Origin of the sequence: Bacillus sp. N13C7 (assembly GCF_026790065.1) — a bacterium.
Lineage (GTDB): Bacteria > Bacillota > Bacilli > Bacillales > Bacillaceae > Bacillus.
In genome coordinates this window covers 288,358-330,545 of record NZ_JALAMO010000001.1, presented here as the reverse complement: position 1 = coordinate 330,545, position 42,188 = coordinate 288,358, and the positions used below count along the sequence as shown (strand labels likewise).

42 protein-coding genes, 1 pseudogene and 1 other annotated feature (1 of these 44 running past the window's edge) are annotated in these 42,188 nt (G+C 44.7%); of the genes and pseudogenes, 35 read left to right on the top strand and 8 right to left on the bottom strand.

Annotation, left to right across the window (positions count from 1 at the left end; translation table 11 throughout):
• From MOB98_RS01670 to motS, 9 genes are all read left to right on the top strand, one after another.
• Positions 1–1,762, top strand: a 1,762-nt coding sequence (locus MOB98_RS01670; RefSeq protein WP_268425294.1) for a DNA translocase FtsK, incomplete at its 5' end; no start/stop codon positions are given.
• Positions 1,763–2,010: 248 nt separating this feature from the next.
• Positions 2,011–3,309, top strand: coding sequence for a UDP-N-acetylmuramate--L-alanine ligase (gene murC, locus MOB98_RS01665; RefSeq protein WP_268361149.1), 1,299 nt, complete (start codon positions 2,011–2,013; stop codon positions 3,307–3,309).
• A gap of 161 nt (positions 3,310–3,470) precedes the next feature.
• Positions 3,471–3,893, top strand: coding sequence for a DUF948 domain-containing protein (locus MOB98_RS01660; protein WP_268361148.1), 423 nt, complete (start codon positions 3,471–3,473; stop codon positions 3,891–3,893).
• Between the two features lie 29 nt (positions 3,894–3,922).
• A complete protein-coding gene (locus MOB98_RS01655; RefSeq protein WP_268361147.1) occupies positions 3,923–4,378 on the top strand; it encodes a YtxH domain-containing protein in 456 nt (151 codons plus the stop codon).
• Positions 4,379–4,401: 23 nt separating this feature from the next.
• A complete protein-coding gene (ytxJ, locus tag MOB98_RS01650) occupies positions 4,402–4,728 on the top strand; it encodes a bacillithiol system redox-active protein YtxJ (RefSeq protein ID WP_268361146.1) in 327 nt (108 codons plus the stop codon).
• 235 nt (positions 4,729–4,963) lie between these two features.
• Positions 4,964–6,040 carry a bifunctional 3-deoxy-7-phosphoheptulonate synthase/chorismate mutase gene (locus MOB98_RS01645; protein WP_268361145.1) on the top strand — a complete coding sequence of 359 codons (1,077 nt, stop codon included), beginning with the start codon at positions 4,964–4,966 and terminating at the stop codon, positions 6,038–6,040.
• A gap of 276 nt (positions 6,041–6,316) precedes the next feature.
• Complete coding sequence (gene ccpA / locus MOB98_RS01640; RefSeq protein ID WP_101863503.1) at positions 6,317–7,321, top strand: catabolite control protein A; 1,005 nt, start codon at positions 6,317–6,319, stop codon at positions 7,319–7,321.
• Positions 7,322–7,384: 63 nt separating this feature from the next.
• Positions 7,385–8,203 (top strand): flagellar motor protein MotP, encoded by an 819-nt coding sequence (gene motP / locus MOB98_RS01635; protein WP_268361144.1) that lies wholly within the window; start codon positions 7,385–7,387, stop codon positions 8,201–8,203.
• Positions 8,193–8,912, top strand: a complete 720-nt coding sequence (gene motS, locus MOB98_RS01630) for a flagellar motor protein MotS (protein ID WP_268361143.1) — start codon at positions 8,193–8,195, stop codon at positions 8,910–8,912. The genes motP and motS overlap by 11 nt, the downstream gene beginning before the upstream one ends.
• Positions 8,913–8,923: 11 nt before the next feature.
• Here the strand turns inward: motS and MOB98_RS01625 are convergent, their stop codons facing one another.
• From MOB98_RS01625 to acuA, 3 genes are read right to left on the bottom strand one after another with little or no spacing between them, the layout of a single operon-like run.
• Positions 8,924–10,087 carry an acetoin utilization protein AcuC gene (locus MOB98_RS01625; RefSeq protein ID WP_268361141.1) on the bottom strand — a complete coding sequence of 388 codons (1,164 nt, stop codon included), beginning with the start codon at positions 10,085–10,087 and terminating at the stop codon, positions 8,924–8,926.
• The gene (locus MOB98_RS01620) at positions 10,084–10,728 is read right to left on the bottom strand and encodes an acetoin utilization AcuB family protein (RefSeq protein WP_268361139.1); all 645 of its coding nucleotides are present in this window, start codon (positions 10,726–10,728) and stop codon (positions 10,084–10,086) included. Before MOB98_RS01620 ends, MOB98_RS01625 begins: the two co-directional genes overlap by 4 nt.
• A 26-nt stretch (positions 10,729–10,754) precedes the next feature.
• Positions 10,755–11,387: an acetoin utilization protein acetyltransferase AcuA gene (gene acuA / locus MOB98_RS01615; protein WP_268361137.1), complete on the bottom strand. Its 633-nt coding sequence runs from the start codon at positions 11,385–11,387 to the stop codon at positions 10,755–10,757.
• A gap of 160 nt (positions 11,388–11,547) precedes the next feature.
• On the opposite strand from acuA, the gene acsA reads away from it, so the two are divergent.
• From acsA to sr7p, 3 genes are all read left to right on the top strand, one after another.
• Entirely contained in the window at positions 11,548–13,266 is a 1,719-nt protein-coding gene (gene acsA / locus MOB98_RS01610; protein WP_268361135.1) for an acetate--CoA ligase, read from the top strand.
• Positions 13,267–13,320: 54 nt separating this feature from the next.
• Positions 13,321–13,559 (top strand) — a binding site (T-box leader).
• Between the two features lie 51 nt (positions 13,560–13,610).
• Positions 13,611–14,879 (top strand): tyrosine--tRNA ligase, encoded by a 1,269-nt coding sequence (tyrS, locus tag MOB98_RS01605; protein WP_268367263.1) that lies wholly within the window; start codon positions 13,611–13,613, stop codon positions 14,877–14,879.
• Positions 14,880–15,010: 131 nt separating this feature from the next.
• On the top strand, positions 15,011–15,139 hold the full coding sequence (gene sr7p, locus MOB98_RS01600) for a small protein SR7P (protein ID WP_268362418.1): 129 nt from the start codon (positions 15,011–15,013) through the stop codon (positions 15,137–15,139).
• Positions 15,140–15,161: 22 nt separating this feature from the next.
• Here the strand turns inward: sr7p and rpsD are convergent, their stop codons facing one another.
• Complete coding sequence (gene rpsD, locus MOB98_RS01595) at positions 15,162–15,764, bottom strand: 30S ribosomal protein S4 (RefSeq protein ID WP_003229304.1); 603 nt, start codon at positions 15,762–15,764, stop codon at positions 15,162–15,164.
• 294 nt (positions 15,765–16,058) lie between these two features.
• On the opposite strand from rpsD, the gene MOB98_RS01590 reads away from it, so the two are divergent.
• On the top strand, positions 16,059–17,798 hold the full coding sequence (locus tag MOB98_RS01590) for a diguanylate cyclase domain-containing protein (protein ID WP_268362420.1): 1,740 nt from the start codon (positions 16,059–16,061) through the stop codon (positions 17,796–17,798).
• A 37-nt stretch (positions 17,799–17,835) separates the two neighbouring features.
• On the opposite strand, the gene MOB98_RS01585 is transcribed toward MOB98_RS01590, so the two are convergent.
• Positions 17,836–18,327 carry a GAF domain-containing protein gene (locus MOB98_RS01585; RefSeq protein ID WP_268362421.1) on the bottom strand — a complete coding sequence of 164 codons (492 nt, stop codon included), beginning with the start codon at positions 18,325–18,327 and terminating at the stop codon, positions 17,836–17,838.
• 126 nt (positions 18,328–18,453) lie between these two features.
• Between MOB98_RS01585 and refZ the strand changes: the two genes are divergently transcribed.
• Entirely contained in the window at positions 18,454–19,077 is a 624-nt protein-coding gene (gene refZ, locus MOB98_RS01580) for a transcriptional regulator RefZ (protein WP_268362422.1), read from the top strand.
• Here the strand turns inward: refZ and hisJ are convergent.
• Entirely contained in the window at positions 19,070–19,882 is an 813-nt protein-coding gene (gene hisJ / locus MOB98_RS01575; protein WP_268362424.1) for a histidinol-phosphatase HisJ, read from the bottom strand. The genes refZ and hisJ overlap by 8 nt on opposite strands.
• 196 nt (positions 19,883–20,078) lie before the next feature.
• On the opposite strand from hisJ, the gene ezrA reads away from it, so the two are divergent.
• Positions 20,079–21,767: a septation ring formation regulator EzrA gene (gene ezrA, locus MOB98_RS01570; protein ID WP_268362425.1), complete on the top strand. Its 1,689-nt coding sequence runs from the start codon at positions 20,079–20,081 to the stop codon at positions 21,765–21,767.
• Positions 21,768–21,859: 92 nt separating this feature from the next.
• On the opposite strand, the gene brnQ is transcribed toward ezrA, so the two are convergent.
• Positions 21,860–23,197, bottom strand: a complete 1,338-nt coding sequence (brnQ, locus tag MOB98_RS01565; RefSeq protein ID WP_268362427.1) for a branched-chain amino acid transport system II carrier protein — start codon at positions 23,195–23,197, stop codon at positions 21,860–21,862.
• A 193-nt stretch (positions 23,198–23,390) separates the two neighbouring features.
• On the opposite strand from brnQ, the gene MOB98_RS01560 reads away from it, so the two are divergent.
• The 5 genes from MOB98_RS01560 (at position 23,391) to MOB98_RS01540 (ending at position 29,422) form a co-directional block, all read left to right on the top strand.
• A complete protein-coding gene (locus tag MOB98_RS01560; protein WP_268358953.1) occupies positions 23,391–24,536 on the top strand; it encodes a cysteine desulfurase family protein in 1,146 nt (381 codons plus the stop codon).
• A 3-nt stretch (positions 24,537–24,539) separates the two neighbouring features.
• The gene (gene thiI, locus MOB98_RS01555; protein ID WP_268358955.1) at positions 24,540–25,745 is read left to right on the top strand and encodes a tRNA uracil 4-sulfurtransferase ThiI; all 1,206 of its coding nucleotides are present in this window, start codon (positions 24,540–24,542) and stop codon (positions 25,743–25,745) included.
• A gap of 91 nt (positions 25,746–25,836) precedes the next feature.
• The gene (gene sspA / locus MOB98_RS01550) at positions 25,837–26,046 is read left to right on the top strand and encodes an alpha type acid-soluble spore protein SspA (protein ID WP_003223491.1); all 210 of its coding nucleotides are present in this window, start codon (positions 25,837–25,839) and stop codon (positions 26,044–26,046) included.
• Positions 26,047–26,226: 180 nt separating this feature from the next.
• On the top strand, positions 26,227–27,816 hold the full coding sequence (gene mbcS, locus MOB98_RS01545) for an acyl-CoA synthetase MbcS (protein ID WP_268358957.1): 1,590 nt from the start codon (positions 26,227–26,229) through the stop codon (positions 27,814–27,816).
• Between the two features lie 19 nt (positions 27,817–27,835).
• A complete protein-coding gene (locus tag MOB98_RS01540; RefSeq protein WP_268358958.1) occupies positions 27,836–29,422 on the top strand; it encodes an amidohydrolase in 1,587 nt (528 codons plus the stop codon).
• Between the two features lie 35 nt (positions 29,423–29,457).
• Here MOB98_RS01540 and MOB98_RS01535 read toward each other — a convergent pair whose 3' ends face one another.
• Complete coding sequence (locus MOB98_RS01535) at positions 29,458–30,261, bottom strand: NAD kinase (RefSeq protein ID WP_268358959.1); 804 nt, start codon at positions 30,259–30,261, stop codon at positions 29,458–29,460.
• 186 nt (positions 30,262–30,447) lie between these two features.
• Here MOB98_RS01535 and sppA point away from each other — a divergent pair, with 186 nt between their 5' ends.
• The 15 genes and pseudogenes from sppA to MOB98_RS01460 all read left to right on the top strand — a co-directional run.
• A complete protein-coding gene (gene sppA, locus MOB98_RS01530; RefSeq protein ID WP_268358961.1) occupies positions 30,448–31,455 on the top strand; it encodes a signal peptide peptidase SppA in 1,008 nt (335 codons plus the stop codon).
• A 12-nt stretch (positions 31,456–31,467) separates the two neighbouring features.
• Positions 31,468–31,962: an RDD family protein gene (locus MOB98_RS01525; protein ID WP_268358962.1), complete on the top strand. Its 495-nt coding sequence runs from the start codon at positions 31,468–31,470 to the stop codon at positions 31,960–31,962.
• Between the two features lie 74 nt (positions 31,963–32,036).
• Positions 32,037–32,717 (top strand): DUF2953 domain-containing protein, encoded by a 681-nt coding sequence (locus MOB98_RS01520; protein ID WP_268358963.1) that lies wholly within the window; start codon positions 32,037–32,039, stop codon positions 32,715–32,717.
• A gap of 13 nt (positions 32,718–32,730) precedes the next feature.
• A complete protein-coding gene (gene ytfJ, locus MOB98_RS01515; protein ID WP_003223504.1) occupies positions 32,731–33,186 on the top strand; it encodes a GerW family sporulation protein in 456 nt (151 codons plus the stop codon).
• 108 nt (positions 33,187–33,294) lie between these two features.
• Complete coding sequence (gene tpx, locus MOB98_RS01510; RefSeq protein WP_003223506.1) at positions 33,295–33,798, top strand: thiol peroxidase; 504 nt, start codon at positions 33,295–33,297, stop codon at positions 33,796–33,798.
• Between the two features lie 60 nt (positions 33,799–33,858).
• Entirely contained in the window at positions 33,859–34,845 is a 987-nt protein-coding gene (locus MOB98_RS01505; protein WP_268358964.1) for a class I SAM-dependent methyltransferase, read from the top strand.
• A 72-nt stretch (positions 34,846–34,917) separates the two neighbouring features.
• A pseudogene (locus MOB98_RS01500) lies at positions 34,918–35,010 on the top strand (hypothetical protein); the annotation flags it as partial.
• Between the two features lie 180 nt (positions 35,011–35,190).
• Positions 35,191–36,378, top strand: coding sequence for an acetate kinase (locus MOB98_RS01495; RefSeq protein ID WP_003223511.1), 1,188 nt, complete (start codon positions 35,191–35,193; stop codon positions 36,376–36,378).
• A gap of 82 nt (positions 36,379–36,460) precedes the next feature.
• A complete protein-coding gene (locus tag MOB98_RS01490) occupies positions 36,461–36,973 on the top strand; it encodes a MogA/MoaB family molybdenum cofactor biosynthesis protein (protein ID WP_268358967.1) in 513 nt (170 codons plus the stop codon).
• A gap of 170 nt (positions 36,974–37,143) precedes the next feature.
• Positions 37,144–38,355 (top strand): argininosuccinate synthase, encoded by a 1,212-nt coding sequence (locus MOB98_RS01485; protein WP_268358969.1) that lies wholly within the window; start codon positions 37,144–37,146, stop codon positions 38,353–38,355.
• On the top strand, positions 38,352–39,737 hold the full coding sequence (argH, locus tag MOB98_RS01480; protein WP_268358970.1) for an argininosuccinate lyase: 1,386 nt from the start codon (positions 38,352–38,354) through the stop codon (positions 39,735–39,737). Before MOB98_RS01485 ends, argH begins: the two co-directional genes overlap by 4 nt.
• Positions 39,738–39,802: 65 nt before the next feature.
• The gene (locus tag MOB98_RS01475) at positions 39,803–39,934 is read left to right on the top strand and encodes a hypothetical protein (protein WP_003237840.1); all 132 of its coding nucleotides are present in this window, start codon (positions 39,803–39,805) and stop codon (positions 39,932–39,934) included.
• 126 nt (positions 39,935–40,060) lie between these two features.
• A complete protein-coding gene (locus MOB98_RS01470) occupies positions 40,061–40,828 on the top strand; it encodes an SDR family oxidoreductase (protein ID WP_268358972.1) in 768 nt (255 codons plus the stop codon).
• Positions 40,829–40,890: 62 nt separating this feature from the next.
• On the top strand, positions 40,891–41,574 hold the full coding sequence (locus MOB98_RS01465; protein WP_003245964.1) for a metal-dependent hydrolase: 684 nt from the start codon (positions 40,891–40,893) through the stop codon (positions 41,572–41,574).
• 116 nt (positions 41,575–41,690) lie between these two features.
• A protein-coding gene (locus MOB98_RS01460) for a CBS domain-containing protein (protein ID WP_268358973.1) crosses the window boundary here: on the top strand, positions 41,691–42,188 show its 5' portion. Its footprint extends 822 nt past the window's final position; the window shows 498 of its 1,320 coding nt (coding positions 1–498); its start codon is at positions 41,691–41,693; its stop codon lies off the right edge, out of view.

Here is a 42,188-nt window from a genome sequence, read left to right as displayed (position 1 = left end):
TGAGGCTCTGACTAAAGCAGAGACTGGGGCCAAAGAAGCAGAAGGGCTATCAGAAATAATAAACAATCAGTATGAAATCCCAGCAGAAGCTGAGGACACGGCGATAGACAGGCAGCCAGAAAGCCTTACAGAAGCGGAACAGGACTCCAAACCGTTTTCTGCAGCCCATGAAAATCGGCAGGAAGTCCATCCGGAAGAATCATATGCAGCTCAAGAGAAGACGCAAAAAAGGCCTGTCATGCAGGAGAAGCGTACTGGACGAAGCACCTCTTCTCAAAAAGGGCCGTCCGTTCCTTTTAATGTCATGATGCTGAAAAGTGATACGCATAAACAGCAAAAAGCAGAGGAGCGCCGCGGCAGCTATGTGTTTCCGAATGTCGCACTGCTAGATGTCCCGCCAGCGCAAGTTCAGGACGATACTGCGTGGATCGAAGAACAGCGTCAGCTTCTTGATTTGACCCTGAAAAATTTCAATGTCCGCGCCAATGTGGTTCATGTGACCCAGGGGCCGTCTGTCACGAGGTTTGAAGTGCATCCCGAACCAGGCGTGAAGGTGAATAAAATCACCAACTTATCTGATGATATTAAACTCAGCCTGTCCGCAAAAGATATTCGGATTGAAGCGCCGATTCCGGGGAAAAACACGATTGGAATTGAAGTGCCGAACCGGACGAGCAAGGTGGTTGATTTGCGCCAGATGATTCGCAGCTCAGCTTTCAGGACAAGCAAGTCACCGCTCACGGCAGCGCTTGGGTTGGATATCTCAGGAAACCCTGTCGTCATCGACTTAAAGAAAATGCCGCACGGCCTGATTGCCGGCGCTACGGGCTCGGGAAAAAGCGTATGCATCAATACCATTTTAGTCAGCCTGCTTTATAAAGCAGATCCGAGTGAAGTAAAGGTGCTTCTGATTGATCCGAAAATGGTTGAGCTTGCGCCTTACAACAAAATTCCTCATCTCGTCAGCCCAGTCATTACTGATGCCAAAGCGGCTACGGCTGCTTTAAAATGGGTCGTTGAGGAAATGGAGCGGCGCTATGAGCTGTTTGCCCATTCCGGTGTCCGCGACATTGACCGGTTTAATCAATTAACAGCCGATCATCACACGGGCGAAAAGCTGCCGTATTTAGTGGTGGTTATTGATGAGCTGGCTGATTTGATGATGGTGGCGCCAAATGATGTCGAAGAGAGCATCGCACGGATCGCCCAAAAAGCCAGAGCGTGCGGAATCCATCTGCTCGTCGCGACTCAGCGGCCGTCAGTCGATGTCATTACCGGTCTGATTAAGGCGAATATCCCGACGAGAATTGCATTTTCTGTCTCGAGCCAGGTTGATTCCCGAACGATCATTGACATAGCCGGTGCAGAAAAGCTTCTTGGAAAAGGGGATATGCTCTTTTTGGAAAACGGTTCAGGAAAACCTGTCCGCCTGCAAGGTAATTTTGTGTCGGACCGAGAAATCGACCGCGTCGTTTCCCATGTCAGAAACCAAATGCCGCCAACCTATTTATTTGAACAAGAAGAGCTTGTTAGACAAGGAGCAGCCCTGAAGGAAGAGGATGAACTGTTTTATGATGCGTGCGAGTTTGTTGTTAAGCAAAACAGCGCGAGTACTTCAAGCCTGCAAAGAAGGTTCAGAATCGGATACAATCGCGCGGCAAGGCTGATTGATATGATGGAAGCGGAGGGCATGATCTCTGAGGCAAAAGGAAGCAAGCCGCGAGAAGTGCTGATCACAGCAAGTGATTTAATAAACGAATAATATAGGTTCATTTTCACACCAAACATGGTATGATAGTGTTTAGAGCATTTAACAGCTATGCCGCTTTACAGCAGGTGCGCATAAACAAATCTTGATATCTAGGTTTAATCGGAAAGAAATAACCGGATACTAAACATTACAAAACATATAAAATACGCCGCTAAGGTTGCTTTTCAGCCGCCGCGGTCGCAAATTGAAATGAGCGTCATATACTGGGGAACAGATAGACGTTTGTTGGAGGTACAATTATGACTGTTTATCATTTTGTTGGAATAAAAGGGACCGGTATGAGTCCGCTTGCCCAAATACTTCATGATAATGGATATACTGTCCAAGGATCGGATATCGAAAAATTTATTTTTACACAAACAGCGCTTGAAAAAAGAAATATTACGATTCTTCCTTTTAGCGCTGAAAATATTAAACCCGGCATGACAGTCATCGCCGGTAATGCATTCCCAGACACGCATCCAGAGATTGAAAAAGCCATGTCTGAAGGAATTCCGGTGATACGTTATCATAAGTTTTTAGGCGACTACATGAAAAAATTCACAAGTGTTGCCGTTACGGGTGCACACGGCAAAACGTCGACTACGGGGCTGCTGGCTCACGTGATCCAAAACGCAAAACCGACGTCTTACTTAATCGGGGACGGAACAGGCCAGGGAAATGAAAACAGCGAATATTTTGTATTTGAAGCGTGTGAATACCGCCGCCATTTCTTAAGCTATCAGCCTGACTACGCGATCATGACGAATATTGATTTTGACCATCCTGATTACTTCTCAAGCATTGACGATGTGTTTGACGCTTTCCAAGAGATGGCTCTCCAAGTCAACAAAGGCATTATTGCCTGCGGAGACGATGAGCATCTGCCGAAAATTCATGCAAACGTCCCTGTTGTGTATTACGGCACGGGGGAAGAAAATGATTTTCAAGCCAGAAACATCGTAAAAAGCACGGAAGGGACAACTTTCGATGTATTTGTCCGCAATACATTCTATGATACGTTTTACATTCCTGCGTACGGCCACCACAATGTATTAAACTCATTGGCGGTCATTGCGTTATGCCATTATGAAGAAATTGATTCCAGCATCATTAAGCATGCCCTTAAATCATTCGGCGGCGTCAAACGCAGATTCAATGAGAAGCAGCTCGGTGATCAAGTCCTGATTGACGACTACGCTCATCACCCAACAGAAATAAAAGTGACAATTGAGGCAGCAAGACAGAAATATCCTGATCGTGAAATTGTAGCGGTATTCCAGCCTCATACATTTACGCGGACGCAGCAATTTCTAGACGAATTCGCAGAAAGCCTGAGCGGGGCTGACTGTGTGTATTTATGCGACATCTTCGGCTCTGCCAGAGAAAACGCAGGAAAGCTGACGATCGGCGATCTCCAAGGAAAAATTCATAATGCTAAGCTGATTGAAGAAGATGACACATCTGTTTTAAAAGCTCATGAAAAAGCCGTTCTCATCTTTATGGGAGCAGGAGATATCCAAAAATATATGAGAGCCTACGAAAACGTCATGGCATAATAAAAAGCAGTGATCTCACTGCTTTTTATTTATCTGCTGGAAAAGCTTGTTAAAGGATTTTCTGACAAAACGGAGAATAATATGTATACAGCCCAGCACACATGTTTATGATTGAAGAAAACGGGTAAACAGCAGTATATCCTGCAGCAAGGAGGTTTGAGATGATTATCATTCTTTATTTAAGCGTTGCACTCATCGCAGTCGCATTTCTCGTATTAGTGATCTACTTGTCTAAAACATTGAAGTCACTGCAGCTGACACTAAAACACGTTGCATCCACTCTCGAAGGGCTGGAGGGACAAATGAAAGGCATTACAACTGAAACAGCCGAGCTTTTACATAAGACCAACCGCCTGGCTGAAGATATTCAGGAAAAATCAGAAAAGCTGAACACGGTCGTTCATGCTGTTCAAGGAGTGGGAACTTCTGTACAGCAGTTCAATACATCCATGAAACAGGCAGCAGGGTCTGTATCGGCATCAGTAAGAGAAAATCAAGACAAGATCAATCAAGTTGTCACATGGAGCCAAGCAGCGATGGAAATTTGGGAGAAATGGAAGCAAAGAAAAAAATCGGCTCTGTAAGAGAAAAAATACGATGAGGAGGAATAATGATGAGCAAAGATGGAATTAATAGTAAAGATTTTTTAATCGGAACTTTAATCGGGGGAATCATCGGTGCCACTACCGCACTTTTTCTAGCGCCTAAATCAGGCAAAGAGCTTCGCGACGATCTCGGCAGCCAAGCGGTTGCTTTACGGGACAAAACTGACAAAATGACGGCAGATGCGAAGGAAAAAGGCACGCAATATGTCAGCATCGCAAAAGACAAAACATCCAACATCACACAGCTTGTAGCGGATCAGTCAGGGCAGATCATGAACAAGGTGAAGGATTTAAGAGACCGTTCCAAATCTGCAAAAACTGATTCATCAAACGAAATGCAAGAGATGAGAGAAGAAGCGATGCAGGCGGCTGATGAAACAAAAGATCAAGTCCTCCAAACGAAAGAAGATGTAAAAGACGAACTGAAAGATGCACAAAAACAGGCTGAGCATATCAATCGCTAAGCAGGGAAGGAAGAGCTTGAGTAATGGCAAAACAGCTTATTCAATCTGAGGAAGAATTTAAACGGATTGCCGAACAGGAAGGCCTTTTCGTCTTCTTTAAACACAGCACCACATGCCCGATCAGCCAGGCAGCATTTCATGAGTTTGATGCCTTTGCAAATCAGCACGAGGATGTGCCGGCTTACTACCTGCAAGTACAAGAAGCCCGGCCGCTGTCAAATTTCATTGCAGAAACATACGGCGTAAAACACGAAAGCCCTCAGGTTTTCGTCATCCAAAACGGTGAGGTTAAATGGCATACCTCACATTCACAAATTACAGAAGCGGCTATTGAGCAGCACCTGTCATAAAAAAAGCGTCCAGATATGATCTGGCGCTTTTTTTTTTGAAAAAACCCTTGAACATTGCCCTCACATCATGTAGGATAGCTTCATAGATTACTTTATCACTTAAAAGCGTTTGGGTAATAAAGTAGAGTTTTTATAAAATTTTTTGTATTTCAGTATTTCCATTTGGAATTACTTATAGTAAGATGCATGATAACTACAAAATAAAAAATGAATGTGCAGGGAAAGGATGAAAACAATGAGCAACACAGAGTTAGAGCTTTTAAGGCAGAAAGCAGACGAACTAAACCTACAAATATTAAAATTAATCAACGAACGCGGAAATGTTGTAAAAGAGATCGGTAAAGCGAAGGAAGCACAAGGTGTCAATCGTTTTGACCCTGTCAGAGAACGCACAATGTTAAACAAAATCATTGAAAACAATGACGGGCCTTTCGAAAATTCTACCATCCAGCACATTTTTAAAGAGATATTCAAAGCCGGTTTAGAGCTTCAGGAAGAAGATCACAGCAAAGCGCTGCTTGTCTCCCGTAAGAAAAAACCTGAAGATACAATTGTTGATATCAAAGGTGAAAAAGTCGGAGACGGCCAGCAAAGATTCATTGTCGGCCCATGTGCAGTAGAGAGCTACGAGCAGGTAGCTGAAGTGGCTGCAGCTGCGAAAAAACAAGGAATTAAAATTTTGCGCGGAGGAGCCTTTAAGCCTCGTACGAGCCCATACGATTTCCAAGGGCTTGGTGTTGAAGGCCTGCAAATTTTAAAACGTGTAGCGGACGAATTTGATCTGGCAGTTATCAGTGAAATTGTAACTCCGGCTCATATCGAAGAAGCGCTTGACTACATTGATGTGATTCAAATCGGAGCGCGCAACATGCAAAACTTCGAATTGCTGAAAGCGGCAGGCGCAGTGAAAAAGCCAGTGCTTCTCAAGCGCGGACTTGCTGCAACAATCTCTGAATTCATCAATGCCGCTGAGTACATCATGTCACAAGGAAATGACCAAATTATCCTTTGTGAGCGCGGGATCAGAACATACGAAACAGCAACGAGAAACACGCTGGATATTTCGGCTGTACCGATTTTGAAACAAGAAACGCATTTGCCTGTTTTTGTTGATGTTACGCATTCAACTGGCCGCCGCGATCTCTTGCTTCCGACTGCTAAAGCCGCTTTAGCGATCGGCGCAGACGGTGTAATGGCTGAGGTTCACCCTGATCCGTCAGTTGCACTTTCTGACTCTGCTCAGCAAATGGCGATTCCTGAATTCGAAAAATGGCTGAATGAACTGAAACCAATGGTGAAAGTCAACGCTTAATTGATCAATCTTAAAAGGCCGCGTCTGCGGCCTTTTTTTATGCTTTCTCGTTTATTTAGTTATAAAATCCAAGTATACGTTTTCATCATCTATAAAAACGTGTATAATTTCATGAGAAGTATTTAAATTTGATGAATAATGAAAAATAATGTACACTACTGACTTACGCTTACAAATCATAAACGACATAAATTCGGACATTATGACATTTCTCTACATAAAGTGTTTATGCTATAGATAAGGATAAGTGTATCCAGTAAAAGGAGTGGTTTTAGGATGAGCAATATTACGATCTACGACGTAGCGAGAGAAGCTAATGTAAGCATGGCAACCGTTTCCCGTGTCGTGAACGGCAACCCGAATGTAAAACCGACAACACGGAAAAAAGTCTTGGAAGCCATTGACCGTCTCGGCTACCGTCCAAACGCGGTGGCAAGAGGGCTGGCAAGCAAAAAAACAACAACTGTAGGTGTCATCATTCCCGATATCTCCAGCATTTTCTATTCGGAGCTAGCACGCGGGATTGAAGATATCGCGACAATGTATAAATACAATATCATTTTGAGCAACTCTGACCAAAACCTGGAGAAAGAGCTGCACCTGTTAAACACAATGCTCGGCAAACAAGTGGACGGCATCGTGTTTATGGGCGGAAACATTACGGACGAGCATGTTGCGGAATTTAAGCGTTCTCCAGTGCCGATTGTACTTGCCGCTTCAGTAGAAGAGCAGGGGGAAACACCGTCAGTCGCGATTGATTACGAACAGGCGATCTATGATGCAGTGAAGCTTTTGGTTGATAAAGGACATACAGACATCGCATTCGTTTCCGGACCAATGACAGAACCGATCAACCGCTCAAAAAAACTGCAAGGCTACAAACGTGCGCTTGAAGAAGCGAACCTTCCGTTTAATGAACAATTTGTCGCTGAAGGGGATTACACATATGATTCCGGACTTGAAGCGCTGCAGCATTTGATGAGCCTGGACAAAAAACCGACAGCCATTCTTTCTGCAACTGATGAAATGGCACTCGGCATTATCCATGCCGCTCAGGATCAGGGCTTATCCATTCCTGAGGATCTCGACATTATCGGATTTGATAATACAAGATTAAGCCTCATGGTTCGTCCGCAGCTTTCAACAGTGGTTCAGCCGACATATGATATTGGCGCCGTGGCGATGAGACTGCTGACGAAGCTCATGAATAAAGAACCGGTTGAAGAGCATATCGTCGAACTGCCGCACCGTATAGAGTTAAGAAAGTCAACTAAGTCATAAGAAAAACAAGAGAGCAAGCTTCACCTCTTAGGTGAATTCTTGCTTTTTTCATGGGGAGAAATGATGAAACGTTTTGATTATCTTACACCTGTTGGTTTTGTGTTAGGAACGGTTATTATTGTGATCGGGATTATTTCGGGATCGGGAGTAAGCGGTTTCCGTTCTTTTCTTGATCTGACTTCTTTCTTTATCGTAACAGGGGGGCTTTGCGCCGCTGTTTTTATCAGTTTTCCGCCGAGAGAGCTGAAAAAATCGCCGTCTGTGTTAAAGCAGGCTTTTATCCGCCAGGAAGACAATGTGAAAGATCTGGTGAAAACCTTTGTTTCTCTTTCTGATCATGCGCGAAAACACGGGCTGCTATCACTGGAAGACCAGGCTCGGGACATTGAAGATCCTTTCTTGAAAAAAGGGCTGTTATTAGCAGTTGACGGCTGGGATGAAGAAACGATTCGGCTCGTCATGGACTCAGAAATCGCAGCAATGGAGGAACGGCACCGCAAAGGACGGCGTGTTTTTGAGAAGGCAGGAGAATTTGCTCCGGCATGGGGAATGATCGGAACGCTCGTCGGGCTCGTGCTGATGCTCAAAAACCTAAATGACCCGAATATGCTTGGGCCGAATATGGCCGTTGCACTTCTGACGACCTTATACGGTTCATTGCTGGCAAACATGGTCTTCAACCCGATTGCGGCTAAGCTTGAGGAAAAAACGGAAAGTGAAATCTTTATCAAGCAGGTCATGGTTGAGGGCATTATCGGAATCCAATCCGGAAAAAATCCTCGCAATCTCGAAAGCCAGCTTGTCGTTTTCAGCTCTCGGGAAGAATGGCAGAAGCAGCCGAATCAAGTAAAAACAAAAAAGGGATCTGTACATGAAGCTTAGAAGAGAACGTTTTGAAAGAAGGAATGGAAGCGGGAAAAACAGTCAATCTTCACCCAGCTGGATGGTCACCTTTACAGATCTGATCACTTTGATCCTTGTGTTCTTTATTTTACTTTTTTCAATGTCCCAAATTGATCTGCAAAAATTTAAAACGGCAGTTGAATCGATTCAAAAAGAAGGCAGCGGGCTCCAGCCAGACCAATCGTCCATAGAGAAAAAGAACACATCGCCAGCCGATGCCAAGAAGCAAGAGGATCAGCTCCTTAACAAAGTAAATACATATATAAAAGACAATCATTTGAACACCCTAATGACAGCCAAACGGGATGAACGCGGTGTCGTGCTCGTTCTGCAGGAGGCTGTGCTGTTTGATTCAGGTGAGGCAAAGGTGCTGAAAAATGCTGAAACACTTCTTCATCGGATTGCCGTTCTTCTTCAGACAATTCCAAATGACATTCAGGTGGAGGGCCATACAGACAGCCGAAACATCTCGACTTACCGATACCCGTCGAACTGGGAGCTATCAGCAGCACGGGCGAGCGGAGTGATTCAATACTTCACCTCAAAAGAGAAACTTCCCTCCAAGCGCTTTATTGCTGTCGGTTATGCGGATACAAAGCCGGTAAAGGATAACAAGACAAACGAACACATGAAAGAAAACCGGCGTGTGGAAATCGTCATCAAAAAATCAAAAACGACCTCTTCGTGAAGGTCGTTTTTTTACTTTGTTCTTTGCTGCTCAGACCGTATCGCATATAATGCTTTGCTGACGGTTTGGGCATTTTTTTCTGTGATTTCAGGCTTGCGGGGAATCGGAGGATATAAATCGGCCGGATCGCTCCAGCTGGGCGGAAGGGCGACGGGACATTGTTTTTGCCATTTGGCGATCCATTCCGGCGGGATATCGAGTCCTGGATCAATGCCCTTCATTTCAAGCCATATTCTGGCCCAGGCACGGGGCACGACACGCCAAATATCATATCCGCCGCCTCCGACTGCAATCCATTTCCCTCCGCAATATTGATGGGCTAGCGTGTGTGCAAGCCGGGGAATTTCTTCGTATATCTTGATGGTTGCAGATAAATGCGTAAGCGGGTCATAGTAATGGGCATCGGCGCCGTTTTGGCTGATAATGACATCCGGCTGAAAATAAGCGGCGACTTCTGAAGCCGCTGTCTGGTAAGCCTCAAGAAAAGAATCATCCTCTGTAAAAGCGTCTAGCGGGATATTAAAGGAATAGCCATATCCTTTTCCGCTGCCTTTTTCTTGGATCTGGCCGGTTCCAGGGAATAAATACCTTCCAGTTTCATGAATGGACAGCGTGCATACGCCAGGGTTATCGTAAAACGTAAATTGCACACCGTCTCCGTGGTGGGCGTCCGTATCAATATAAAGCACCCTGGCGCTGTATTTTTTCTGGATATATTGAATTGCCACAGCGCTGTCATTATATATGCAAAACCCTGAAGCTCTCCCCCGAAAGCCGTGATGAAGGCCTCCGCCAAGGTTGGCCGCATGCAGGGCTTGTCCCGACATCACCCAGTCTGCGGCCGTTAAGGTGCCGCCGACTAAGAGTGATGCCGCTTCGTGCATGCCGGCAAAGACGGGTGTATCTTCTGTGCCGAGCCCGTAGCTTTCTCCTTCTTCAGCGGGAAGTTTTCCCGCGCCCGCAAGCTTTACCGCCTGAATGTAATCGTCCGTGTGGACAAGGGCAAGCTCTTCTTCTGCAGCGATTCTGGGGCTGACAATGTCTCCATCATCAAAGGCATTGATCGCCTTAAGCAAATCATATGTTAACAGAACCCGCTGCTGATTAAAGGGATGTTCCTGATGAAACATATAGGTTTGGTAGGATGGAGAATAGATAAATACACTGTCTCTCATAGCAGATCCCTTTGCTCTGACGGCCATATGACGTGGTGCCTATTTCTTTGTAATGCCTGCAAAAACGGCAGCGGATTCATCGTTTTCACACGGAAGACAAGCACTTTTACACCGGGATCATCATGCGGATAAACAAGCACGCTTAATATTTTCACTTGAAGGTCTTGGCAAAGACTGCTGATCTCCGTTAGGCTTTTGGTGATGTCGTTTACTTTGATTTCGATTTGCGATCCCGGCTGGTCAGCTCCTGTCAATTTGACAAACGTCCGCAGCAAATCAGTTTTTGTCAAAATGCCTACTAATTTTTGATGCTGCACCACTGGCAGACAGCCGATGCCATGCTCGTAGAACACGGCAGATATTTCTTCGACAAAATCTAACGGGTGGGCGCAGACGACCTCTTTTTTCATAATTGAATCTACGCTCCGTGTGAGAAATCGGCTCCGTTTGCTTTCCTCAAAAATACTCGGGCTGGCCTGTTTCATGTCTCTGTCTGTAATCATGCCGATCACATGGCAGTTTTCGTCTACAACAGGCAGGTGCCTGATATGGAACTCTTTCAGTTTGCATATTGCTGTTTCAAGCGTATCCGTCTTCGTTAATGTAATGACATCCCTTTTCATGATTTGCTCAACAATCATTATTTTTACCCCTTTGTCAGTGTCAGTTAATACATATAACGATGGTAAAAACGGAGCCTGTCAAATTGTTCAATTGATTCTTGGCTGACGTTTTTTCCGATGCGGGCCATCAGACAGTTTGCAGGGTGAGAGCTGATCTCCGGCTCATCCGTTGCAAACCAGACCAATCCGCCTGCGTTCATCATCTTTTCCATGATCTTTCTATATTCCCACACATCTTTTTTCATCCCTTTTAAATCCCAATGCCAGTAATATTCCGTCGTCATCACGATGTAGTTTTCCATTTGTTCATCCATCATGCTGACGGCCAGAAGCGTCTTTCCGACAGAACATCCCCGATAGGCTGGCGCCACCTCGATGGCACCGAGCTCAAGCAAATCCTTCATATGTCCTTCAGACCATCTTTCGAGCGGATCAGGATATAAATACGTCACATAGCCGACAATGGTTCGGCCGTCTCTGGCAATAATAATGCGCCCCTCGGGAAGGCCTGCAATGTCAACTAACGCTTCATGCTGCTCACGAGGCGGGCGAAATGCGGTTAAATCTTTATGAAACTCATAACCTGCCAAATCCTCTGGAGAGACAGGCCCTTCTATCAGTAAAGAGCCGGTTGCTGTTTTGATGTTTGCTGAATGATATGTTTTATGATGTTCCACTAATTCACCGTCCCATCAATTCTTATAAAAAATACATGCCTCCTTTAAGAATACCAAATTATAAAGCGTTTTCAACATGGTTTATATTTTAAAAATTGAGAAGAATATGAATATATACTATAATAATTGTGACAACTTCAGCAAAGGGGGATGTTTGGGCATGAATTTGAAAGCGTTACCAGCAATAGAGGGGGACCATAATCTAAAAAACTATGAAGAAACGTACCAGCATTTTGATTGGGCCGAGGCAGAGAAGCATTTCTCCTGGTATGAGACAGGGAAACTGAATGCGGCGTATGAAGCGATTGACCGCCATGCCGAATCGTTTCGAAAAAACAAAGTAGCGCTTTATTATAAAGACGCAAACCGGGATGAAAAATACACATTTAAAGAAATGAAAGAAGAATCAAACAGAGCCGGGAATGTACTGAGACGGTATGGAAATGTGGAAAAAGGGGACCGCGTTTTTATTTTTATGCCGAGATCACCCGAGCTTTATTTTATTATGCTTGGCGCTATCAAAATCGGTGCCATCGCCGGACCGCTGTTCGAAGCATTTATGGAGGGAGCGGTGAAAGACCGGCTTGAAAACAGCGAGGCGAAGGTTGTTGTCACGACGCCTGAGCTGCTGGAGAGAATACCGGCTGACAAACTGCCTCACTTACAGCATATATTCGTAGTCGGCGGAGAGGATGTTAGCGACTCAAACATCATCAATTATGACGAAGCAGCTAAACAGGAGAGCACAAGGCTGGATATCGAATGGATGGACAAAAAAGACGGCTATCTGCTTCACTATACATCGGGTTCTACTGGAACGCCAAAGGGCGTGCTTCATGTCCATGAAGCGATGATTCAGCAATACCAAACAGGAAAGTGGGTTCTTGATTTAAAGGAAGAAGACATTTACTGGTGCACAGCTGATCCGGGCTGGGTGACAGGTACGGTATACGGCATTTTTGCACCGTGGCTGAACGGAGCAACAAATGTCATCGTCGGCGGACGCTTCAGCCCGGAGAGCTGGTATGGAACGATTGAGCAGCTTGGCGTCAATGTCTGGTACAGCGCGCCGACCGCTTTTCGCATGCTGATGGGAGCGGGGGATGAGATGGCTGCGAAATATGATTTAACCTCACTCCGGCATGTGCTCAGTGTCGGTGAGCCGTTAAATCCGGAAGTCATCAGATGGGGGCACAAAGTGTTTAACAAACGAATCCATGATACATGGTGGATGACAGAAACGGGCAGCCAGCTCATCTGCAACTATCCTTGCATGGATATCAAACCGGGCTCAATGGGTAAGCCGATTCCCGGTGTGGAGGCAGCGATCGTTGACAATCAGGGCAACGAGCTTCCGCCGTACCGAATGGGCAATCTCGCCATAAAAAAGGGCTGGCCGTCCATGATGCATACCATTTGGAATAACCCTGAAAAGTACGAATCGTATTTCATGCCGGGCGGCTGGTATGTGTCCGGCGATTCTGCTTACATGGATGATGAGGGATATTTCTGGTTCCAAGGCAGAGTTGATGATGTCATTATGACCTCCGGTGAGCGCGTCGGCCCATTTGAAGTGGAAAGCAAGCTTGTCGAGCATCCGGCCATTGCAGAAGCAGGGGTAATCGGAAAGCCTGATCCGGTGCGGGGAGAAATCATTAAAGCTTTTATTGCACTCAGAGAAGGATTTGAGCCGTCCGATAAACTGAAAGAAGAGATCCGCCTATTTGTGAAGCAGGGGCTTGCAGCCCATGCGGCTCCGCGTGAAATTGAATTTAAAGATAAGCTTCCGAAAACCCGGAGCGGAAAAATCATGAGACGCGTGCTGAAGGCGTGGGAGCTTAATTTGCCGGCCGGAGACCTGTCAACGATGGAGGATTAAAAGGCAGCGTTGACACGGAATTTTATTTATGTTAAAAATGATATAGCTTCATATGAAAAGGTAAAGATTGAGACAAGTAGAATATCCTTACGTTCCAGAGAGCTGATGGCCGGTGAAAATCAGCACAGACGGATATATCGAATACACTCATGAACCGCTTTTGCAAACAAAGCCAGAGCAGGCTTTCAGTAGTGAAAGAACGGACCTGATCCGTTATCAGGCAAAGTGATAAGACGAATGTTTTGCGTTCTCTTATTAGTAGGGTGGTACCGCGATGATCAATCGTCCCTTCGTGTAAACGAAGGGGCGTTTTTTATTTTAGTTTAAAAAAGGAGCTATATCTTATGACAAACTTACTTGAAGACTTATCCTTCCGCGGATTGATTCAGCAAATGACGGATGAAGAAGGGTTAAATAAACAACTGAATGAAGAAAAAATCCGCCTGTACTCAGGCTTTGATCCGACTGCAGACAGCTTGCATATCGGACATCTGCTGCCTATTTTAACGCTCCGCCGTTTTCAGCTTGCGGGGCATCATCCGATTGCGCTTGTGGGCGGCGCGACAGGGCTTATCGGCGATCCGAGCGGAAAAAAAGCGGAGCGTACATTAAACACTGCTGACATCGTATCTGAATGGTCCCAAAAAATCAAAAATCAGCTGTCCAGATTTCTTGATTTTGATGCAGCAGAAAACCCTGCTGTTATCGCGAACAACTTTGACTGGATTGGCAAAATGAATGTGATCGACTTCCTTCGTGACGTCGGAAAAAACTTCGGCATCAATTACATGCTGGCAAAAGACACGGTCAGCTCGAGAATTGAATCCGGCATTTCATACACGGAATTCAGCTACATGATTCTTCAATCTTATGATTTCCTAAATCTGTACAGAGATAAAAACTGTAAGCTGCAAATCGGCGGAAGCGATCAGTGGGGCAATATTACAGCAGGTCTTGAACTGATCAGAAAATCAGAAGAAGAAGGAGCAAAAGCGTTCGGTCTTACGATTCCGCTTGTCACAAAAGCAGACGGCACGAAGTTCGGAAAAACGGAGGGCGGCGCGATCTGGCTTGATAAGGAAAAAACATCTCCTTATGAATTCTATCAATTCTGGATCAACACAGATGACCGTGACGTTGTCAAATACTTAAAATACTTTACATTCCTATCAAAAGAGGAAATTGAAGCATACGCTGAGAAAACAGAAACGGCGCCTGAAAAGCGTGAAGCTCAAAAACGCCTGGCAGAAGAAGTGACAGCGCTCGTTCACGGACGCGAGGCGCTGGAGCAAGCGATCAACATTTCTCAAGCGTTGTTCAGCGGCAATATTAAAGAGCTTTCTGCCCAAGACGTAAAAGTTGGCTTTAAAGATGTTCCTTCTATGGAAGCTGACAGAAGCCAGGAGCTTTCACTTGTAGATGTATTGGTGCAATCTACATTATCTCCTTCTAAACGCCAAGCGCGTGAAGACATTCAAAACGGAGCTGTTTACATTAACGGTGAACGCCAGACGGACATTAATTATATCTTATCGGCTGAAGACCGCATCGAAGATCAATTTACTGTTCTGCGCCGCGGAAAGAAAAAATACTTCCTTGTGACGTATAAATAAACAAAAAAGATCCTTTGCCGCCATGGGCAAAGGATCTTTTTTGTTTATCGCATACAAATAACAGGAAAAGAGTATATTAGATAGGGCAAACACGACCAATCAACACCTTTTAACAGAAAGGAGCGCTTACCGTGAATCTCATGTGCACGATTGCAAAAGAAAGGCTGCAGCGGGACTATTGGGAGCAGCAGGCGCGAGAAAGTGTTGGCCAGCCAGAGGCAAAAGACGAATCAGACGATAAAAAAACCCCGACCGCATAGCGGCAGGGGTTTTTTAAAACGATTAACGAGAGTAGAACTCAACGATAAGCGCTTCGTTAATTTCCGGAGCAAGTTCAGAACGCTCAGGAAGACGAGTGAAAGTACCTTCAAGCTTTTCAGCATCGAAAGTAAGGTATTCAGGAACGAAGTTGTTCACTTCAACAGATTCTTTGATGATAGAAAGGTTTCTTGATTTTTCGCGAACACCGATTGTTTGGCCAGGTTTCACAAGGTAAGACGGGATGTCAACGCGGCTTCCGTCTACAAGAATGTGACCGTGGTTAACCAATTGGCGAGCTTGACGGCGAGTACGTGCTAAACCTAGCTTGTACACAACATTATCAAGACGAGAATCTAAAAGAATCATGAAGTTTTCACCGTGTTTACCAGCTAGTTTGCCAGCTTTGTCAAACAAAGTGCGGAATTGGCGTTCGTTTACACCGTACATGTGACGAAGCTTTTGCTTTTCTTGCAATTGCAAACCGTATTCTGATAATTTTTTACGTTGTCCTGGACCGTGTGGACCTGGAGCGTAAGGGCGTTTTTCTAATTCTTTTCCTGTACCGCTAAGAGAGATTCCTAGACGGCGGGACAGTTTCCAAGATGGACCTGTATAGCGAGCCATAATGTGACTCCTCCTTTGGTTTTATTTTTGTGGAAAATAAAAACCGTCTGCTCTATTCGACCATGCACATTTTGTTTTCATGTATCCTCGCTCCAGCAGCAGAGAGTTACACGATACACCTTATGGTAAAGGAACAAAATGAAAACATAGAAGCTGAACAAAAAGGCTGCAATATTTCACACAAACGTCATTATATAATTTATTTGTTTTGAAGTCAACCATTCCTCCATTAATGATTCGCCGTTTATGATATAATAAACAAAAATTAGTGGTAAACTTTTAGGTGATAAAAACATGATAGAACAAACTAAAGATCAATTATCTGCCTTTCATTATCATATGCTCGATTTTTTATTAACCAAATCTGAAAAAGTCACATTTACCGACTCTTTCAGATGGCTGACTTCCGCTATTCAAACCTATTTTTCATCCCTTTGTGTTTCGCTTACACCGTCACCATCAAACTCTGCGGCAAAATTGGAAGATGATGAAGTGCGTTTTTTTGTTTCGAAAATTAACGCTTCATTATATATCATTGAAGACGCCTCCGGCAGGCGCTTTCATCTGACTTGCAAGCAGGATGGAGAGATTCCTGAACGGCTTCCGGACGTGGTTGCTTCATTTTTAAACCAGTCCATGAGACAGGAAAGACTCTATATCAAAACGATCTATCAAAAAAAGATATACAAAATGACAGAGCTGTTCCACTCTCTGCTTGATCAGACAGAAGTGCTGAAGCAGCTTTTAGAAAGCTTAACCCGCACGTTTTCTCTGTTTGAATTCTCTTTATTTATATCGCACGACCAAGATCAATGTTTAGGCGTTCCTGCAAAAGAGCTGTATATGGAAGGGGAAAAATCCGATTCCTTTGCGCTTAAAGTGTATTTGACCGGGGATATTTTGCGGAAAAATGAATCTGCCGCTTACATTCCGATCAAAGGGCAGCAGGGAACGTACGGGGTTTTGAGGGCTGAAGGAACGGGCGGCAGTTTTCTGACTGACGCTTACCTGGATGAAATGGGGCTGATCGCAAACGCTGCGGGAAAAGCGTTTGAAAACGCTCAGCTTTATGAACAATCTAAAGCAAGCATCGCAAATTTGGAATTGATCAATGAAACGTCACGCCGTCTGAACCAGCGGCTGACGCTGACGGATACGATGAATGATCTGGCTGTGAGAATGGCAGAATCGTTTCAAGCAGAAGAAGTGGGTTTTTTTCATATAGACCATTTTGAAAATCAAACACTGCTCCCTGGCAGCACAGCATTTTTCAAAGAAGAGAAGCCATCTGATTTTTATAATGAATTGAAAGAAAAGCTGTATGAAGGAGAAAAAGGGGTTTTCATCGGTAATGGCCAGTCTGTTTTCGGGGAGGCCGGCTACGGTTCGCTGATGGCTGTTCCAATGATTGAGAACGACAGGCTTTTAGGCTTTGCGGTCTTATTGAAACAGGAGATGTACGCTTTTACTTTTGAAATGTACAAGCTGTTTCAGGCGCTGATCCATCACGCGACACTGGCTGTAACCAACTCAATGCTCCGCGACCGCCTAGAGCATCTTGTCAAAACAGATCAGCTGACTGAGCTGTATTCGAGGGTGTATTTAGATGAAAAAATTCAATACAGCATGAAAATCCATCAAAAGGGTGTTTTTATTCTTGTTGATATTGATAATTTCAAGAGCGTAAATGATACGTACGGTCATCAGACTGGGGACGAGATTTTAATTCAAGTGGCTTCGGTGATTAAAAGCAACATCCGAAAGCATGATGTCGGCGCCCGCTGGGGGGGCGAGGAGCTGGCGATATATTTGCCGAATGTGACGGTTGCGGTGGGAAAACGGATTACTGAGCGACTGGTTTATGCAGTCAGAAAAAACACGAAACCCGAGGTGACGATTTCCTGCGGGATTTCCTGCTGGACGGCCGAAACTAGAAAGTCTCTGAAAGAGCTTGTGCATGAAGCTGATGAAGCGCTTTACAGCGCGAAACGAAGCGGAAAAAACCGTATGATGATTCACGAGTCAATAAAATAAAAAAGCCCAAAACTGATATCGTTTTGGGCTTTTTTTGTTACTGTGCTAATGCTTTTTCAAGTTTTTTGACAAATTGCGACAAATACGTTTCGTCGATTTCGTCGAAACGGTTTTTTACGGGGCTGTCGATGTCCAAGACGCCGACAACTTTTCCGCCTACATGAATCGGAAGCACAATTTCTGATTGAGAAGCAGCATCGCAGGCGATGTGTCCCGGAAACGCATGAACGTCCTCAACGCGCTCCACCTTTCCGTTTGCATATGCTGTGCCGCAAACGCCTCTGCCGAAAGGAATCCGAACACATGCCGGAAGACCTTGGAAAGGCCCTAGCACAAGCTGTCCATCCTCTTCCTTGGCAAAATAGAAACCCGCCCAGTTCACTTCAGGCAACGTATGATAAAGGAGCGCTGAGGCATTTGCATAGTTTGCAATTTGATCTGTTTCGTCTTCGATGATGGCTTCGAGCTGTTTTAGCAGAAGCTGATAGTCTTTTTCTTTATCTCCAGATTGTTTTTCGACATGGAACATGGAAAACCCTCACTTTTTCTATAATATAAAACAAAGTTCCGGCTTTTCTGCCGGCATTTGTCGATAAGTTCTTACAGGAACAGCGGTCTTCTGCTTGAATAGTATCAAGAGGAAGGAGTGAGCCGAATGAAAGTAAGCACCAAAGACAAAATTATTGAATCTGCTGTCATGCTTTTTAACCAAAAAGGATTTTCTGGCACGTCTGTCCGTGAAATCGCAAAGTCAGCTGGTGTAAATGTTGCGCACATCTCCTACTATTTTAAAGGCAAAGGAGGTTTGATGGAACACTTAGTTTCAGAGTTTTACGAAGGCTACAACAAAACACTTGAAAGAGCGGCAGGCAATGTCTCTTCTCAAAGCACGCAGGAACAGCTGCTCCAATTGGTTTTCGATATTTTATCCTATCAGCATAACCATCGTCAATTAACTCGTTTTGTCTACCGGGAAGTCACGATTGACTCCACGTTAATCAGAGAAATTATGTCGACATATCTTATGAAGGAGAAGTATATCTTCCAGCTGATCATTGAGGAAGGAGAAAAACAGCGAGAACATTTAACGCTGCCGCTGCCTCATTTTATTCTCCAATTAAAATCTCTCTTGATGATGCCCTATCTCCAGCCTCAATATATTTCAGAAGTGCTCTACATGCAGCCGCACGAGCCATACTTTTATAAAATGTATTTTGAAGAAATCAAGATTTGGATCAGAAGCGTCTTCCGGACGGGAGACGTGGCGCTTATCAATTAGCACACTTCTCCAAAAACGCCTCATACGCGTACCCGACATCTCCCGCTTGATGGGCATCAGACCCGAACACAAGCGGGATCTTCTTTTGCTTTGCTTCATCCAGCATCCAATCCTCGATATAAATGCCGCCTGCATAGGTTTTTCTTAAGCCGGAAGTATTGAAGTCAAGCTCCATTCCGCTTTTTTCAATAGCATTCAGGCACTGTGAAACGAGTCCGCGAATATGATCAGACATGCTGTACGGAAACAGCTTGATGAATTTTTGGACAAGTGTGATGTGACCGACTCTTTTTGGCTTATAGCTGCCGAGAGATGCTACAATGGAAGAATAGATGCTGCGGTAATACAGTTCGTATACAGCTTCAATGCTTCCGCAGGCTGAAATCAGCTCTTGAAAGGTATGCTCATCATAATCAAGGCACAGATAGGAAGAACCTGCGCGCAAAAAATGAACGGATAAGATGCTGTCATCTACATATGGACCATATGTATCCAGAAATAATGTAATTTCATCTTCAAATTCAGCAATATAATCGACCTCAAGCCCCGTCCGTATGGTAAGCTGTCCGCGATATTCTTTTTGCAATCCGGAAATTTCATGGATATAGCGTTCCAATGAGCCTTGCGCCATCGCGCTGTCTTTTAGCGGAGTCGGGTCAGTGAAAGAGGGCGGCAATGGGGCGTGTTCCGTAAACGTAATCGATTCAAAGCCTTTTTTTAAAGCTTCTTCTGCATATTGTCTGAGTGTGTCATTTGTGCCGTGAGGACAAAATGGTGTGTGAATATGTCCGTCTCGCTTTTGCATTGGCGTCACCCCGTGAAAAAATAGTCAAATCCTGCCGATTTTACACAAAAAGTTTTTGATTTCTGGTCAAAAAATGTTGGTTACATGGTATCATAATAACAATGAAAACGACAGTTTTTCTCAATACATATCCTGAAATCTTTCTGAATAAATAAAACACCCTGACAGATTAAGGTTAACAGCAAGGGGGCTCATTATGGAGTTTGTCATTGGATTATTAATTGTACTGCTTGCGCTGTTTGCGGCAGGCTACTTTTTCAGGAAAAAAATTTACGCCGAAATCGACCGGCTGGAATCGTGGAAGATTGAAATTCTGAACCGGTCGATTGTGGAAGAAATGTCCAAAATCAAACATTTAAAAATGACGGGTCAGACAGAAGAGTTCTTTGAGAAATGGCGTGAAGAATGGGATGAGATTGTCACAGCCCACATGCCGAAAGTTGAAGAGCTCCTTTATGATGCCGAGGAAAATGCAGACAAATACCGGTTTAAAAAGGCCAACCAAGTGCTCGTTCATATCGACGATCTGCTGACAGCGGCGGAATCGAACATTGAAAAAATTCTGCGGGAAATCAGCGACCTCGTTACAAGTGAGGAAAAGAGCCGTGAAGAGATTGAACAGGTGAGAGAGCGCTATTCCAAATCGCGAAAAAACCTGCTGGCTTACAGCCATTTATACGGAGAGCTTTATGACAGCCTTGAAAAGGATCTTGACGAAATTTGGAGCGGTATTAAACAATTTGAAGAAGAAACAGAAGGCGGAAACTATATTACCGCACGAAAAGTGCTGCTTGAGCAGGACCGCAATCTTGAACGGCTTCAGTCATACATAGATGACGTGCCGAAGCTGTTAGCAGACTGCAAGCAGACGGTGCCCGGCCAGATTGCAAAGCTTAAGGACGGCTATCGCGAAATGAAAGAGAAAGGATATAAGCTTGAGCATATCCAGCTTGATAAGGAATTAGATAATCTGTCAAATCAGCTGAAACGGGCGGAACATGTTTTGATGACTGAGCTGGATATTGATGAAGCGTCCGCCATCCTGCAGCTCATAGACGAGAATATTCAATCGGTTTATCAGCAGCTGGAGGGCGAAGTCGAAGCAGGCCAATCCGTGCTGAGCAAAATGCCTGAATTGATCATTGCTTATGACAAGCTGATAGAAGAGAAAGAGCATACAAAGGCGGAAACTGAGCTGGTGAAGGAAAGCTACAGACTGACAGCTGGCGAGCTCGGCAAACAGCAGGCCTTTGAAAAACGCCTTGATGAAATTGGCAAGCTGCTCTCATCCGTTAAAGATAAGCTCGATGCAGAGCATGTCGCCTACTCTCTTTTAGTCGAAGAGGTTGCCGGGATAGAGAAGCAGATTGAAGAAGTGAAAAAAGAGCATGACGAATACCGGGAAAAGCTGCAAGCGCTGAGAAAAGAAGAGCTTCAGGCGAGAGAGACGCTCAGCAATTTGAAAAAAACAATATCTGATACAGCAAGACTGCTGAAGACAAGCAACATTCCAGGCATCCCGAGCCATATTCAAGAGATGCTGGAAAACGCGCATCATCACATTCAAGAAACAGTCAATCAACTAAACGAATTGCCATTAAATATGGAAGAAGCCGGAGCCCATCTGAAGCAAGCAGAAGATATCGTCAACAGGGCAAGCCGGGAATCAGAGGAACTTGTCGAGCAGGTCATCCTCATTGAAAAAATCATTCAGTTCGGAAACCGGTTCAGAAGCCAGAATCATATTCTATCTGAACAGCTGAAAGAAGCGGAAAGACGTTTTTATGCTTTTGACTATGAAGACTCTTATGAAATTGCAGCTGCCGCTGTAGAGAAGGCTGCGCCAGGTGCAGTTGAAAAAATTAAAGCTGACTTATCTGCTTAATCAATCTTGATCATGAAAAAGAGCCCGCAGTGTATGAGCGGGCTCTTTTTTTATTGCAAAACGCCTGCGCAATAACGCAGGCGTCTGTGACATTAACTTATTTCGTTAAGCTGTTTGGATGGGCCGATGAATAAGGTCAGCACATAGCCGATTACCGCTCCGACGATTCCCGGAAGCACCCAGCCGATTCCGAGGCTGTAAAGAGGAAGGTTCGCACTTAGAAATACATCTAAAGATCCAAGTGAAAAGCCGGCTGCTTTGATGCCGTCTAAAATACTGAATAATCCTGTACCGATCAAGCATGCGATATACACTTCACGTCTTTCCTTAAAGAGCTTATCAATAAATGAAAGAACAATAATGACAATGGCAAGCGGATAGATTGCTGATAAAATAGGAACAGAAAACGCGATAATTTGCGCGAGTCCGAAATTCGCAATGATCAAGCTGAATAACGTGACAATTGTAACGACAATTTTATATGATAATGCCGGGATGAGCTTTGAAAAATACTGGCCGCAAGAAGTGACAAGTCCGATGCTTGTTGTTAAACATGCGACTGTAATCGCTGATCCGAGTACGATGTTGCCTAATGAACCGAATAGATAATGAGAAGACGCTGATAAAATTTTAGCACCTTCGCCGACAGGACCGATGGCGTTCGTACTTGTTGCACCCAGGTATGCAAGGGATACATAAATGAATGTCAGGCCTAAAGCTGCAATCACACCCGCTTTAATACATGCTGCGGCAAGAGCTTTAGACTGTGTAACGCCTTTGCTTTTTACAGCATTTACAACAACAACGCCAAATACGATAGAAGCAAGTGCATCCATTGTTTTGTAGCCTTCTAAAAATCCTTTAAATACCGGTGTTCCTTTATATGCTTCTGTAACTGCACCCAATCCGCCCATCGGTGTGAAAATAGCTTTAAGTACAATCACTAAAATAATCGTGAATTTGATTGGAGTAAGAATTTTTCCGACTCGATCCACAACCTTGGATGGGTTTAAGGCTAAATAGTACGTAATGCCGAAAAAAATAAGTGTAAATACAAATAAAGAAAGTCTTTCCGGAACGCCAGTCAAAAACGGAACAGCGCCGATTTCATATGAAACAGTTCCTGTTCTCGGAATGGCAAATAATGGGCCGATTGATAAATAAAGCACGACAGTAAAAACTGTGCCGAAAACAGGGTGTGCTTTATCAGCAAGTCCCTTAGCGTCCTTGCCGGTTAATGCGATGGCGATAATACCGAGAAGCGGCAGGCCTACTCCGGTCAATAAAAATCCGCCGATGGCCTTCCAGACGTTGTGTCCGGCTGCTTGTCCAAGTTCCGGCGGATAAATCATATTCCCTGCTCCAAAGAATAACGCAAATAGCATGAAACCAATAATAATGGTATCTTTGACAGGCAGTGAGTGTTTCATGAAAAAATCCTCCTAATAATTATGTTAAAATATTCTGTCAATTAATTGTCAGATAATATGACGAAATGAACAAATCTTATTATATGGTAAAAAAATTAGAAGTCAATACTAGTTTTTCGTAATTTTCTATTAAATTTTGCTATGGTAACATAAATATCATACCTTGTACCGCTTTCATAAAGGAGTAAGTTAGATGATATATTTAGATAATAGTTCAACGACGAAGCCTTATGATGAAGTCTTGAACGTGTATGAACAGACAAGCAGCCGGTATTTTGGCAATCCTTCATCTTTACACCGATATGGAGCCGAAACGGAACAGCTGCTTCAGGCAGCCAAAAATCAAATCAAAAGGGCCTTAGGGCTCAAAAAATATGATATTGTATTTACGTCAGGCGCCACTGAAGCCAATAATGCAGCTTTAAAAGGAGCGGCTTTGTCTAAAATAAAAACAGGCAAACATATCATTACCACTTCTATTGAGCACCCGTCCGTTACGGAATCGTTAGAACAGCTGACAGAGCTGTTCGGGTTTGAGGTCACTTATCTTTCAGTGAACGAAGACGGATTTGTTTCAATAGAAGAATTAAAAAATGCCATCCGTCCTGATACCGTGCTTGTCAGCATGATGCATGTGAACAATGAAGTCGGTTCCGTACAGCCGATTGAAGAGGCAGGGGACATGCTGAAGCAGCACCCGAATATTTTGTTTCACGTCGATTATGTGCAGGGCATCTATAAAGTGCCTTTGGCAATTGAAAAAGCAGGCATTGACCTGTGTTCGATTTCCGGGCATAAATTTCACGGGCTGAAGGGAACAGGGGCGCTTTTTGTAAAAGAAGGAACTCGCCTTATCCCCCTGATAACGGGGGGCTCTCAGCAAAAGGGCATACGGGCCGGAACGGAACATACTGCGGGTGCGGTTTCACTTGCCAAAGCCATTAACCTTGCCGCAGCTGATTTTGAGACCCGGCTTGACACAATGGCTGCCGCAAAAGAATTGTTCATGAAGAGGCTGAGTGAAACTGAAGGTGTCGTTGTCAACACGCCTCAACTAAATAGTGCGCCGCACATTATTAATTTCTCTGTTCCCGGGATTAAAGCAGAGGTGCTTTTGCACATGCTTGAGGAACAGGATATTTTCGTCTCAACAACATCGGCCTGCTCGGCAAAAGAACACAAGCCCAGCAAAGTTCTTTTACAGATGGGCAAGGGAGAGCAGATTGCCGGAAGCAGTATCAGAATCAGCTTAAACTACAGCCAGACAAGCGATGTGGCAGAACCGTTTATGAACGCGCTCCGTCCTGGCATCAAAAAATTAAAGAAAATGATGAGGTAGAACATGAATTACGATCATATATTAATTCGTTTTGGGGAAATATCGACCAAAGGCAAAAACAGAAAAAGCTTTATTGAGCGCTTAAAACAAAACGTCAGACTCGTCCTGAAAGACTATCCGAACTTAAAATATTTTTCCAACCGGGACCGCATGACGATTACATTAAATGGACAAGATCCGGAGGCTCTTTTTCCTCATTTAAAACAGGTATTTGGCATTCAAAGCTTCAGCCTGGCGATTAAGTGTGACAGCCGCCTTGATGATATTAAGGCAACAGCGCTCCAGGCCATCAAGGATCAGTATCAGCCTGGCGATACGTTTAAAGTTGCGACGAAGAGAGCGTATAAACAATTTGAATTAGATACAAATCAAATGAACGCTGAAATCGGCGGCCATATTTTGAGACATACAGAAGGATTAACGGTCGATGTCCGTAACCCAGACATCGCGCTCAGAATTGAAATCAGGGAGGAAGCAACCTTTTTGACGATTCGCGATGAAAAGGGTGCGGGAGGCCTGCCTGTTGGTTCAGCAGGCAGAGCGATGCTGATGCTTTCCGGCGGTTTTGACAGCCCTGTAGCCGGTTTTTATGCGATGAAACGGGGATTGTCGGTAGAAGCTGTTCATTTCTTCAGCCCGCCATACACAAGCGAGCGCGCAAAGCAAAAGGTAATGGATCTGGCAAAATGCCTGTCCCGCTTTGGGGGAAGCATGACGCTTCATATCGTTCCGTTTACGAAAACGCAAGAGCTCATTCAAAAACAAATACCTGAGAACTACACAATGACGGCAACCCGCCGCCTCATGCTTCAAATTGCCGACAGAATCAGAGAAAAAAGAAACGGGCTTGCCATCATTACGGGAGAAAGCCTCGGTCAGGTAGCGAGCCAAACGCTTGAAAGCATGTATGCAATTAATGCGGTAACATCAACACCGATTTTGCGTCCGTTAATCGCCATGGATAAAACAGAAATCATCGAGAAATCACGAGAAATCGGCACATATGAGACAAGCATTCAGCCGTTTGAAGACTGCTGCACAATCTTTACGCCGCCAAGTCCGAAAACGCGCCCTAAAAAAGAAAAAATCGAACACTTTGAAAGCTTTGTTGACTTTGAGCCGTATATTCAGGAAGCGGTTGATAACATTGAAACAATGACGCTTTATAGTGATCAAGAAGCAAACGATAAATTTGCAGAACTTTTTTAAATAGCTCCGGCTCCTGTATACAATTACCAACGTTTTTTTGAATGAAGCCATGTGTTTTAACACATTCTATACTCACAAGGAGGTGAGACACATGGCTAACAATAACTCAGGTAACAGCAACAACCTTTTAGTACCAGGAGCTGCTCAAGCTATCGACCAAATGAAATTAGAAATCGCTTCTGAATTTGGTGTAAACCTTGGAGCAGACACAACTTCTCGCGCTAACGGTTCTGTTGGAGGAGAGATCACAAAACGTCTTGTATCTTTTGCTCAACAAAACATGGGCGGAGGACAATTCTAATTTACAATTTCACATAATGGCTTAGGAGTGGGGTTTTTCCCCACTCTTTTTCATTTTATATAGATAAAAAAGGACCAGCGGCCTATAAAATCCTAGGTTTACGGAGCTTGGTTTTAGGCATATCCTTACGGAAAGAGCCTGTATTTATGTATAATGGGTGGAGAAAGTGAGGAGTTGTTCGTGTTAAAACGAGAAGATTTAATCGCCCCTATGCAATATAATTTAGTAAATGAAATGGAAAAGTTCAGTGCCGCTGGACAAAAAACTGCCCTTTTATGGGAGGATGAGTCAGGCAAGCAAGAATCTTGGTCATATGAAAAGCTGATGGAAGAAACAAATAAAATTGGAGCGGCTTTGGCTGACCTTGGATTTAAAAAGGGGGACAAGCTGATTGTAATGGTTCCTCGGGTGCTTGAAGCCTATGCTGTTTATTTGGCGATCCTGAAATCAGGAATGGTTGTCATCCCATGCTCTGAAATGCTTCGCGCGAAAGATCTTGAATACCGGATTGAACATGCCGAAGTGAAAGGCGCTGTCGTCTATTCTGCATTTATCGGCGCTTTCCGTGATGTCAGTACCGCTGACAAACTGATTAAGCTCTCTATTGGAGAAAACGATGCCGGCTGGAAAAATCTCTTATCGATTCAAGCGGATGGAAGCCAATTCCAAACAGCAGACACAACAAGAGAGGATATGGCCTTCTTATCTTATACATCCGGAACAACAGGTCAGCCTAAAGGTGTTGTACATACACACGGTTGGGCATTTGCTCATTTAAAAACATCTGCCGGCGCTTGGCTTGATATTTCTGAAAAGGATATCGTCTGGGCGACTGCTGCACCAGGGTGGCAAAAGTGGGTGTGGAGCCCGTTTTTAGCGGTGCTTGGCAGCGGAGCAACGGGTTTTGTGTACCACGGCAGATTCAAAGCAGAAAAATATTTAGAACTTTTAAACCGGTACAAAATCAATGTCTTCTGCTGTACGCCGACGGAATACCGCTTAATGGCGAAAGTCGAAGGTTTGGACCGTTATGATCTTTCTGCCCTGCACAGCGCCGTTTCCGCAGGCGAGCCGCTCAATCGTGAAGTCATTGATGTTTTCCAAAAACACTTTGGCCTTAAGGTGCGGGATGGATACGGCCAAACAGAAAGCACGCTTTTAGTCGGTGTCTTGAAGGATATGGATATTAAACCGGGAAGCATGGGAAAACCGACGCCTGGAAATCAAGTGGAGATCATTAATGAAGACGGTGAAATCTGCAAGCCTGGTGAGGTTGGCGATATCGCTGTTCACCTCAGCACGCCGGCGCTCTTTAAAGAATATTACAAAGACCCGGAAAGAATGAAAACACAAATTCGCGGCGATTATTTCCTGACAGGGGACAGAGCGAAAAAGGATGAGGAAGGTTACTTCTGGTTTGAAAGCCGAAATGACGATATCATTATCAGCTCCGGCTACACGATTGGGCCATTCGAAGTGGAAGATGCGCTCGTGAAGCACCCTGAGGTTAAGGAATGTGCTGTTGTCGCAAGCCCAGATGAAATTCGAGGCTCCATCGTGAAGGCATATGTTGTCCTGCAAGACCACGATAAACGCAGTGATGAGCTTGTCAAAACGCTGCAAAATCATGTGAAGACCATTACCGCTCCGTACAAATATCCTAGAGAGATTGAATTTGTGGAAAGCCTGCCGAAAACGGCTTCTGCAAAAATCAGACGAGTGGAATTAAGAAAACGAGAAGAACAGCTCAAAGCCAACAAAAAGGCGTAGAGAAAGAGAGTGAATGTGAATGAAGGCGATATGGCATGGCGGTTTCATTTATACGATGCTCGAAGAAGGCGACCGGACAGAGGCAGTTTATGTTGAGGATGGTGTCATAAAAGGCACCGGCAGCTTTGAGAGTCTGAAGAAAAAGTACGGGTCCCCGGAAACAGAAGAAATCAGCCTGAACGGAGCAGTGATGTTTCCCGGATTTGTCGACAGCCATTTGCATTTGATCGGCCACGGTGAGAAACAGCTTCAGCTCGACCTGTCTGCTTTGACGACGAAAGACGCTATTTTACAGGCAGCGAAGGAAAGAGAGCGGCTGCTTCCGGAAGGCGATTGGCTTATTGGAGAGGGCTGGAATGAAAATCAGTTTGAGATACCGGACTATTTGACTAAACAGGATCTTGATCGTTTCTTTCCCGACAGGCCTGTCTTGCTCAAGCGAATATGCAGGCATGCGATAGCCGTCAACTCTGCTGCTCTTCAAGCGGCAGGGATTTCACGGAACACTCCTGATCCTGAGGGCGGAGTCATCGTAAAAGAGGCAAATGGCGAGCCGTCCGGGCTTCTGTTTGATAAGGCGCAGGATTTGGTCCTGAAGGCTGTCCCGCCAGTCTCCCAGCACTACGTTGATAAGGCGCTTACGGCTGCGATAAAGGATTGCTGGACTAAAGGCCTGACGGGCGGACATTCGGAAGACTTATCCTATTATGGTGATGTGTCGGTGCCGATGAAGGCTTATGAGAAAGCTGCCGCCAGCGGAAAATATCCGTTTCGCTGTCATTTGCTCGTTCATCACGAAGCGGTCGATCGATGGGAGCAGCTGGAGAAGCCGTCCGGCCCGTATGTAGAGTTCGGTGCGATGAAAATCTTTGCAGACGGGGCGCTTGGCGGGAGAACAGCATTATTGAAAGAGCCATATCAGGACGATCCATCCACGAATGGTGTTCAAGTACACGATGACGAAGCCCTTGACCGGCTCGTTCAAAAAGCGAGAAAAAAAGGCATGGAGATTGCCGTTCATGCAATCGGCGATCTTGCATTTGAAAAAGTGCTGAATGCAATAGAGAAGCATCCGCCCCAAAACGGCCGGCATGACCGGCTGATTCATGCCCAAGTGCTGAATGACGAATTAATCGAAAAAGCAGCGCGCATGCCAATCGCACTTGATCTTCAGCCTCATTTTGTTGCCAGCGATTTTCCGTGGGTCATTGACCGTCTCGGAAAAGACAGGATGAACACAGCCTTTGCGTGGAAAACACTGATATCTAAAGGCATTTTGTGCGCGGGCGGTTCTGACGCCCCGATTGAGCCAGTTGATCCGCTTCTCGGCATCCAGTCCGCGGTGCTCCGGAAAAGCAGCAACGAGCCGACCGGGCCGAGCTATAATGAAAGCGAATGTTTAACTGTGTATGAAGCGATTAGGCTTTATACTGAGGGAAGCGCCGGAATCATTTATAAAGCGAAGTCACGCGGAAAAATTGCCGAAGGCTATGACGCGGATTTTACGGTTCTCAGCGATGATCCGTTTACAATTGACCCTGCACAGCTTCATCTATTAGACGTCAAAAAAACCGTGATCAACGGCCAGATTGTATATGAGAAATAACAAAAGGACAGGCGGCAGCCTGTCCTTTTTATTTTCTATAAAAAAGTACGCTTCACTTTCTCCCAAAATGAATTGTCCTTTAGTTTAACCGTTTTGATTTTTTTGTCAGACAGTTTAATTTCAATCGTTTTTACGTTTCTTGTACTGAGGGCTTCGTTGTCCAAGCCGATGATTGGATGCTCATTGCCGTCTTGCACCACTCGAAGGGTCAGCTTTCGGTCAGCGCTGAGGACAAATGGCGAGCCGAGTGTCCGGTAGGTGTTATTGTTAAGGGATGCAAGCTCAGATACTTGCATGCATGGAAGCAGCGGATCAACAACCGCTCCTGCAACGGACTTGTTATATGCGGTGCTGCCGGTAGGTGTTGAGATAATCATTCCGTCACCTCTAAATGTTTCAAAGTGCAGATCGTCAATCAGCACATCCATTACAAAGGTTTTAATAATGCTTGAACGGATGGAAACCTCGTTTAAGCAGTGAAAAGGACTGGCGTTATCCACAGTCACTTCAATCAGCGGATATTTTCTAACTTCAATTTGTTCAAACGTCATCGCATCGACCATTTTTTCACGCTCATCACTATGAAAGTCGCAATATAAATGAGCTTTCCCCTTTTTGGTAATGCCGACGTACAAGCAGTCGTCACGGAAATTCGTCTTTCTGACTGCCTGCAAAAATGTGCCGTCCCCGCCAATGCTCGCGATAATATTGGCGTCTGAGTGCTGATTCACTACGGTAAATCCATGCTCTTCAGCCAATTGTGTTAAAGAGCTGGCTTCTTCGTTTGTTTCCTGGTCCTGTTTGTGAAAAAAATAAACATTACGGCGTTGATCGGTCATATCCCATTTCCCCTTTGCTGTCATATTTAAGTTTTTCTGCCATCCGGTATTTGTGATAAAATACCTTTGGCCATAAGTGTACCATGTTTGCCGGCAGCCCGTTAAGCCGGAGCTTTCTCATTAATTGAAACATTTTTTATATTGAATCGTATAATGAGAGAGTTTGGGGAAAAAGGAGGAGAAAAAATGAATGCAAAAAGATGGATTGCATTAGTGATTGCTCTGGGGATTTTCGGCGTGTCCATCATCGTCAGCATCTCAATGAGCTTCTTTGAAAGTGTCAAAGGCGCTCAAACGGATCTCACATCACTGACGGATGAATCGCAGGAAAAGACGCTGGAAAACGGCAGTCTCTCAAGTAAAATTGCCGTATTGGAGGTCAGCGGCACCATTCAGGATAATGGGGATTCAAGCAGTCTGCTCGGTTCAGACGGATATAATCACAGAACGTTCTTAAAAAACCTTGAGCGTGCAAAAGATGATAAGGCAGTCAAAGGCATCGTCCTGAAGGTGAATTCGCCAGGCGGCGGAGTATATGAAAGTGCTGAAATACATAAGAAGCTGGAAGAAATCAAGAAAGAAACGAAAAAACCGATTTACGTGTCGATGGGATCGATGGCAGCATCCGGCGGTTATTACATCTCAACGGCAGCTGATAAGATTTTTGCGACACCGGAAACCCTGACCGGGTCACTCGGCGTTATTATGGAAAGTGTCAATTATTCAAAACTTGCTGATAAGCTCGGCATTTCTTTTGAAACGATTAAGAGCGGGGCACATAAGGATATTATGTCTCCTTCCCGTGAGATGACAAAAGAAGAAAAGAACATCATGCAATCGATGGTTGATCATTCTTATGAAGGCTTTGTTGATGTTATTTCTGAAGGCCGCGGCATGTCAAAAGCAGAGGTTAAGAAAATAGCGGACGGACGCGTGTATGACGGACGGCAGGCGAAAAAACTGAATCTCGTTGATGAGCTTGGTTTTTATGACGATACCATTACAGCAATGAAGAAGGATCATAAGGATTTGAAAAACGCCTCAGTTATTTCATACGAGGAAAGCTTCGGTTTAGGCTCACTGTTTACAATGGGCGCGAACAAAATGTTTAAAAGTGAAATCGATTTTCTGAATATGAGAGAAATCCTTTCACAATCTGGTTCGCCGAGAATGATGTATCTCTATGCGAAGTAGGAGGGATCAATAATGGATGCGACATATGAAGAGTTTGAGCGCAATGACATCAAGGGCCCGGAAGAAGCGGAGCAGCTGACACATGCCTATGCGGGCTTTTGGGTTCGTTTCTGGGCTTTCCTGCTTGATTGGCTCGTGATATGGGGATTAAACCATTTACTTGTTTCTCCCCTCTTTACCGTATTGGATCTGCCGAAAACATCCGGCATGTTCACCTTCTCGGCCTACAGTGTGACAACGCTTGTTGTGTACCTTGCCTATTTTGCGATTATGACAAAATGCTTCAGGCAAACGCTTGGAAAAATGGTGTTTGGCCTCAAAGTGATTTCTGTGAAGCCGGATCGTAAGCTGACATGGGGGACCGTGATTTTTCGTGAAGTCGTTGGACGGTATATTGATAAAATATGGATTTTATATATCGTCGTTGCTTTTTCACCTACAAAGCAGGGAATTCATGATTACATTGCTGATACGACAGTTGTGCATGAAAAACTATACCGTAAATAACCGACAAACCCGGACCCTGTCCGGGTTTATTTTTTTAGGAATTGGCGATAATGCACCTAGAGGAAGTGAAGAATATGGTATATGTGCTGATTGCCATTCTTATTCTTATAGGTATCGTGCTGCTTCTCAGAATGAAAATTTATGTCGCAGTAGAGTATCTTCACGCTGATGATAACGACAAACTGACCTTAAAAGTCACAGCGCTGTTTGGCCTGATCCGGGTCAATAAAACAATTCCGGCGATTAAGGTAAACAAAAATGATGGAACAGTCGATGTCAAACAGAAATCAAAGTCCAAAGTGAAAAAAAGCAGCAGCAAGAAAAAAATTACGTTTGATGATGTGCAGCAAAGCATCAATAAAATTGAGATGCTTGTGCATCGGGTTACTAATTTAAGGAAAACCAGCGCCTCTATTCTGGCGCATTTGCATATCACAAAGCTCGAATGGGTCACAGTTGTCGGGATTCATGATGCAGCAGTGACAGGCGTGTTAACAGGTGCTGTATGGGGTGTGAAAGGCGGTATCGCTGCGATGCTGTATGATCATCTGGACTTCATGAATAAACCCGTCTATGAAGTAATTCCATCGTTCCAAGTCCCTGTCTCCAAGACCCATTTTCAGTGTATATTCTTTTTTCGCTTTGGACATGCTATGCTTGCAGCTTTCAAATTCGTTAAATACGGGCGGGAGCTGTCCGTATTAAAGAAGAATCCATCGTCTCGAATGACTTCAAAGAATGATTCATCAGTTTAAGGAGGAAGCGAATATGGCAGACCATCCCATCCAAGGTTTAATGAAAACCGCAATGGAAAACTTGAAAGAAATGATTGATGTTAACACGATCATCGGAGATCCGGTTGAAACGCCGGATGGAAGCGTGATTTTAACCGTTTCTAAGGTTGGTTTCGGATTCGCTGCAGGCGGGAGCGAGTTTGGCGGAAAGCCGGCAGAAAAGAAATCGGAAGACGATGAAACAAGAGAGCAAAAACTTCCTTTCGGAGGCGGAAGCGGGGGCGGTGTGTCCATTACGCCGATCGCGTTTTTAATTGTCGGATCGACAGGCATCAGAATGCTTCATTTAGATGAAAATACCCATTTGATTGAAAAAATTTTAGACGCAGCCCCTCAAACCCTTGAACGCATCCAGCAAATGTTCAAGAAAAATAACAAGAACCAAGGTCAGGGACAAAACCAAAATCAAATGAACAATATGAATTATTAATCAAGGTTAACTGCGCCGGCCGCAGTTAACTTTTTTTTGGCATAAACTTTGCAGTTTGCAGGAAACTTTACTATGATAGAGACATACATACAAAAGGGAGGAATTATAATGGCTGAAATTACATTTAAAGGCGGTCCGGTTACACTTGTCGGACAAGAAGTGAAGGTAGGAGATCAAGCTCCTGATTTCACAGTGCTGACTAACAGCCTTGAAGAAAAATCGTTAGCTGATATGAAAGGAAAGGTAACGATTATTTCTGTTATCCCTTCAATTGACACAGGTGTATGTGATGCGCAAACACGCCGTTTTAACGAAGAAGCTGCAAAGCTTGGAGATGTCAACGTCTATACAATCAGTGCAGACCTTCCATTCGCACAAGCGCGCTGGTGCGGTGCTAACGGAATTGACAAAGTGGAGACGCTCTCTGACCACAGAGATATGTCATTTGGCGAAGCGTTCGGAGTGTATATTAAAGAACTTCGCCTGCTGGCGCGTTCCGTATTTGTCCTTGATGAGAATGGAAAAGTCGTTTACGCTGAATATGTAAGCGAAGCAACAAACCACCCGAACTATGAAAAGCCAATTGAGGCTGCCAAGGCATTAGTGAAGTAAGCAGGGAAAAAAGCTCCAGGCTGCCGCCGGAGCTTTTTTTATGGCAAGGAGGAACACAGAATGCAAAAAGACCATGTAGGCGCGGTGTACGAGCTGTTAGACGAAGCCGCGATCATCATAAAGAATGAATTGCAGATTTCATATATAGAGGCGCTGGCCGAAGCGGGAGAAATGTATTTTCTTGAAAAAGCGGATCAGCTGAAACTGTCTGATGAGAAAACCAAACAGCTTCAGGCTCTGCTTGACAAAGCGGAATTCAGCACATATGAGCACGAGTGGGTGCGCAAAGCTTTTCAGCTTGCCGTCCTGAAAGGCCTGAAGGATATCTCTCATCCGAACAGACAAATGACGCCGGACACGATTGGGCTTTTCATCAGCTATTTGGTGAATAAGTTTATGGCGGACAAAAAGGAACTGACGGTTCTTGATCCGGCTGTGGGCACAGGAAACCTTCTGTTTACCGTGCTGAACCAGCTGTCTGAAAAAACGGCGAACAGCTATGGCATCGAAATTGACGACGTGCTGCTGAAGATCGCATATGCCCAAGCAAATTTGTTAAAAAAAGAGCTTGAGCTTTTCCATCAGGACAGCCTTGAGCCGCTGTTTATTGATCCTGTTGATACGGTCATTTGCGATCTGCCGGTGGGTTATTATCCGAATGACGAAGGGGCAGAAGCATTTGAACTCAAAGCGGACGAAGGCCACTCCTTCGCGCATCATCTGTTTATTGAACAGAGCGTCAAGCATACCAAACCGGGCGGCTACTTATTTTTTATGATTCCGAATCATTTGTTTGAGAGCTCCCAAAGTGATAAGCTGAAACAGTTTTTCAAAGATAAGGTTCATATCAATGCGCTGTTGCAGCTGCCACAATCCATTTTTAAAGACGAGGCTCATGCCAAAAGCATCCTTGTGCTTCAGAAAAAAGGAGAGGAGACGAAAGCACCGGGGCAAATCCTGCTTGCGAATCTCCCGTCTTTCTCCAATCAGAAGGCGATGCTTGATATGATGGCTCAATTGGATACGTGGTTCAGTAAAGAAAAATAGATGGTAAATAGCAGCTTAGGCCGCCGTCATACGATGGATGCTTAAGCTGTTTTTATGATGGTGCTTGAAGATCAGGCTGACGAATTGAATCCGCCTTTGAGACACAAAATACAAAGGGAAAAACCGCAAAATGTAAGCGTTCATCAATACAAAACCTATAGGTAATATGTCTGAAAATAACGACTTCTTATTGTAAGCGTTATCAATACACAAGTTGACTTGAAATGCCGACATGACAATGTTTAAATGGAAAAGTCAGATATTTTTCGGAGAAGATAATGATATTTCCGGGAAAAAAGTACGAAAAACGAAGTTGTTGATACAGAGTATAAAGGAGCGTCAATCATGTCCAAAATTATTGCAATTAACGCAGGAAGCTCGTCTTTGAAATTTCAGCTTTTCGAAATGCCTTCAGAAACCGTTTTAACGAAGGGTTTAGTTGAACGAATCGGTATCGCCGACAGTGTATTCACGATTTCTGTAAACGGCGAAAAAAATACAGAAGTAACTGATATTCCGGATCATGCGGTAGCCGTTAAAATGCTGCTGAATAAGTTAACGGAATTCGGCATTATTAAAGATTTGAATGAAATTGACGGAATTGGCCACCGTGTCGTGCATGGCGGAGAGAAATTCAGTGATTCTGTTTTATTAACGGATGAAACCATTAAGGAAATCGAAGATATTTCTGAGTTGGCACCGCTTCACAACCCGGCAAATATCGTTGGAATTAAAGCGTTCAAAGAAGTGCTTCCAAATGTTCCTGCGGTTGCTGTTTTTGATACGGCATTCCACCAAACAATGCCTGAACAGTCTTATCTCTACAGCCTGCCATATGAATACTATGAAAAATTCGGCATCCGTAAATACGGCTTCCACGGCACTTCACATAAATATGTAACTGAGCGCGCGGCAGAGCTTCTCGGCCGTCCGTTAAAAGACTTACGCCTGATTTCCTGCCACCTTGGAAACGGGGCAAGTATTGCTGCTGTTGAAGGCGGTAAATCAATTGATACATCCATGGGCTTTACGCCGCTTGCCGGTGTTGCAATGGGTACACGCTCTGGAAACATCGATCCTGCCCTGATCCCATACATCATGGAGAAAACAGGCCAGACAGCTGATGAAGTGCTGAATACATTAAACAAAAAAAGCGGACTGCTCGGCATCTCCGGTTTCTCAAGCGATCTTCGTGACATTGTTGAAGCAACGAAAGAAGGAAATGAGCGCGCGGAAACGGCTCTTGAAGTCTTCGCAAGCAGAATCCACAAATACATCGGCTCGTACGCTGCAAGAATGAGCGGCGTTGATGCGATCATCTTTACTGCCGGTATCGGTGAAAACAGTGTGGAAGTCAGAGAACGCGTGCTTCGCGGCCTGGAATTCATGGGCGTATACTGGGATCCTGCACTTAATAACGTGCGCGGTGAGGAAGCTTTTATCAGCTATCCGCATTCTCCAGTTAAAGTCATGATCATTCCGACTGATGAAGAGGTCATGATTGCGCGTGACGTTGTCCGTTTAGCAAAATAAATTGCATGAAAGCACATTCTCTTGAATGTGCTTTTTTGTTGATGCATGATCATCATAGACAGAAAACAAAAGAGGTGGGCCAATGAGCGTTCAAGAGCATAAACAGGAAGCTCCCAATATCATTCGGTGCAAAGTCATTACAGTCAGCGACACGAGGACAGAAGAAACCGATAAAAGCGGCAAGCTGATGATCTCGTTTTTAGAAGAAGCCGGTCATCACATTGCTGCATATGAAATTGTAAAAGACGATAAGGATGCTTTGCAGCGGGCAGTGCTTGCAGGCTGCATGGATGAACAGACAGATGCGGTTCTCTTAAACGGAGGGACAGGCATAGCCAATCGAGACGTCACGATCGAGGCCATCACGCCGCTCTTTTCGAAAGAACTGCCTGGGTTTGGAGAAATATTCAGAATGCTGAGTTATACAGAGGATATCGGCTCTGCCGCGATCATGTCGAGAGCCACTGCCGGCGTTATCCAGCATACAGCTGTTTTCTCAACGCCAGGCTCAAGCGGCGCGGTAAAGCTGGCAATGAATAAGCTGGTTATTCCCGAGCTTGCACATGTGGTCAGAGAAATCAGAAAAGACAAGTAAATGAATAAAAACTACGAAACTTCACCTGGAAATTTAGGTGAAGTTTTTTTTATAAAAGGCTTGAAAAAAAGAATCGTACTTGTTAAAGTGTATACATACAAAATGTATTTTTATTAAATATAATTTATTTTTATACAAAAAAGAAACACGGTTGAGAGGAGATTTTTATGATGTCAGAACAGAAAAAAGTCGTATTAGCATACTCAGGAGGTCTCGATACCTCAGTTGCAATAAAATGGCTTCAGGAGCAAGGCTATAATGTGATCGCCTGCTGCCTGGACGTCGGTGAAGGCAAAGATTTGGCATTTGTTCAGCAGAAAGCGCTGGAAGTCGGCGCGACAAACTCCTACGTGATCGATGCGAAAGAAGAATTCGCACAGGATTACGCGCTTGTCTCTCTGCAAGCCCACACGATGTATGAAGGGAAATATCCGCTCGTTTCGGCATTATCTCGACCGCTGATTGCGAAAAAACTGGTTGAAATTGCGGAAAAAGAAGATGCACAGGCGATTGCGCACGGATGCACGGGAAAAGGAAATGACCAGGTTCGGTTTGAAGTCTCCATTAAATCATTAAACCCTGACCTTGAAGTCATCGCGCCGGTACGCGAATGGCAGTGGTCACGTGAAGAAGAAATTGAATATGCGGCTAGCCGCGGCATTCCGATTCCGATCAATCTTGACAGCCCGTATTCTATTGACCAAAACCTCTGGGGACGCGCAAATGAGTGCGGCATTTTAGAAGATCCATGGGCGGCGCCTCCGGAAGGTGCATACGATTTAACAGCTCCGCTGGAAAAAACGCCGGACACGCCGGAAGTAATTGAAATTGCATTTGAACAGGGTGTTCCGGTCTCCATTGACGGAGTATCCTACTCGCTTTCTGAATTGATTTTGAAGCTGAATGAAATGGCAGGCGCACACGGTGTCGGACGTATCGACCACGTGGAAAACCGCCTTGTCGGCATTAAATCCCGGGAAGTATACGAATGCCCAGGTGCGATGACACTGATCAAAGCGCATAAAGAATTAGAGGATTTAACACTGGTGAAAGAGGTAGCTCATTTTAAACCGATCATTGAGCAAAAAATGTCAGAAATCATTTATAACGGCCTATGGTTTTCCCCATTAAAAGACGCGCTGCACGCTTTCTTAAAAGAAACGCAAAAGCATGTCACAGGCATTGTCCGCGTGAAGCTGTTTAAAGGCCATGCGATAGTTGAAGGCCGTAAATCAGAATACTCTCTATATGATGAAAAACTTGCAACATATACAAAAGACGATGCGTTTGATCACCATGCGGCAATCGGATTTATTGAGCTTTGGGGACTTCCGACAAAAGTGAACAGCATCGTGAAAAAGAAGGAGCAGATTCAAGCATGAAGAAGCTTTGGGGAGGCCGATTTCAAAAAACACCGGAAAAGTGGGTCGACGAGTTCGGCGCGTCCATATCATTTGACCAAAATTTAGTCACTGAAGATATTACAGGGTCTCTCGCACATGCTGCCATGCTGAAAACATGCGGTATCCTGACAGCGGAAGAAGAACTGAAAATCCGTGAGGGACTGAATACCCTTCTGAAAAAAGCAGAGAAGGGGGCATTGGAATTCTCAGTTGATTATGAGGATATTCATTTGAACATTGAGAAAATGCTTATTGATGAAATCGGCCCTCTCGGCGGCAAGCTGCATACCGGCAGAAGCCGGAACGACCAAGTGGCGACAGACATGCATTTATACTTGAAACATCATGTCGTCCACATCATCGAGCTGATTGAGGCATTCCAGAGCACGCTGATCGAAAAGGCGGAAGCGAACGTTGAAACGATTCTGCCGGGCTACACACATCTGCAGCGCGCCCAGCCGATTTCATTCGCTCACCACCTGCTTGCGTATTTCTGGATGCTGGAGCGCGACAAGGAGCGTTTTCAGGATTCAATGAAGCGGATCAACAAATCTCCGCTTGGCTGCGGGGCGCTCGCGGGAACAACCTTTCCAATCGACCGTCATTATTCAGCAGAGCTGCTCGGTTTTGATTCCATTTATGAGAACAGCCTGGACGGCGTCAGCGACAGAGATTTCATTTTGGAGTTTTTAAGCAACAGCAGCATGCTGATGATGCACCTGTCCCGTTTCTCTGAAGAAATCATTCTATGGTGCTCTCAGGAGTTTAAATTCATCGAACTTGACGATACGTACGCAACGGGAAGCAGCATGATGCCGCAGAAGAAAAACCCTGATATGGCAGAGCTGATCCGGGGCAAAACAGGACGCGTTTATGGCGATATGATGGGACTGTTTACGATTATGAAAGGTCTTCCGCTCGCTTACAACAAAGATCTGCAGGAAGATAAAGAGGGCATGTTTGACACAGTGAAAACGGTTGAGGGCAGCCTGCAAATCTTCACAGGCATGATTCAAACAATGACTGTAAACAAAGAGGTCATGAAGAAAGCGACAAAACAAGACTTTTCAAATGCGACGGAACTGGCTGATTATCTGGCGAAAAAAGGAATGCCGTTCAGAGAAGCGCATGAAGTAGTCGGGAAACTTGTGTACACATGTATCGAAAAAGGGATCTATTTAAGCGATTTGCCGTTTGCTGAATTTCAGCAGGCGAGCACACTGTTCGAAGAAGATATTTACACTGTGTTAGACCCTTATCACGCAGTTGAAAAAAGAATGAGCGCCGGAGGCACCGGATTCAAACAAGTGGAGCAGGCGCTTGAAAAAGCGAAAGCTTGCGTGGCAGCCGGAGTTTGTTAAAATTTCCTTCATAAAATCCCGTCATTATAGCCAACCTACCTCTATAATGATGGGAGGCAGAAGAAATGAAAAAAGAACCGGAACGCTATATATATGATGAACAAGAAAGCCAGGAGACAACAAGGCTCATTTCTGAAGCATATCAAAGCGGTTATGTTGATATGCCTGATCAGGAGTCTTCGTCTTCTGCAGAATAAGCTGTCTGTAAAGGCAGCTTTTTTTGTATGTCCAAGTGTAAAAAGTGATATTGATGGGCTTTTATAGTAAAGTAGAAGAAGAAACACTTTATTGAAAGCGGCGACGTTGCTTTGGGAGGTATTCATGTGCGACATGCTTTAATTACTGCCGGTTCGAAGGGTTTAGGCCGCAAAGTGACTGAGACGTTGCTTGCAAAGGGGTATTCAGTTACAGTCAATTACAGGCAGGATGAGGAGGCTGTCAGACGCCTGAAGGAAGCCTTTCCTGATTGTCTTGACCGGCTGCATTTTGTAAAAGGTGATGTCACCAAAAAAGAAGATCTGCTGCGCATTGCAGAGGCTGCCTTAAACCGCTTCGGTAGGATCGACTTTTTGATTAACAACGCGGGACCATACATATTTGAACGTAAAAAGTTAGCCGATTATACTGATGATGAATGGTACGGTATGCTGGAAGGGAATTTAAGCGCCGTCTTTCATTTATTCAAAGCGGTTATTCCTATTATGAGAAAACAGCAATTTGGACGCATCATCACGTACGGATTTCAAGGCGCGGCGCACGCGCCCGGCTGGCTTCACAGATCGGCATTTGGCGCTGCGAAGGTGGGCTTGGCTTCTTTGACGAAGACCATTGCCATTGAAGAAGCTGAATACGGCATAACCGCCAACATGGTGTGCCCGGGAGACATTGTCGGCGACATGAAAGAAGCATCGATAGAGGAAGCCAGAATGCGAATCGGCCAAGAAAAAACGCCGATCGGAAGATCCGGCACAGGCGAGGATATCGCCCGGATTATCGCTTTCTTGTGTGAGGAGAACTCAGACCTTGTGACAGGCACTGTCATTGAAGCCACCGGCGGCCTCAATGTCATTAACAAGAATCAAGCAACATAAGTTTTTCAGTTTTTTAAAAAGGGAAAATAAAAAAATCAAAATCATGTGACGAGGTGAAAGAAATGAAAGTGACATATCACGGACATTCTGTAATCACAGTGGAAACGAAGGACCATCATATTATTTTTGATCCGTTTTTAACAGGGAATTCATTAACGGATATAAAGCCGGAGGATGTAAAAGCGGATGTCATCTTATTAACGCACGGCCACAATGACCATGTCGGTGATACTGAACAAATCGCCAAGCAAAACAACGCGCTGGTTATAGCCCCGAACGAGCTCGCTGTGTACTTAGGCTGGAAAGGCTTGAATGTTCATCCAATGCATATTGGCGGCTCCCGCCAGTTCGATTTTGGAAAAGTGAAGCTCACACAGGCCTTTCACGGATCAGCCATCACAGATGAAGAAAACAAAACGATCACATACACAGGCATGCCAGCCGGTATATTGCTGACTGTAGAAGATAAAACGATTTTCCACGCGGGCGATACGGCTCTTTTCTCTGATATGAAACTTATTGGCGAATTGAACCATATTGATCTTGCTTTCCTGCCGATTGGCGATAACTTTACGATGGGGCCTGAAGACGCCAAGCTTGCCGCTGAATGGCTGCGGGCAAAACAGGTCGTGCCGGTTCATTACAATACATTCCCGGTCATCGAACAAGACCCTGAAGCATTTGCTGACAGCCTGCCGGGCGGAGTCGGTAAAGTCATGTCGGTCGGTGAGACGATCGAGCTTTAAACGTGAAACCATCTCTTGGTTGACAGGAGATGGTTTTTTATTTTCCAGGCTCATTGCGTACAAATCCTCCGAGCCCTTATAATAAAAGCAGAAGACTGTCCTTAGAGGTGAAAGGCTTGGCGACGAAGCATGAACAAATTTTAACGTATATTGATTCACTGCCTGTCGGTGAAAAAATTTCTGTGCGAAGAATTGCGAAGGAAATGAAAGTAAGCGAAGGGACTGCGTACAGAGCGATCAAGGAAGCAGAGAATAAAGGGTTTGTCAGCACGATTGAACGTGTGGGCACAATCAGGATTGAGCAAAAGAAAAAAGAGAACATTGAAAAGCTTACCTATGCAGAGGTTGTAAATGTCATAGACGGACAAGTGCTCGGAGGACGGGCCGGACTCCATAAGACATTGAATAAATTCGTCATTGGCGCGATGGAGCTGGACGCGATGATGCGTTACACCGCAGCGGGGAATCTTTTGATTGTCGGAAATAGAATCAACGCACACAGACAAGCGCTTGAAGCGGGCGCAGCTGTATTGGTGACCGGGGGCTTCAACACGGATGACAGCATTGTGCAGCTGGCAGATGAGCTTGAGCTGCCGATTTTATCCACGAGCTAT

Coding starts and splice junctions, on each gene's coding strand:
- murC (WP_268361149.1), top strand. CDS start 2,011: ATGACTGTTTATCATTTTGTTGGAATAAAAGGGACCGGTATGAGTCCG.
- MOB98_RS01660 (WP_268361148.1), top strand. CDS start 3,471: ATGATTATCATTCTTTATTTAAGCGTTGCACTCATCGCAGTCGCATTT.
- MOB98_RS01655 (WP_268361147.1), top strand. CDS start 3,923: ATGAGCAAAGATGGAATTAATAGTAAAGATTTTTTAATCGGAACTTTA.
- ytxJ (WP_268361146.1), top strand. CDS start 4,402: ATGGCAAAACAGCTTATTCAATCTGAGGAAGAATTTAAACGGATTGCC.
- MOB98_RS01645 (WP_268361145.1), top strand. CDS start 4,964: ATGAGCAACACAGAGTTAGAGCTTTTAAGGCAGAAAGCAGACGAACTA.
- ccpA (WP_101863503.1), top strand. CDS start 6,317: ATGAGCAATATTACGATCTACGACGTAGCGAGAGAAGCTAATGTAAGC.
- motP (WP_268361144.1), top strand. CDS start 7,385: ATGAAACGTTTTGATTATCTTACACCTGTTGGTTTTGTGTTAGGAACG.
- motS (WP_268361143.1), top strand. CDS start 8,193: ATGAAGCTTAGAAGAGAACGTTTTGAAAGAAGGAATGGAAGCGGGAAA.
- MOB98_RS01625 (WP_268361141.1), bottom strand. CDS start 10,087: ATGAGAGACAGTGTATTTATCTATTCTCCATCCTACCAAACCTATATG.
- MOB98_RS01620 (WP_268361139.1), bottom strand. CDS start 10,728: ATGATTGTTGAGCAAATCATGAAAAGGGATGTCATTACATTAACGAAG.
- acsA (WP_268361135.1), top strand. CDS start 11,548: ATGAATTTGAAAGCGTTACCAGCAATAGAGGGGGACCATAATCTAAAA.
- tyrS (WP_268367263.1), top strand. CDS start 13,611: ATGACAAACTTACTTGAAGACTTATCCTTCCGCGGATTGATTCAGCAA.
- rpsD (WP_003229304.1), bottom strand. CDS start 15,764: ATGGCTCGCTATACAGGTCCATCTTGGAAACTGTCCCGCCGTCTAGGA.
- MOB98_RS01590 (WP_268362420.1), top strand. CDS start 16,059: ATGATAGAACAAACTAAAGATCAATTATCTGCCTTTCATTATCATATG.
- MOB98_RS01585 (WP_268362421.1), bottom strand. CDS start 18,327: ATGTTCCATGTCGAAAAACAATCTGGAGATAAAGAAAAAGACTATCAG.
- refZ (WP_268362422.1), top strand. CDS start 18,454: ATGAAAGTAAGCACCAAAGACAAAATTATTGAATCTGCTGTCATGCTT.
- hisJ (WP_268362424.1), bottom strand. CDS start 19,882: ATGCAAAAGCGAGACGGACATATTCACACACCATTTTGTCCTCACGGC.
- ezrA (WP_268362425.1), top strand. CDS start 20,079: ATGGAGTTTGTCATTGGATTATTAATTGTACTGCTTGCGCTGTTTGCG.
- brnQ (WP_268362427.1), bottom strand. CDS start 23,197: ATGAAACACTCACTGCCTGTCAAAGATACCATTATTATTGGTTTCATG.
- MOB98_RS01560 (WP_268358953.1), top strand. CDS start 23,391: ATGATATATTTAGATAATAGTTCAACGACGAAGCCTTATGATGAAGTC.
- thiI (WP_268358955.1), top strand. CDS start 24,540: ATGAATTACGATCATATATTAATTCGTTTTGGGGAAATATCGACCAAA.
- sspA (WP_003223491.1), top strand. CDS start 25,837: ATGGCTAACAATAACTCAGGTAACAGCAACAACCTTTTAGTACCAGGA.
- MOB98_RS01540 (WP_268358958.1), top strand. CDS start 27,836: ATGAAGGCGATATGGCATGGCGGTTTCATTTATACGATGCTCGAAGAA.
- MOB98_RS01535 (WP_268358959.1), bottom strand. CDS start 30,261: ATGACCGATCAACGCCGTAATGTTTATTTTTTTCACAAACAGGACCAG.
- sppA (WP_268358961.1), top strand. CDS start 30,448: ATGAATGCAAAAAGATGGATTGCATTAGTGATTGCTCTGGGGATTTTC.
- MOB98_RS01525 (WP_268358962.1), top strand. CDS start 31,468: ATGGATGCGACATATGAAGAGTTTGAGCGCAATGACATCAAGGGCCCG.
- MOB98_RS01520 (WP_268358963.1), top strand. CDS start 32,037: ATGGTATATGTGCTGATTGCCATTCTTATTCTTATAGGTATCGTGCTG.
- ytfJ (WP_003223504.1), top strand. CDS start 32,731: ATGGCAGACCATCCCATCCAAGGTTTAATGAAAACCGCAATGGAAAAC.
- tpx (WP_003223506.1), top strand. CDS start 33,295: ATGGCTGAAATTACATTTAAAGGCGGTCCGGTTACACTTGTCGGACAA.
- MOB98_RS01505 (WP_268358964.1), top strand. CDS start 33,859: ATGCAAAAAGACCATGTAGGCGCGGTGTACGAGCTGTTAGACGAAGCC.
- MOB98_RS01495 (WP_003223511.1), top strand. CDS start 35,191: ATGTCCAAAATTATTGCAATTAACGCAGGAAGCTCGTCTTTGAAATTT.
- MOB98_RS01490 (WP_268358967.1), top strand. CDS start 36,461: ATGAGCGTTCAAGAGCATAAACAGGAAGCTCCCAATATCATTCGGTGC.
- MOB98_RS01485 (WP_268358969.1), top strand. CDS start 37,144: ATGTCAGAACAGAAAAAAGTCGTATTAGCATACTCAGGAGGTCTCGAT.
- argH (WP_268358970.1), top strand. CDS start 38,352: ATGAAGAAGCTTTGGGGAGGCCGATTTCAAAAAACACCGGAAAAGTGG.
- MOB98_RS01475 (WP_003237840.1), top strand. CDS start 39,803: ATGAAAAAAGAACCGGAACGCTATATATATGATGAACAAGAAAGCCAG.
- MOB98_RS01465 (WP_003245964.1), top strand. CDS start 40,891: ATGAAAGTGACATATCACGGACATTCTGTAATCACAGTGGAAACGAAG.